The sequence below is a fragment of the Brevibacillus sp. HB1.1 genome (genome assembly GCF_013332445.1).
Lineage (GTDB): Bacteria > Bacillota > Bacilli > Brevibacillales > Brevibacillaceae > Brevibacillus > Brevibacillus porteri.
On the sequence record NZ_JABMIV010000020.1, the window covers coordinates 1 to 51,714 of the forward strand.

General features: G+C 47.8%; 48 protein-coding genes. 22 read left to right on the forward strand and 26 right to left on the reverse strand.

The window, feature by feature from the left end; all coding sequences use genetic code 11:
• The first annotated feature begins 442 nt into the window (after positions 1-442).
• Entirely contained in the window at positions 443-778 is a 336-nt protein-coding gene (locus HPY27_RS28770) for an ArsR/SmtB family transcription factor (RefSeq protein WP_174226516.1), read from the forward strand.
• The gene (locus tag HPY27_RS28775; RefSeq protein WP_254613025.1) at positions 775-1,104 is read left to right on the forward strand and encodes an alpha/beta fold hydrolase; all 330 of its coding nucleotides are present in this window, start codon (positions 775-777) and stop codon (positions 1,102-1,104) included. The genes HPY27_RS28770 and HPY27_RS28775 overlap by 4 nt, the downstream gene beginning before the upstream one ends.
• A 175-nt stretch (positions 1,105-1,279) precedes the next feature.
• On the opposite strand, the gene HPY27_RS28780 is transcribed toward HPY27_RS28775, so the two are convergent.
• The 3 genes from HPY27_RS28780 to HPY27_RS28790 are packed head-to-tail and all read right to left on the reverse strand — an operon-like array spanning position 1,280 to position 5,444.
• Positions 1,280-1,744: a hypothetical protein gene (locus tag HPY27_RS28780; protein WP_174226517.1), complete on the reverse strand. Its 465-nt coding sequence runs from the start codon at positions 1,742-1,744 to the stop codon at positions 1,280-1,282.
• 45 nt (positions 1,745-1,789) lie between these two features.
• Positions 1,790-3,172 (reverse strand): ribonuclease H-like domain-containing protein, encoded by a 1,383-nt coding sequence (locus tag HPY27_RS28785; protein WP_174226518.1) that lies wholly within the window; start codon positions 3,170-3,172, stop codon positions 1,790-1,792.
• Positions 3,162-5,444, reverse strand: coding sequence for a DEAD/DEAH box helicase (locus tag HPY27_RS28790; protein WP_106834960.1), 2,283 nt, complete (start codon positions 5,442-5,444; stop codon positions 3,162-3,164). Before HPY27_RS28790 ends, HPY27_RS28785 begins: the two co-directional genes overlap by 11 nt.
• 113 nt (positions 5,445-5,557) lie before the next feature.
• On the opposite strand from HPY27_RS28790, the gene HPY27_RS28795 reads away from it, so the two are divergent.
• Genes HPY27_RS28795 through HPY27_RS28805 form a run of 3 tightly spaced genes read left to right on the forward strand, consistent with a single transcriptional unit; the run spans position 5,558 to position 9,319 of the window.
• Positions 5,558-6,664: an endospore germination permease gene (locus HPY27_RS28795; RefSeq protein ID WP_174226519.1), complete on the forward strand. Its 1,107-nt coding sequence runs from the start codon at positions 5,558-5,560 to the stop codon at positions 6,662-6,664.
• Entirely contained in the window at positions 6,642-8,168 is a 1,527-nt protein-coding gene (locus HPY27_RS28800) for a spore germination protein (RefSeq protein WP_174226520.1), read from the forward strand. Before HPY27_RS28795 ends, HPY27_RS28800 begins: the two co-directional genes overlap by 23 nt.
• A 2-nt stretch (positions 8,169-8,170) precedes the next feature.
• Entirely contained in the window at positions 8,171-9,319 is a 1,149-nt protein-coding gene (locus HPY27_RS28805; RefSeq protein ID WP_017251848.1) for a Ger(x)C family spore germination protein, read from the forward strand.
• Positions 9,320-9,365: 46 nt separating this feature from the next.
• Here the strand turns inward: HPY27_RS28805 and HPY27_RS28810 are convergent, their stop codons facing one another.
• The 9 genes from HPY27_RS28810 to HPY27_RS28850 form a co-directional block, all read right to left on the reverse strand.
• Positions 9,366-10,316, reverse strand: a complete 951-nt coding sequence (locus HPY27_RS28810; protein ID WP_371814383.1) for an NAD(P)-dependent oxidoreductase — start codon at positions 10,314-10,316, stop codon at positions 9,366-9,368.
• 17 nt (positions 10,317-10,333) lie between these two features.
• A complete protein-coding gene (locus HPY27_RS28815; RefSeq protein ID WP_254613026.1) occupies positions 10,334-11,245 on the reverse strand; it encodes a sugar phosphate isomerase/epimerase family protein in 912 nt (303 codons plus the stop codon).
• A 17-nt stretch (positions 11,246-11,262) separates the two neighbouring features.
• Entirely contained in the window at positions 11,263-11,997 is a 735-nt protein-coding gene (locus HPY27_RS28820) for an HAD hydrolase-like protein (RefSeq protein WP_017251851.1), read from the reverse strand.
• 27 nt (positions 11,998-12,024) lie between these two features.
• Positions 12,025-13,350 (reverse strand): ABC transporter substrate-binding protein, encoded by a 1,326-nt coding sequence (locus HPY27_RS28825; RefSeq protein ID WP_174226523.1) that lies wholly within the window; start codon positions 13,348-13,350, stop codon positions 12,025-12,027.
• A gap of 32 nt (positions 13,351-13,382) precedes the next feature.
• Positions 13,383-14,210, reverse strand: coding sequence for a carbohydrate ABC transporter permease (locus HPY27_RS28830; protein WP_069852899.1), 828 nt, complete (start codon positions 14,208-14,210; stop codon positions 13,383-13,385).
• 10 nt (positions 14,211-14,220) lie between these two features.
• On the reverse strand, positions 14,221-15,108 hold the full coding sequence (locus tag HPY27_RS28835; protein ID WP_174226524.1) for a carbohydrate ABC transporter permease: 888 nt from the start codon (positions 15,106-15,108) through the stop codon (positions 14,221-14,223).
• Entirely contained in the window at positions 15,109-16,263 is a 1,155-nt protein-coding gene (locus tag HPY27_RS28840; RefSeq protein ID WP_174226525.1) for an alkaline phosphatase family protein, read from the reverse strand.
• Positions 16,260-17,348: an ABC transporter ATP-binding protein gene (locus HPY27_RS28845; RefSeq protein WP_173623810.1), complete on the reverse strand. Its 1,089-nt coding sequence runs from the start codon at positions 17,346-17,348 to the stop codon at positions 16,260-16,262. The genes HPY27_RS28840 and HPY27_RS28845 overlap by 4 nt, the downstream gene beginning before the upstream one ends.
• Positions 17,349-17,642: 294 nt before the next feature.
• Complete coding sequence (locus HPY27_RS28850; RefSeq protein ID WP_017251857.1) at positions 17,643-18,230, reverse strand: TetR/AcrR family transcriptional regulator; 588 nt, start codon at positions 18,228-18,230, stop codon at positions 17,643-17,645.
• Between the two features lie 134 nt (positions 18,231-18,364).
• On the opposite strand from HPY27_RS28850, the gene HPY27_RS28855 reads away from it, so the two are divergent.
• Positions 18,365-18,928, forward strand: a complete 564-nt coding sequence (locus HPY27_RS28855; RefSeq protein WP_017251858.1) for a YEATS domain-containing protein — start codon at positions 18,365-18,367, stop codon at positions 18,926-18,928.
• A 4-nt stretch (positions 18,929-18,932) separates the two neighbouring features.
• Here the strand turns inward: HPY27_RS28855 and HPY27_RS28860 are convergent, their stop codons facing one another.
• The gene (locus tag HPY27_RS28860) at positions 18,933-19,688 is read right to left on the reverse strand and encodes a DUF4241 domain-containing protein (protein ID WP_174226526.1); all 756 of its coding nucleotides are present in this window, start codon (positions 19,686-19,688) and stop codon (positions 18,933-18,935) included.
• Positions 19,689-19,868: 180 nt separating this feature from the next.
• On the opposite strand from HPY27_RS28860, the gene HPY27_RS28865 reads away from it, so the two are divergent.
• Complete coding sequence (locus HPY27_RS28865) at positions 19,869-21,047, forward strand: oxalate decarboxylase family bicupin (RefSeq protein ID WP_173623812.1); 1,179 nt, start codon at positions 19,869-19,871, stop codon at positions 21,045-21,047.
• A 39-nt stretch (positions 21,048-21,086) separates the two neighbouring features.
• Here the strand turns inward: HPY27_RS28865 and HPY27_RS28870 are convergent, their stop codons facing one another.
• The 6 genes from HPY27_RS28870 to HPY27_RS28895 form a co-directional block, all read right to left on the reverse strand.
• Positions 21,087-22,160: a glycerophosphodiester phosphodiesterase gene (locus tag HPY27_RS28870; protein ID WP_017251861.1), complete on the reverse strand. Its 1,074-nt coding sequence runs from the start codon at positions 22,158-22,160 to the stop codon at positions 21,087-21,089.
• Between the two features lie 198 nt (positions 22,161-22,358).
• Complete coding sequence (locus tag HPY27_RS28875; RefSeq protein ID WP_017251862.1) at positions 22,359-23,588, reverse strand: MFS transporter; 1,230 nt, start codon at positions 23,586-23,588, stop codon at positions 22,359-22,361.
• A 65-nt stretch (positions 23,589-23,653) separates the two neighbouring features.
• Positions 23,654-24,253 carry a TetR/AcrR family transcriptional regulator gene (locus HPY27_RS28880; RefSeq protein WP_174226527.1) on the reverse strand — a complete coding sequence of 200 codons (600 nt, stop codon included), beginning with the start codon at positions 24,251-24,253 and terminating at the stop codon, positions 23,654-23,656.
• A 260-nt stretch (positions 24,254-24,513) separates the two neighbouring features.
• On the reverse strand, positions 24,514-25,719 hold the full coding sequence (locus HPY27_RS28885) for a chromate transporter (protein WP_174226528.1): 1,206 nt from the start codon (positions 25,717-25,719) through the stop codon (positions 24,514-24,516).
• A gap of 123 nt (positions 25,720-25,842) precedes the next feature.
• Positions 25,843-27,642 (reverse strand): vWA domain-containing protein, encoded by a 1,800-nt coding sequence (locus HPY27_RS28890; RefSeq protein ID WP_017251864.1) that lies wholly within the window; start codon positions 27,640-27,642, stop codon positions 25,843-25,845.
• A gap of 3 nt (positions 27,643-27,645) precedes the next feature.
• Positions 27,646-28,710 (reverse strand): AAA family ATPase, encoded by a 1,065-nt coding sequence (locus HPY27_RS28895; RefSeq protein WP_017251865.1) that lies wholly within the window; start codon positions 28,708-28,710, stop codon positions 27,646-27,648.
• A 250-nt stretch (positions 28,711-28,960) separates the two neighbouring features.
• Between HPY27_RS28895 and HPY27_RS28900 the strand changes: the two genes are divergently transcribed.
• Positions 28,961-29,878, forward strand: a complete 918-nt coding sequence (locus tag HPY27_RS28900) for an alpha-helical endospore appendage domain-containing protein (RefSeq protein WP_017251866.1) — start codon at positions 28,961-28,963, stop codon at positions 29,876-29,878.
• Between the two features lie 158 nt (positions 29,879-30,036).
• The gene (locus tag HPY27_RS28905; RefSeq protein WP_174226529.1) at positions 30,037-31,584 is read left to right on the forward strand and encodes a vWA domain-containing protein; all 1,548 of its coding nucleotides are present in this window, start codon (positions 30,037-30,039) and stop codon (positions 31,582-31,584) included.
• A 10-nt stretch (positions 31,585-31,594) separates the two neighbouring features.
• On the opposite strand, the gene HPY27_RS28910 is transcribed toward HPY27_RS28905, so the two are convergent.
• Complete coding sequence (locus HPY27_RS28910) at positions 31,595-32,206, reverse strand: DedA family protein (protein ID WP_017251868.1); 612 nt, start codon at positions 32,204-32,206, stop codon at positions 31,595-31,597.
• Between the two features lie 123 nt (positions 32,207-32,329).
• On the opposite strand from HPY27_RS28910, the gene HPY27_RS28915 reads away from it, so the two are divergent.
• The 3 genes from HPY27_RS28915 to HPY27_RS28925 all read left to right on the forward strand — a co-directional run bounded on the left by HPY27_RS28915 (position 32,330) and on the right by HPY27_RS28925 (position 36,260).
• Complete coding sequence (locus HPY27_RS28915) at positions 32,330-33,181, forward strand: helix-turn-helix domain-containing protein (RefSeq protein WP_174226530.1); 852 nt, start codon at positions 32,330-32,332, stop codon at positions 33,179-33,181.
• Between the two features lie 79 nt (positions 33,182-33,260).
• Positions 33,261-34,745 carry an amidase gene (locus tag HPY27_RS28920; RefSeq protein WP_174226531.1) on the forward strand — a complete coding sequence of 495 codons (1,485 nt, stop codon included), beginning with the start codon at positions 33,261-33,263 and terminating at the stop codon, positions 34,743-34,745.
• A gap of 93 nt (positions 34,746-34,838) precedes the next feature.
• The gene (locus HPY27_RS28925; RefSeq protein ID WP_174226532.1) at positions 34,839-36,260 is read left to right on the forward strand and encodes a DUF1254 domain-containing protein; all 1,422 of its coding nucleotides are present in this window, start codon (positions 34,839-34,841) and stop codon (positions 36,258-36,260) included.
• A gap of 54 nt (positions 36,261-36,314) precedes the next feature.
• Here the strand turns inward: HPY27_RS28925 and HPY27_RS28930 are convergent, their stop codons facing one another.
• From HPY27_RS28930 to HPY27_RS28940, 3 genes are read right to left on the reverse strand one after another with little or no spacing between them, the layout of a single operon-like run.
• Positions 36,315-37,241 carry a glycine betaine ABC transporter substrate-binding protein gene (locus tag HPY27_RS28930; RefSeq protein ID WP_173623926.1) on the reverse strand — a complete coding sequence of 309 codons (927 nt, stop codon included), beginning with the start codon at positions 37,239-37,241 and terminating at the stop codon, positions 36,315-36,317.
• Positions 37,242-37,258: 17 nt separating this feature from the next.
• Positions 37,259-38,104: an ABC transporter permease gene (locus HPY27_RS28935; RefSeq protein WP_017251873.1), complete on the reverse strand. Its 846-nt coding sequence runs from the start codon at positions 38,102-38,104 to the stop codon at positions 37,259-37,261.
• Complete coding sequence (locus HPY27_RS28940; RefSeq protein WP_017251874.1) at positions 38,101-39,327, reverse strand: quaternary amine ABC transporter ATP-binding protein; 1,227 nt, start codon at positions 39,325-39,327, stop codon at positions 38,101-38,103. Before HPY27_RS28940 ends, HPY27_RS28935 begins: the two co-directional genes overlap by 4 nt.
• Before the next feature lie 260 nt (positions 39,328-39,587).
• Here HPY27_RS28940 and HPY27_RS28945 point away from each other — a divergent pair, with 260 nt between their 5' ends.
• The 3 genes from HPY27_RS28945 (at position 39,588) to HPY27_RS28955 (ending at position 41,471) form a co-directional block, all read left to right on the forward strand.
• A complete protein-coding gene (locus HPY27_RS28945) occupies positions 39,588-40,136 on the forward strand; it encodes a GbsR/MarR family transcriptional regulator (RefSeq protein ID WP_017251876.1) in 549 nt (182 codons plus the stop codon).
• A gap of 227 nt (positions 40,137-40,363) precedes the next feature.
• Positions 40,364-40,921 (forward strand): cysteine hydrolase family protein, encoded by a 558-nt coding sequence (locus HPY27_RS28950; RefSeq protein ID WP_174226533.1) that lies wholly within the window; start codon positions 40,364-40,366, stop codon positions 40,919-40,921.
• Positions 40,922-41,045: 124 nt separating this feature from the next.
• Positions 41,046-41,471: an NUDIX hydrolase gene (locus HPY27_RS28955; protein WP_069852946.1), complete on the forward strand. Its 426-nt coding sequence runs from the start codon at positions 41,046-41,048 to the stop codon at positions 41,469-41,471.
• A 53-nt stretch (positions 41,472-41,524) separates the two neighbouring features.
• On the opposite strand, the gene HPY27_RS28960 is transcribed toward HPY27_RS28955, so the two are convergent.
• Positions 41,525-41,728, reverse strand: a complete 204-nt coding sequence (locus HPY27_RS28960; protein WP_017251879.1) for a YwbE family protein — start codon at positions 41,726-41,728, stop codon at positions 41,525-41,527.
• Positions 41,729-41,806: 78 nt separating this feature from the next.
• Between HPY27_RS28960 and HPY27_RS28965 the strand changes: the two genes are divergently transcribed.
• The 7 genes from HPY27_RS28965 to HPY27_RS28995 all read left to right on the forward strand — a co-directional run bounded on the left by HPY27_RS28965 (position 41,807) and on the right by HPY27_RS28995 (position 49,264).
• Entirely contained in the window at positions 41,807-42,286 is a 480-nt protein-coding gene (locus HPY27_RS28965; RefSeq protein ID WP_017251880.1) for a hypothetical protein, read from the forward strand.
• Between the two features lie 110 nt (positions 42,287-42,396).
• Entirely contained in the window at positions 42,397-44,019 is a 1,623-nt protein-coding gene (locus HPY27_RS28970) for a GGDEF domain-containing response regulator (RefSeq protein ID WP_174226534.1), read from the forward strand.
• A 12-nt stretch (positions 44,020-44,031) separates the two neighbouring features.
• Entirely contained in the window at positions 44,032-44,394 is a 363-nt protein-coding gene (locus HPY27_RS28975) for a response regulator transcription factor (RefSeq protein ID WP_017251882.1), read from the forward strand.
• Positions 44,391-47,279 carry an ATP-binding protein gene (locus HPY27_RS28980; RefSeq protein ID WP_174226535.1) on the forward strand — a complete coding sequence of 963 codons (2,889 nt, stop codon included), beginning with the start codon at positions 44,391-44,393 and terminating at the stop codon, positions 47,277-47,279. The genes HPY27_RS28975 and HPY27_RS28980 overlap by 4 nt, the downstream gene beginning before the upstream one ends.
• 154 nt (positions 47,280-47,433) lie before the next feature.
• On the forward strand, positions 47,434-47,640 hold the full coding sequence (locus HPY27_RS28985) for a cold-shock protein (RefSeq protein ID WP_017251884.1): 207 nt from the start codon (positions 47,434-47,436) through the stop codon (positions 47,638-47,640).
• 84 nt (positions 47,641-47,724) lie between these two features.
• Positions 47,725-48,033 carry a hypothetical protein gene (locus HPY27_RS28990; RefSeq protein ID WP_017251885.1) on the forward strand — a complete coding sequence of 103 codons (309 nt, stop codon included), beginning with the start codon at positions 47,725-47,727 and terminating at the stop codon, positions 48,031-48,033.
• A gap of 190 nt (positions 48,034-48,223) precedes the next feature.
• On the forward strand, positions 48,224-49,264 hold the full coding sequence (locus HPY27_RS28995) for an acyltransferase family protein (RefSeq protein WP_069852956.1): 1,041 nt from the start codon (positions 48,224-48,226) through the stop codon (positions 49,262-49,264).
• Between the two features lie 87 nt (positions 49,265-49,351).
• Here the strand turns inward: HPY27_RS28995 and HPY27_RS29000 are convergent, their stop codons facing one another.
• Both HPY27_RS29000 and HPY27_RS29005 read right to left on the reverse strand, forming a co-directional pair.
• On the reverse strand, positions 49,352-50,494 hold the full coding sequence (locus HPY27_RS29000) for a sensor histidine kinase (protein ID WP_174226536.1): 1,143 nt from the start codon (positions 50,492-50,494) through the stop codon (positions 49,352-49,354).
• A gap of 146 nt (positions 50,495-50,640) precedes the next feature.
• Positions 50,641-51,714, reverse strand: a 1,074-nt coding sequence (locus HPY27_RS29005; RefSeq protein WP_174226537.1) for a BclA C-terminal domain-containing protein, incomplete at its 5' end; no start/stop codon positions are given.

Consider the following 51,714-nt stretch of genomic DNA (forward strand, 5'->3'; position numbering starts at 1 on the left):
TTTCACGAGCACTTCAAAAGTACCGGACTCACAATATACCATGTATGTTTATTTTAAGTCAACAGGTAATTTTGGAGTGTTTCGTTTTGTTTTGTGCCGCCCTTTTTGAAAGGCGGAATACCAATATAGCATGATCTGCTCGCATTATCAAATGAAATAATTGGAAATAAGATTTGAGTCCTCATCTTCTATCTCTTTCCTTACGCTTCAATACCTTTAAATCAGATTAAACTGCCCGCTATCTCAACCATTTACGTTCATTCAAAGCTACTCTTCTACATCTTTTGTCGAGTTTTCCATGCGATCTCTTGAATCTCTCCACCGGTTGTACCTAATTCTCCTCCTGTAACTGCCTTCGCAAACAAGCTGCCCCCCTTTTGGAGTGGATTTTAAAACTTTATATACATTCATACATATATACATAATGATGTATATTCAGTCCATGAACACGACACCGATGCAAGTCACATTACTCACGATCGCCGAGCCGAACCGTTTTAACATTATCGAACTTTTAAAACAGGGGCCGCACTCTGTCAGTGAAATCGTTCAAGCCCTCAACATCGGCCAACCTCAGGTATCTCGCCATCTGCGCATTTTGAGCGAGGCTGGGTTGGTACGCTCCCGCACCAAGGCGCAGCAGCGAATATATAGCCTCAAAGCCAAACCCTTTCAGGAACTCGACGAATGGTTCGATTCGTTCAGCATTCTTTGGGAAGAACGGCTCGACAATTTCGATGACTATATGCTCGACTACAAACGAAAGGAGAAGCCATGACAGGTAAGCAGCTTGCCGCTCATTTTACCGTCTACAACTACGATCGTCGCGGGCGCGGACATAGCTCTGATACCGCCCCATATGCCGTCGAACGCGAAGTGGAGGATATCGAGTCATTGATCCATGAAGCCGGCGGAAGCGCCTATTTGTTCGGCAGTTCATCCGGCGCCGTGCTGGCCCTTGAAGCAGCTAGCCAATTAGGCTCTCAAGTTCAAGAACTCTTTCTGCATGAACCACCGTTCATCATTAATGACAGCCGATCGCTGGAAAGTGAACGCCCCAACATTCATCATAACAGGGGAAAACAGCGGGCCGTTTTTCGATGACGCAGCCAAAGCGCTCGCCGAACTGTTGCCTCTGGCTAAACATCAAACGCTAGCCGGGCAAGATCATTCCGCAGTTGTGATGGCTCCAGATGTTTTGGCAAAAGCAATCGTAAATAGATGTGAATGAACACCATAGACCGTTTGCTCGGAACACGCAGTAAAAGCCCATTTTTCGTCAGGGGGCTTTTTGCAGCTTCAGGGGGATTTGTTCTTGATGCTCTCCCCGATCATCTGTCCATTTTATATCCATCTTCAACTCAGAGAAGTAGTATTCCAGCTGTTCTTTCGGCGTATCTTTTGCAGGAAAATCAGTCGAGAGAAGGTTCGGGTACTCCTTAAAAAGCAGAAACGATTGCTTATCATTGAACTTTTTTAAATAATCGTGGTCGAAATTGCCGCTCGGATTACCGTTAACTAGATGAGCTTCGAAATGCAGCTTCGTGACGTCATTCTCCATTTTCTTCGTCAAGTAAAATGGATAAACAACATGTGTGTGTTCACTCTCAGTCGGCCTGATCTCCATGACCACGCTCCAATTGTCGCTCTCCCCCGTAAATGTATGAACCCAGTCGTCATTCGCAGAGCAACCGCCAATGCTAATGAGTAGCATCGCAAATAGAATCAAGACAATCTGTCTCATCCTACTCCCCCTCTGATCGATAGGTCTTCGATCTACAGTCCCTCATCACTCTTGCTCATCCGCCCAATCCAAAAATCCGGACAACAGGCTCTCTTCTTCCGCTTCATTTCCGCGTAGCTTTGCTTCTAACCGATCCATCCGCTTGTAATACGCCTCTGCGTCGGCCTTGGACCTGTTTCGCAACAGACTCCCGCGCTTTTTCCACTGCTCATACGCTTGCTTCGTGTAATACAAAGCCTTCTCCCAATCCTTCAGCTGGTGCTCGTACAGCTTGGCAGCCTCAATATACACCTCTTCCGGGACATATCCGGTGGACTGGATGCACGACTCCCAAACGGTTAGGGCTTGCTGCCAATCCTTTTGCTTTTTGTACAGATGACCGATGGCGAGCTTGGCCCGGTTACTCCACGCATGCTCACTGTCTGCGACGAGACGATAGCCTGCCATAGCGGCTTCCTGATCTCCAAGCGCGTCGTACCATCTGGCAATTTCGTAGCTTTCCTCGATAGATACCGTTGCACTCCCTTGCCCTACCAATAGCCGCGTCATGTGAATGTACATCGTGATCAGAGACAGGACGTCCGTCTCGTTATGACGCAGTACGCCTTCGATGACATCAGGGTCCTGAGCATGCAAAAAGTCGAAATACCGCACCGGTGCCAAATAGCCGGGCAAATCATCCTCGCGAAAAACATCCAGCTTTTCCTGCTCAATGATACCCAATCGGCACGATTCTAGCTCCGCCTTCCACAGTCTCCTCGCTCCGTGCAAAAGGTCAAAATGACCAAAGGTAGGCAAAGCAGGCACTTGATCGCGCACCAGTGTATGCCGTGTCCGAACTTGCGGCCAGTCAAAGGACTTTCCGTTAAAGGTCACCAGATGTGAGGACTTCTGTGCTTGCTCCAAAAACGACTGGTACAAGGTCACCTCTGCATGCGGGCCCGGGAGAAAATGCTGACGCACCACGACGTGCTCCCCCTCGAAACGACTGTACCCCAAAAGAAAAATCGCATTGCCTGCCCCGCCTGACAGCCCTGTCGTCTCCGTATCGAAGAACAGCAAGTCTTCTGGCCTCCTGCCCGCAGCGGATAGCGGATGCTCTCGACCAGCCGCTTCCCACATACGGATCGCCTCACGCAGCTCGGAAAAGGCGTAAGCGCCATGCTGCTGATCAATCGGATAGCGAACTTCTCGAATCATGACGTAATCATCATCCCAGATGTAGGGCGATGCCTGCATTTCCTTCCACTTGTCAGCAAAAGGTATCTGTAACTCGGCGCTGCTATCCGTTGGTACAGCCACCCTCGGCTCTTCCCCCGGCTCTTTCTGGCGAATGGCCGTTTCCGATTCGACTGCTGGCGCTACCGATTTGTCCGTTTCCAGCGAGAGATGTCCCTTCATCCGTTGCAGCTTGGATTTAAGAGACATAAGTGCTTCCCCCTTGCGCGATACGCAGCAAGGTCATGGCTAGCCCCTTGCTGCCGTCATCTGTCGCTCCCACACAAGACGGACAGCCTGACTCACACGGGCAAGAGACAATCATCCGCTCTGCCTGGGTCAAAATCGTCTCCATTTCCTTATATACTTGCTCACTCAAGCCGATGCCTCCCGGATAACGGTCATACAGAAAAATCGTCGGCTCCTGCGAATGAACGGCCTTACGTTGCGGTATCACGTGCAGGTCCATCGGGTCGCACATGACAAACAGCGGGGCTACGTGCTGCAACACATGCGCCAAACCAACCAATCCGCGTTCCACATCCTCTGTCCCAATCTCGCCGAGTAGCGCTTCGGAAAAACCGATCCACGCCGCATTTGTATGCAGTTCCTCTTCTGGTAAATGAATCGGTCCCGAACCGATATTTTCATGCGTTTCGAACTTGATTTTCTTAAAGATCGTCGCCATCGCATTCACAGCTACTTCGCCATAAGCCAACGTGCTCTGCGCATGACGACGGGACTGATCCTGCTCCAATACCTTCAGCGAGACGGCCAAGTTTGCATCTGTGTAATAATCGACCTGCACTTCCCGGACATACGCCTTCTTTTCCTCATAGTCCAGCTTTTCCACCTGGAATTGCGTCCCTTGATGCAGGTAGATAGCCTCGTCATGCAAGAGCGTCATGGAGCTGAAACGGTCCATTTCCCCGATGACACGCTCATTTCCCCGTTCACTGATGTCGATGATCACGACATTTTCCTGCGAGGCTGACCGCAGACTGATGTTGTGGGCCGGGAATGAATCGTTCATCCAGAACCACTTGCCCCGCGAGTAATGAAGCACCTGCTCCTCGGTCAAGAACTCCAGAATTTCCACGATTTCCGCGCGACCGAATGTATCACCCTCACGAAACGGCAGCTCGTATGCCGCACATTTGAGATGATCCACCAAAATGATCAGGTTATCGGGATTGATCCGCGCTGTCTCAGGACTGCGGTCGAAAAAGTACTCTGGATTGGCGATCACATACTGATCCAATGGCGTGGAGCTACCGACCATCACGACGACGGATTCCCCCTGCCGTCTTCCTGCCCGTCCTGCTTGCTGCCATGTGCTTGCGACCGAGCCCGGATAGCCAGTAATGACACACGCCTGAAGCTGCCCGATATCTACCCCAAGCTCCAGCGCATTGGTGCTGACTACGCCCATAATGTCACCATTGCGCAAGCCGCGTTCGATCTCTCTGCGCTGGCTCGGCAAATAGCCGCCACGATACCCTTGGATCGTTTTTGGCCCCAGCTTGCGACGAATCAGCTCCTGCAAATACGTCAGCAAAATCTCTACACGTACACGGCTTCTCGCAAACAAAATCGTCTGTATGCCATTGATCAAAAATTGCTCGGTAATGTCTCGCGCCTCCAATGTGGCACTGCGTCTAATATTGAGCTGCTTATTGACCACAGGTGGATTGTAGAAAAGGAAATGCTTGATGCCAGACGGAGCACCATTGTTGTTGACCAGCACTACCTCTTCTTCTGTCAGTGCTTCTGCCAATTGCTTCGGGTTGGCGATGGTAGCCGACGTACAAATAAATTGCGGGTGACTCCCATAAAAGGCACAAATGCGCTTCAACCGCCGAATGACATTGGCGACATGGCTGCCAAAAACGCCGCGATATGTATGCAGCTCGTCAATCACGATGTATTTGAGATGCTCGAAAAAGGACACCCACTTGGTGTGATGGGGCAAAATAGCGGAATGCAGCATGTCTGGGTTGGTTATAACGATATTTCCTGCCTTCCGTACCATCTGCCGGATATTTGCAGGTGTATCACCATCATATGTTTCGGATTTGATCGAAAGGCCCATTTCCGTAATCAGTTCGTGCAACTCCGACTTTTGATCCTGCGCCAAAGCCTTGGTTGGGAACAAGTAAAGAGCCCGAGCCTGTGTGTCTTCCGATAACGTCTGGAGGATCGGCAAATGATAGCACATGCTTTTGCCAGAAGCCGTGGGCGTAACCGCGACGATGTGTTTACCTTCGCGCACATGGCGAAAAGACGTTTCTTGATGCGTATATAAGGAGGGAATGCCTCTATTCGTCAGGGCATCTCGAATTCGTCCGTCCAGTTCATCTGGAAATGGAACAGACTTTGCTTCCCGAGCAGGAATGACCCTCCAATGCGCAATGTTATCGCGAAATCGTTCCTCTGTTTTTATGTGATCCAATATGGCTGCGATATCTTTTTTCACATTCATTTTCGTCACCTTCTTGCTTCCATTTTACGAATGGACGTTCGGCATGTAAACATGGAATAAAGATCCACTTTGAACAGATACTACTATCAACTCAAGTATGTAGAGGTATGTGCATGAAACAAGGTTCTTTGACTTTTTTTCAAGTTGTCTGTATGTTGATGCTCACCATTGGCCTAATGAACCATGTGATTGTCATCCCCATTTTATTAGATGCCGCAAAACGGGATTCATGGATATCGGTTATTTTGGCAGGTGTCATCTTTCTTGTGTGGACCTGCCTTCTGTATTCGGCAATTGCCAAAACTCGTCAGCAGCATCTTTTTCTTTTGCTGAAAAAAGCATACCATCCTGTTGTTTCCTATATATTGGCAGGCATTGCATGTGTCTATTTATTCATGATGTGTGCAATTACGATGAGAGATACCGTTACCTGGATACACGTCGCTTTTTCCCCCAAGATGCCCACTTTTTTCATTGCCCTTTTGCTAGCTGGCATTTGCTTGTGCAATGCATACTTGGGCATACGCTCTATCGCAAACACAGCGGTCCTTTTCCTGCCGCTTGTCATCTTTCTCGGTTTCTTCGTCATGTCTTCCAACTACGCGCATAAAAGCTATATGTTGTTGAAACCATTCCTGGAGTTCGGGATGCTTCCTGTGTGGAAAGGCATGGTCTTTGTCGGAGCTGGTTATATTGAACTGATCATCCTTCTGTTTATGCAACAGCATATTCGCTCCAAGTATTCGCTGCTGCCCCTCTTGATTCTTGCCATCGTGTTAATAGGACTGACCTTTGGACCTGTTACGGGGGCAATTGCCGAATTCGGCACTGGCGAGTCGGAGAAGCTGAGATATCCTGCTTACGAAGAATGGCGCTTGGTTAATATTGGCCGCTACATTGAGCATATGGATTTCTTAAGTATTTACCAGTGGTTTTCAGGTGCTTTTATTCGCATGTCTTTGACGATCTTTCTCATCGTAGATATCTTTCGAATGGAAAATAAAGCGAAAAAACTGGTTGTCCTCGTCCTGCTTTATTCCCTATTGATTGCCATTGCCGTTCTACCCTTCAGCGATAACGCGTTTCTGGACATGCTAACCGTCTATATCGTTCCAATTATGTTTTATACGATGTTGTTCTACTCGTTCATTATCATCGTGCTCGTACATTGGTCCAGCCGAAGGAGGGGTATGATCTATGAGGAGAGTCCGAGGGAATGATGTCTTCGTCCCTAACGAACATCCACCGTCCATCCCAAACGATCAGCCTTTAACCGAACATTATTTTCGGCAATTGTTTGCCTCTTGTGCAGATGTCATCATAGATTCGGTTCGTTTCCCCTCCACAGAAGATCAGCAGAATTCGTCTGACGTTACCATCATTTATTCGGAGGGTCTATGCGATATCAAACAGATCAACCAATATGTGATTCCGAAGCTATCCCACATGTATCAAACGACTTCCCCGCTGAGTGCTTCAGGCCTTGAGCAATACAGTGAGTTATTTTTGAAAGCGATTCTCGACGATCGCAATCCGGACCTCCTTGTCAAAAAAGTATTCGGAGGGGAACTCCTCCTCTTCTTTCCTTCGTTTAACAAGCTCTATTGGATGGAGCTCTCCAACCCGCCGCAGCGCACTCCGGAAGAACCAACTACAGAGGTCTCTGTGAAAGGACCGCGAGATGGCTTTACCGAAGAGCCGCACATCAGTATCGGCTTGATCCGGAAAAGATTAAAAACCAATAGGTTAGCGGTAGAAGAGTACAGACTAGGTGAAGAGACACAAACAAGAGTCAATTTGCTGTTCCTCAAAAATAAGATAAACCCGGAAACATTGAATGAAATCAGAACCAAGCTTGAACAACTGCAAGTAACAGCGATTATCAGCAATACGCAGCTCGAAGATATGCTAACAGGCGCCCGCATACCGTTGTTTCCTCTGTTTGAGTATACAGGCAGGCCTGATTTTGCAGTTAACGCGCTGTTGCATGGGAAGTTTCTTATTTTTGTGGAAGGCTCCCCGATCGCCACGATCGCTCCTGTGACCTTGACTTTTTTATTTAATACACCGGAAGATATCTACTCGTATTTTTGGTATAGCGCTTTTACCCGTTTAATGAGATTGTTCGGATTCCTAGTGGCCTTGTTTCTTCCTGGCTTCTGGATTGCCTTGATTACTTATCATCAGGATCAGCTTCCTTACACACTGGTGGCAACGCTTGTCCTATCCAGACAGGGCGTCCCCATTCCTGTCCCGTTGGAAGCAATCGTCATGCTGCTGTTGTTTGAATTATTTCGTGAAGCCGGTATACGTCTTCCCATGGCTTTTGGTCAAACTTTATCCGTGGTTGGCGGTCTGATCATCGGTCAAGCCGCCATCAGTGCAGGGTTAACAGCTCCCGGGATTCTCGTAATTGTGGCGATGTCCGTTCTCTCCACCTTTTCACTGGTCAATCAAGACCTCGTCGGTACGGTTAGCTTGCTCAGACTCATCATCTTGGTCATTTCTGGTATGGCCGGGCTGTTTGGCTTTTTCATCTCAGTTGGGATGATCGTGCTGTACCTAACCAATCTGCGATCATTTGGGGTTTATTATTTGGAGCCGCTCTCTCCCCCTATTTTTCAGGATTTGTGGAAAGTAATCTTTCGGATCCCATGGGGAAAATGGTACAAGGTCCCTCACATGCTACAGAAAAACAGATCAAGCGAGGAGAATCAACAATAGCAATGCAAAAACTTCGCTGCTTTTTCACGACGATTTTGATCTGTGCCATGTTAAGCGGTTGTTGGGGTGCCAGGGAAATTGAGCATTTGATTTACGTCAATTCTATTGGAGTTGACTATGTGAAGGGGAAATTTGTGTTTTATACGCAAATCATTAGCTTCGGTAATATTGCCAAGCAAGAAGCAGGTGGACAACGCCTGCCTCAATCCATTTCCATCGGTAAGGGAGAAGGGAAAACGCTGGATGAAGCGATATTCAATCTGTACCCAACCTCACAGCAGCGACTTTCCTGGAGCCATATCAAAGCTATTGTTTTTTCCGAAGCTGCCCTGAAACAGGATGTCGTCAATCAATTATTGGATGTCGTCGACCGTTACTACGAATTCCGCTATACAATCTGGACATTTGCTACAAAAGAACCCATCGAAGATATTTTTAACGCCAAGCCTATTTTGAATATCTCTGTCCTGTATTCCCAATTGAACGACCCGGAGGATGTATACAGACAAAGCTCGGTCATTGCTCCTATGTATCTATACAAGTTTATCTGGAAGTGGAAAGAAAGTGGGCAGACCATGCAGTTGCCCGAAATAGGGATCAACAAAGTTCAGTGGACCGAAGATAAAAAAAAGCACCCCAAACTGATCATGAGTGGCGTCTGCTTTTTGCATAACAAGAAATTGAAACAATGCATGCCACGTACTGACATCATGGGTCTACGCTGGTTGGATAAAGATACGAAACGACCAGGAATTACGGTATATCATGATGGCCACCCCATCGCAACGCTTGTCATGGAAAAGATCAAACCGTCCATCACCCCCAAAGTGGAAAATGACAAAGTAACGTTTCAGCTCAAGGTGAAAACGAAGGCAAACATGCCCCAATTGGTAAAAGCCATTCCTGAAAAGAAACTACGCGAATATGCGGAGAAGAGCATTTCTGAGGAGATCATGCACACGTACCTTTTGGGACAAAAATCACAAATCGATGTTCTTCAATTGTCAGATGCTTTATATCGAGAGAATCCCAAGGCATGGCACAAGCTTACGAAAAATGGGGAGCTGCCTCTTCGTCCCGATACGATTTCCCGTCTGGACGTAGAGCTGGAGCTATTCGGAGGAAACCTCTCGAAGATACGGGAGCATTAAAACGAACCGGGACCAGTCTCTGATGACTGATCCCGGCTTTTTTTGTTTAGGAAAGTTGATTCAAATGATTGTGCGGTGTTTCATTGCGTTGGATTCGATCTATGTTTTCCACAAAAAATTGGTACCTTTTCTCGTGAAACTTGGTTCCGTCAGGCATGCCTGCTGTATGTGGGGTCAACACGACATTTTTCAAAGCACGCAGCCCACTGTCCACGCTGAGAGGCTCCCGTGTGAACACATCGAGGCACGCTCCGCCAATCACATTGTTTTTCAATGCTTCGATCAAGTCCTCTTCACAAATGATCGGCCCTCTCGCTGTATTGACGAGCAGTGCATCACTTTTCATTTTGGCTAAAAACTGCTTGTCCACTAAATGTCTCGTGGATTCATTCAGAAAAATGTTCAGGGTGATGACGTCAGATTGGGCAATCAACGTGTCCAGATCAACCATTTCAGCATCATCGCTCTGCCTGTTCGGGTTGGTGTCGTACGCCAGCACCTTCATTCGGAAGGCTTTTGCCAGCTCCGCTACACGAGAGCCGATGGCACCAAAGCCGATGGTTCCGATGGTTTTTCCTGCGAGCTCGCCACCGACGTAGACGAGCTTGGTCTCATCCTCCCGATTTTTCATCGCTTGATCGAGATAAGAGATGTTTTTGTAATACCCAAGAATGAGCGCCATAATATGCTCGGCTACTGCGTTTGCATTCACGCCAGCCGCGTTGCTCACCCAAATGTTTTTCTTCGTGCACGCCTCAATATCCACGTTGTCAAAGCCCGCACCCGTCTGGACAAACTTCAAGTTGTGCGCTTTGTTCAGCAACTCTTCATTTACTTGGATATGCTCGGGAATCAACACATTTGCTTCGCTGATAAATAACTCGATCTGCTCAGGCTCCACAATTTGGATGCGCCAATCCTGCGGAAACGCTTGTGTCACACGTTGCTTGGAATAGTCGGTAAAGTATCCCGTAATCAATACATTCACTTCTGCCACAGCCCCAGTCTTTTCGTTTATGCATTGGCCCATGCTTCGTAAAAAGCACGTTTTACATTGGCGATTACCAGCATAGGCGATTCATCCTCAAAGCGCCCCACCTCAAAGGTCATGACTGGCTTCCTAGTTGGTTTTGGGCTCTTGAAAAAATCAATGTCATATAGCGTCGTGATGAAAGCCGTCAGCTCATTCACACCAACCTCTGAATCCTTGACGTGAAACGGGAGGTGCTTATCCCCGAAATAGCTGGCTTGCCTGTTTTTCAAGTAACAGTTTCCGAGATGAATGTGCGTTAAATAATCTTTAGCCAACCACAAGGATTTGTGCGAGTCCTCGCCCATAATCGGCAAATGGCTTTGATCCAGCAAGAGACCAAAATTGTCGTACTCACTGCGGATCACGTTTGCTACATGCACCGCCTCATGAGTAGGTCCGAGTAAATAGTTGCGGTCGACATATCGATCCCCGATCTCCAAAGAAATGCACAGCTCGTACGTATCGGCTTTTTCTTTTGCGTACTTGCACAGCTCCATCGCCGAAGCAATAAACGCCTGGATGTTTTTCGACTTGTTTTCCTCGCCTTGAAATTTACCCGTTACGATATGCATGATTTTTGCGTTCATTTCATAGCAGTGATCGATCAGCATCTTGCCTGATTGAATAGACTTGTTGCGAACGACCGGGTCCAAGGAGCTGAGATCAATCTGCAATTCTCTGGCTGCATCTCCACCATTGAAAATAACCTCGACTCCGCTGTACGTCATATACTTTGCCGCTTGTTCCCTCGTCTCTTTGTCCGCGATATAGGACACTTCTACCGCTGTAAAGAATGGATCTTCCAGGATCGTAAGAAGACTCGGAAGCATCTGTTCAGGCCTGCTTTGTGAAAAAGGAAACAGCTTCGGCAAAACGATTCCGATACTCGCCATCTTCTCCACAGGGTAGATCATACAATTTTACCGGACAAAATCAGCTCTGGCAGTTCTTTTACCGTGTCGAGCACATGTGTATGATAGTACTTGCCCCATACCTCGATGGGGGTCGAGCCTTGCATCACGCCGATGACCGCTTTGCAACCTGCGTTGTAGCCTTCAAGCATATCCGCTGGCGTATCGCCGAGCTTGATGACTTGTCTGACGTTTTGTACGTTCAAATATTCCATGGCTTTGAAAATCATGAACGGAGCTGGGCGTCCCTTGCCTTCTGGTACCATATCCAGGTCTACTGCATAATCGATCAAGCCATCCTTTACCCAACCGAGCGACTCCATAATGACGCTGTTGATGTCTTTATGGAAACCTGTCCCAGTCGCTACTTTAATGCCATTTGCTTGGCACCACTTCAGCGTTTCGGTTGCACCTTCGATTTCGCGGCAATTTTCCTGATAAAACGCAATCATGTATTCGGTATAGCGTTCGTACAGTTTGACAGCGTCCTCGAACGACGAATTGTCGATATCAATTTCAAAGTTTTTGAAGTCGATCCTATTTCCTTTTGTTCTCGCAATCAAATACTGATAGAGATGAATCTTGTTCGTTCCCATATGCGTGCTGATTTCATCGGGTGTCACGTTTAATCCGTATTCCACAGCCGCTTTATGCAGACAATCTCTCACGGCGTTATCATCCTCTACCAACGTTCCTGCCAGATCAAATACAGCCAATGCGATGTCGTTTTTCATTTTTCCATCTCTCCTGTTCGCTATGTTTTATTGATTCAATGCCTTGTCGAGTTCTTTCTGTGCTTTTTCTTTCGCTACTTTGAGCGCTTCTGCGGCAGGAACGTTTTCGATCAGCACTTTGTCCTTCGCCAACTCAATTTCCGCATAAATTTTGCCGCCTGTCGGGTCTACAAAAGGAGCTATTCCATTCGTTTTCGCCTGTTCCAAAGGTACCGAGAAGTACGGATTTTCTTTCAATTTATTCTGGTAAATCTCTGTATTCACGGCGCTGTCGCGAATAGGAATATAGCCTGTGTTTACGGCCCAGTACGCTGTTTTTTCTGCTTCCGAGAAGTACTTCACGAATTCCCACGCGCCCTCTTGCTGTTCTTTTGAGGATGCTTTGAACAGGTTGAACATGACGGAAATGGCGACTGGTCTAGATGGTTGTCCATGGAAGCCTTTTTGCATGCCAGTTGCTACCTTGGTGAAATCCAGATCGCCCCCGTCACCGGAAGAGCCTGTGTAGCCTGCGGATTTTCCGTTCATCACGTTGTCGATGGTTTTGTACCACCATTCCCAGCCATTGCCGCCATAGACGGTATCCATGATTTTGTCCTCATGAATGTATTTGCGAATGCTGTCCCACGCATACACCCATTCTTCCGAGTCGATCGTGACAGTCTTGCCGTCTTCGCTCACAATATCGCCGCCAGCTGAACGAGCGTAGTCGATCATATGCTCCGTGTACCACATGATGGACCAGCCGTTAATTCCCTCTTTTTCTTTGATGAGCTTGGCTGCATCCGCCAATTGCTCGAAGCTCGTGAGCGCATTGTAGTCAATCTTGTATTTGTCAAAAATATCTTTGCGGTAGTACATCATTTGCGTACTGACATAAGCAGGAACACCCAGCATCGCATCGTTGTACTTCCCTTGCTCTAGCAGCAGAACATCGTCCTTTTTATACTCCGGCTGATTGATCCTTTCATCTAATGGCAGCAATGCATCGCTTTTCGCCAGCTTCATAAATTCCGGATACGCATTGATCGCCAAGGCTGGGGGCTTACCTGCTGCCAGCGAGGCCTGGAGTACCTGCAACGTCTCGCTGTAGTCACCTTGGACAATCGGAACGACTTCGTATTTTTCATTGCTGCTGTTGAAGTCCTGCACGATTTTTTGCATCGTTTCCCCGAGCTTGCCGCCGAGTCCGTAGTAGAACTCCAGCTTGATTTTCTCGTTCGGGCCAGCCGCTGCATTTGCGTTGCTGTCAGACGCGGCATTGTTCGAACAACCGACGGCTCCGGTAAAAATAAGCGCAGAACTCAGGATGGAAAGAATGACGCTCTTGGTGTTTCGCTTCTGATTTTTCACAATGACTCCTCCCAATAAATAGCGGTTTTGGTCTATTTGTTGACATACAGATTAGCCATGGAATGAATGATTCTTTTGCTTGCGATTGCGAGCAGGATCAGCATAGGTGCCAGTGAAATCGCACACGCTGCCATCGCCAGTGGGAAGTCCATCCCGTAGCCCGCCTGACTCATGAACAGCCTCCGCAAACCAATCGTGACAAACATGTTTTCCTCCGACTTGATCAAGAGCGAAGGCCACATATAGTTGTTGTAGCTGTAAATAAATGTGATCAACACAAGCGAAGCAATCGCATTTTTGCAATACGGGATATACACCGTGAAAATGAGTCGTAGATGCCCCGCCCCATCCAGCTTGGCTGCATGCACCACATCCTTTGGCACCTGGGCGAACGATTGCCTCAGAAAAAAAATAGCGAAGATACTAATGAGCTCGCTGAGAACATAACCAATGTGCGTATCCAGCAAATTCGCTTTTGACAGCAAAATAAAGGATGGAATGTACGTTACCGCAGATGGAAGCATGTACGTTGCTAAAATAAGCACGAAGCAGTAACGAACCCATCTTTTCTGCGCCGTCGCGAAAACATAAGCCGCAAAAATCGCGGTGAAAATTTGAAAAACGATGATGATCAGGCTGACAGAAATGCTGTTCCACAAATAAAGCAGCATCTTCGTTTCCGTGAATACACGGATGTAATTCTCAAAATGAAAGGTGGAAGGCAGCAGGCTCCCGCTGTACACCTCGCTTTTAGGCTTGATCGAAATCAAGAACATCCAGAGAAACGGAAACACCATCAGTACGCTTAACAAAATTAACATTGCATAATTTATGCCTGTTTTTAATTTTGCCAAGGACACAGCTCCCACCTCATTTGGTAAACAGTAGTTTGGACAAGAAGAAATTCAATGCGCTAATCAAGAGACACATACCTAAGAAAATCAACGCCAACGCTGAAGCTGGTCCGGTTTCAAAAAATTCAAAAGCGAGTACGTAGAAGTAGTACAAGATGGTCGAAGTCGCTCCTGAAGGTCCACCCTGCGTCAAAATATAAATCTGATCATAGGCTTTGAGAGAATTCAGCGTAAAAAAGACGAACAGAAAAACAAGAATTGGTGAGATCGCAGGCAAGGTGATTCTGAATAATTTTCGTAATCCTCTCCCTCCATCCAAATCATTCGCTTTCTCCACTTCCGGGTCCAATTTCGCGAGAGCAGAGGAAAGTAGCAAGATCCCCAGCCCCATGTACTGCCAGATGGTGACGATAATGACGACAATCATCGCTGTCGTTTGTCCACCCAGCCACTTTACTGGCTCCATACCGAAACCTTTCAGGACATAATTGACAATCCCCGAATCGGTATCGAATATGCTGACCCATACCATGGACACGACCACAGTCGGCGTGATCCACGATGAAAAGGCACTCGCCACAAAGAAATGGCGAAGCTTCTGTATTTTGTTTAACCGGATTGCCACGAACAGCCCGAAAAGAATCGGCGGAACGACTGTAAAAAAGGTAAACACCAAGGTATTCAGCAGCACCTTCCCGAAGAAAGCATCGCTCATCAAGTTTTGGTAGTTTTCCAGCCCTACGTAGTTGTAGTCAGGTGAAATATAATTCCAGTCGGTAAAACTGATTTGGAACGTTTTGATCATGGGGTAGATCCAAAAAATAACTAACGGAATCAGTGTCGGCAAAAGTAACCCAAGCGACCATGCGTTATCCTTGATCGTTTTGCTGATTGGTCTGCCCATTTACTCGTACTCCTTGAAGATGTCTTTGATCGGTTGCCCGTCACATGGATGAGCAATTCGGAACAACTGCGCCAGTGTGGGTGCAATGTTTTCGATGTTTGTTTCTTCAATTACTTTGCTTTTCGTAAATGCATCCCCTAAGCACAAGAGAAAACCATTCATTTCATCGACATTGGCGGGATGATACCCGTGCAGGCTTTTCATCTCCTTGTATTTCGGTTGTTCGGGAAACGCGATATCTTCGCCGCATACCGTATGCTTCAAATCGAGGATGCCGAATGGACTGCATGCTGAGGGAGTGTCCCCTGTCAGCTCATAAAAGCGATGCACTTCTGGCATCTGTTCAAAAAACGCCATGATTTCTTTGTTTTGCTGATAATCTAACGAGCTATAAAACAACAACGCCCCGCTGCCGTCCCCGACGAATTTGATTTGTTTGTTTCGAAAATGCTGCTTCCACTGGCTTTTGGCCAAAATCTCATTCGGATAAAAAAACGAGTGAATATCACTTTGACCATGATCCGAGAAAATGATCAGGTTGAATGGTTTTTGTGTCTTTTTCAACGTTTGCTCGATTTGATCGAGATACGTAAGCAGCTCCTTAAGACACCGCATTGCCTCAGCCGAGTCTTTCCCATATTGGTGCGACAGCGCATCATAACCGACAAACCTTGCCGCGATAAAATCATAGGCTTCCGTTTTGATCGCCCGCATCGTTTCACGCAGTGCGACATGATCGATTTCCTCTACGGAAACCTTTGACTTCAGCTTTTTTTTGCTGCCCGATTCCGTAATCAAATGGTGAATATACGGATTTCCGGACGTCATGGGCCAATGAATGCAGCAGCTCGTCCCTGCCTGTCTCGCCAACGAATGAAAAATCGTCTGCTTATGAAGTGCTTCATTGCAAAGAATCTCGTGGTCGCCATACAACGCCACTCTTTCCATCGTTTCCGGGCGAGCTACGATATTATCAAAGACACCATGCTTACCCGGGTGGCTCCCAGTCATCGCTGCCGCATGCGCGGTAAATGTGACCGAAGGAAAGGTCGTGATCAGTTTTTGGCAGAAGGAGTAACCATTTTCTATCCACTGCTGCGCGTAAGGTTCAAAGCTTTGATAGCTGATGCCGTCTAACGAGATGAGTACATTCATCGGCGGCACCTCAGATTCTTTTGCGTACGCTTGTCAAATACATGGACATGGTCAGCACTAATCCCTACGTTCACCTTTTGCCCTTTTGCATACGTCTGGGTAAAGCTTTTTTTCACGATGAAATTGCTCCCTTTATACGTCAGATGGACCAACACATCCGTTCCGATAATTTCCGTGAGCAGTACCTCCATGGCGAGTGCATCGTCACTGTTTTCGGTGAGAAAGCAATGCTCTGGTCTGACTCCCGCGACAATCTCAGGAGCTTCTTCCATCACGTTGAGCGGAAGATTGGTTTCCAGCAGCACCCCGTCTACCTCCACATAGACCCGGCCATCTCGCTGAATCAAACTCGCTTCCATATAATTGATGGGGGGTGAGCTGATGAAATTGGCAACGAACATATCCACTGGGCAATCGATGATTTCCATCGGCGTTCCGATTTGTCGGAACTTGCCTTCCGCCATAATCGCGATTCGATCCCCTAAGGTAACCGCCTCCACCTGATCATGTGTCACGTAAATGAACGTCGAATCCAAGCGCTCATGCAGTTTTTTGATCTCCATTCTCATTTCATTTCGCAGCTTGGCATCCAGATTGGACAACGGCTCGTCCATCAAAAAGACTTTTGGCTCCTTCACGATGGCCCGCCCGATGGCGACCCTCTGTTTTTGCCCACCAGACAATTGGCTGGGGAACCGTTTTAACAAATGATCAATTTGCAAAATATCCGCTGCTTCCTTGATGCGCTTCTCTCGCTCTGCTTTTTTGATCTTTTTTATTTTCAGTCCGTATGCCATGTTTTCGTATACGGTCATATGAGGATAAAGGGCATAGTTTTGAAACACCATCGCAACTCCCCGATCCTTTGGCTCCACTTCATTGACACAAACATCGCCAATGTACACATCGCCTTGGGTGATCTCTTCAATCCCGGCAATCATTCTGAGTAGCGTAGATTTTCCACATCCGGACGGTCCCAATAACACCAGGAACTCTTTGTCTTTGATTTCCAGACTGATATCGTCCAGGGTGTTTTTATCGTTGGTATATTGCTTGGACAATGACTTCAGCATAATACTCGACATATTGAAAACCCCTTCATCATTCAATCTTTATTGGACAATTGTTATTTTTTTCATATTCACACCAACAATCAAATTTTTGTTCAAAAATATTTGTACATTCATCGTAATCCAGCATTGTTAACTGCGTATCAAAGCCCATTGTGTTCTTTGTAAACCAACGCACATGACGAAAAAAAGCAATCAGATCAACCTTTCCTTGATCCGATTGCTTTTCTTTATGAGCGTATTTGTATGTGTTTCTTATCTTGTTTGAAGAATGGACCATCTTTTTCGTAAAAGAAGTGTAAAAGTCAGTTAATGAAACAAGGATGCAAGATGATGCTCTAGCACTTTCGTAATCCATTCCCCATTGACACGCTGCGGTTCAAGATAGGCATGCAGCGCCAGACCATCGATGACGGCATAGAGCTTTTCTGCTTCCATCTCTTTGTCCAGCTCTTTGCGTAATAGATTTAGTTGATCAGCAGAGTCCAACAGCTTGCGGACGGCGGCATAGATCCCGTCGTGCTGTGCATCAAAGCCTTCTTTCTTGTGTCGGAAGTACACGGTAAAAGCAAACCACACTTCCATTTCGACCATCTTTTCTTGATTCGTAGGGAGTAGCTCCAGAAAGATTTTGGTGATTCTCTCTTTTGGCGCCCATTTTTCATTGGCGGAGATTTCAGCAATTCGAGCTGTCGCCCTCTCTTTTACGAGCTGCATGGCATACATCAACAGTTCATCTTGTGTTGCAAAGTAATGTCGCAGAGCACCTAATGAAAGTCCTGCTTCTTTTGCTATGCCCCTTACCGTCGCTCCCTCCATTCCTTGCTCAACAATGACACGCCACGTTGCTTCTGCTATTTGTTCTCTTCTTTTCTCATGATCGATGATTTTCGGCATAGTTGTATTTTAACAAGATTTGCAAGGGACAAGCAACTTTGATAATACAATTGTATTATTTAAAGTTTGGTGATAAACTTCATTTTATTAGCACAGTTGTATTATAAAAATTTCCGAAAAGGGGACCTATTCTAGTGAATTTTGTTGCATGGATGATTGTCGCATGCGAAATCGCATTTTGGGTGGTCATTGTACTTGGCCTTTTCACAAGGTACGTGCTCAAACAAAAAAAGGCCGGGCTCTTTCTTCTCGCCCTGACGCCTGTTGTTGATGTAGTTTTGCTCGTCGTTACGAGCGTGGATTTGTATCGTGGGGCTACCGCTACGATTCCTCATGCGCTGGCTGCCGTTTATATCGGGGTATCGCTTGCGTTTGGGAAAAGCATGATTCAATGGGCGGATGAAAAATTTCAGCAGTACGTCACCAAGCAAGGTACGGCGAAGCCCAAGTTATACGGCATGGAGTATGCCAAGCATTACGCCAACAGCTGGTTTAGACATCTCTTCTCCTATGTAATTGGGGCGGCTCTCTTAGCGGGGACCATTTACTTTATCGATGATGCGGAACGAACTGCTTCTTTATGGCATATTCTCCGGCTATGGACCGTTGTTCTGGGGATTGATCTGTTGATTACAGCCAGCTATTTTCTATTTCCCAAAAAAGATAAGCGAGATACTGCTTCTAAAAATGATTGGTGAGAGGCTAGCTTTCGTCTTCGCTGTCATCCTCACCAAATGCGAGTTCGATGTAAATAAATTGAATAACCAGCTGGCATATCTGATCATGTTCATCCAACCCAAAATAGACTGGATAGGCTCCGTCTCCAAATCCCGTCTGAATCATCGGAACGGATAAATCTGTGCCTGGTATCGTCCAGTTTATATAATCTCCAGCGCTTCTTTGGTATTTTGGATGGTCTTTGTAACTTTGTGCAAAAACACCAGCGAAATAATCGTCATAAATATTGCCGTCTGGATTGTCTTTTTTCCAGCTATCATAAAAATCCAGATAAGCATCTCTTGTTTTGACATCTACCACAGTAGCAAGGCCTGCGTCCACATTAAACCCAAAATATTCGCCTTCTGCTAGATTTTCGAAATCCTCGTCTCCAATGAGGGCTTCCGTAAATTTTTGGGGAGCTTTATCTGTGAACTCCACCTTAGCAGCTGCATACCTGTAGTGGTCTTCTTCAACGGTTACCACACAAACAGTTAATGGAAAGGTTCCTGTAGGGACTTTTCGAAAATACGGAACACTATTTCTCTCCAGATACACAAGCGGATCACGAACGATGATGTCTCCAGTGGGAATCGTGATTTCCCCCAAAGAAAGCAAGTTAATTGGTTTCCCACTGATCTCCGTTGATGTGAAATAGGTGTGTAAATCAACTTGGGGCTCTAACATCTGTTTTTTATGTTCATATTTTGCTAGCCATTGATCGTTTGGAATCTTATTCATCTTTATACACATCCTAAAATTGTCAAGTTGTCAATCACTCCTAAAATTATACAAAATCACCCATAGAAAAGGTAGAACGGCTTCGTTGTTTGCATAACGGGCAATCCGATGCATAGGCATGGTTAGTGGATGAAGTACGACAAAACCTATGCCTGTCCAAGGATGAAGGAGGTTGCCCGAATGAATCCGCCAGCCAAGGGGGATCAAATTCCCCAGCCGATGAGAAGTAACGGGACTGGATGGGTCGATCTCGGTCCACGGAATGTCATGCGTGATCGGCAAAATCCGAATATGCTAGTTCCTCCCGTCACAGATGCGGGCTTGCTGCCCAATCTGAAATTTTCCTTCTCAGATGCCTCGATGACATTAAATCATGGCGGCTGGTCCCGTGAAGTTACCATACGCGAGTTGCCAATCGCCACTACACTTGCGGGTGTAAACATGAGCCTGACGCCAGGCGGTGTGCGCGAGCTGCACTGGCATCAGCAGGCGGAGTGGGCCTACATGCTGCTCGGCCGTGCACGAATTACATCTGTTGACCAACGTGGACGGAATTTTATCGCAGATATCGGCAAAGGCGATCTCTGGTATTTCCCTCCCGGCATCCCCCACTCGATTCAGGGGCTTGAGGAAGGCTGCGAGTTTTTGCTCGTTTTCGACGATGGGCATTTTTCCGATCTGAATACGCTATCGATCTCCGATTGGTTTGCGCATACGCCAACCGATGTGCTATCCGCAAATTTCGGTGTACCAGAATCAGCCTTTGCCGACATTCCTGACAAGCAAGTGTACATTTATCAGAGCGAGGTTCCGGGTTCCATCGAAGCAGATCAAGTGGAATCTCCATACGGAACCGTCCCCCTCCCTTTTTCCCACCGTTTACTCGCCCAACGCCCCCTCATTACACCTGGTGGTAGTGTGCGCATCGTCGATTCCCGCAACTTCCCAATCTCCAAGACAATCGCGGCAGCACTCGTAGAAGTACGTCCCGGGGCCATGAGAGAGTTGCATTGGCATCCCAATAACGACGAGTGGCAATATTACATTTCAGGCCAAGCGCGGATGACGGTTTTTATCGGAAACGGAAACGCTCGAACGTTTGACTACCAAGCAGGTGATGTCGGTTACGTTCCTTTTGCGACTGGGCATTATATCCAAAATACCGGGACGGAAACAGTGTGGTTTTTGGAAATGTTCAAGAGCGACCGCTTTGTCGATGTGTCGCTGAATCAATGGATGGCGCTCACCCCACATGAACTCGTCGCTTCCAACTTGTGTGTAGGTCCTGAACTATTAGATGCTTTGCGCAAGGATAAATGGCCCGTTGTCAAATATCCTGGATATGGCTATGTTCCGTGAATACGAGAAAAGACCAGCCCGAATGGACTGGTCTTCTTTTTACTTCTCTTTTTTGGGAGTCTTGTAGCTCTTCGGTTGCTTCAGACCACGCTGCTCCATGACCTCACGCAGACGGTCCGGGTAATCTGTAATGATCCCGTCTACGCCATCGTTGATCAGCTTGTTCATCGTAGGTGCGTCATTGACCGTCCACGGAATCACCTTCATCCCGACCTTGTGCGCGTCCTCTACCATTTTCTTCGTGACATAGGGCACATAATTCTCGTCGGTGACTTTGCCGTTCTGTGGAGAGCCATGCACAGGGGAGATCGCGTCTGCACCGAACGAGTGGGCCGCAGCCACGAGGTCTCCTCCAAAGTCGTCAATGTCGATTCCGCCCAGCCACGGTGAAGCTCCTGGTTGACCTGGTTGCAGGAATTGCGCACCGTTCGTCAGTGCCACAATCGGCAAGCGCGGCTCAACCTCTTTCATGCGCATGAGCGCCCCCCAGTCAAAGCTTTGGATCGATACCCGATCAAGCATCCCGGCATCCCGGACTTCGCGAGCAACGATCTGTACGAAATCTTCACGCGGAGCGGTTTGTTCTGGCGCTCCCGCCTCTACCTTTGTCTCGATATTCATCCACACATGATTGGCCTTGTAGTCTTTAACGAGGTCAAATACATCGCTCAACAGCGGCATCTCGGCACCTGGGCTTGGGCGTTGCCCTGGGTATTGCGGCAATGTCTGTGTGCCACAGTCCAGCGTGCGTATTTGGTCGAGGGTCAGGTCCTTTATGTATTTGCCAACGTACGGATACTCAGGATCGCCAGCGAAAAGTGGGCCTGTATCCCGGCACTTGGCACCCGAAATCTTGCGGTCATGCGTAATCACTGCCTGCTTGTCCTCCGTGATTTGCACGTCGAGCTCGAGCGTGGTCACTCCTAATTCAAGGGCGTGGGAGAACGACGCCAACGTGGACTCTACCGTGAGTCCGAGTCCTCCGCGATGAGCTTGAAGATCGAACTCTTTGGGAGAAGTTTTTGACCAGTGCGGATTTCCGGCGGCAGAGGCGACTGGTGCTACACACATCATAAGGGCGGCAGTTGCTACCATCACTTTTTTCTTCATCATTTGCTTCACTCCTTACAGTATGTACTACCGTTCCCACTATAAATGAATGATGTAAATTTCCGTTTCTATCTCTATTAAGTAATCATGAAAGATTTATTTACGCGAACCCGAATAATGGAACAGCGGCGAACTAAGACCTGAACATAAAGTCTTAGACTCGCCGCTGTTTCATTTAATTATTGTACCCCATTTACCTCATCATCCATGAATGGATACTTGACTGGAAGCCGCATTGGCATCCTTCAGGTTGCGGTTTTTAACTCGTAGCGATAAGACGAAACAGATAAGCAAAACCATACATGCTAGCGCATACGGATAGTTGATATCCACATCGAATAAAAATCCAGCTACGATAGGACCTGCAATATTGCCAAGACTGGTAAAGGCCGAGTTAAGACCAGCAACATAGCCTTGTTGATCCTTTGCAAGCATCGACATTTGGGTACTGATGGCCGGTCGCAAAATATCGATTGCCAGAAATACGATAAAGGTAACGGCAAAAATCATCCAAAATCCGTGAACAAAAAGCGTCAGAACAATAAACAGACCAGCAAAGAGCAGACAGACTGAAATGACCCTTTTCTCGCCAAAGCGATTCATGATCCAGCTAAAAGCAGTAAGCTGGACCACTGCACCTGCGATTGACCCGAATGTAATGATAAAGGCGATATCTTTCGGCTCAAATCCAAACTTGTGGTCGACAAACAAGGAAAATACCGTTTCAAAATTAGCCAGTCCGAAAGACATGACAAACACAATGATCAAACTGAAAAAATAAGGCTCTCGATAGGAGTACATTAACTGGGAAAGAAGACTGCTTCGTTGTTTTTCACTAGAATGAGAGTCAGATAATGAATCTTCCGTGGGTTTCGACTCCTTGAGGATTAACAACGTGATACATGCAGCAATCAGTCCCGCAATTCCTGCGGTATAAAAAGGTGCACGAATACCAAATTCAGCAATGTATCCTCCAATGCCTGGACCGATAATAAAACCAGTCGTAATGGCTGCCGTAATATACCCCATCCCGGCCGCTCGTTCTTCATTCGTTGTAATATCTGCTGAGTAAGCCATTACGGCCGGCATAATCAGAGCGGCACTGATGCCGCCTAACAACCTAGAAACAAACAGCAGGACTGGAGAATTCGCTATTCCGAACAGCCCTTCTGAGATAGCAAATACGACCAGGCCGATTACAATGATCTTTTTTCTTCCGAATGAATCGGCCCATCGCCCGGCAATTGGGGAAAAAAGTAGCTGCGTCAGCGAAAAAGCTGCCACTAACAAGCCGATAGTTCCCCCGGTAATTCCCAAACTCTCCATGTACTTTGGCATAATCGGTATAACAAGCCCGATCCCCGTAAAGACAAGGAAAATATTGAACATCAGAATCAGGAGGGCTCCCTGATTTTTTAATAATAAAGCCATTTACTATTCCTCCAATCCATCACCAAAACACTGAATATCTATTCTAGATAATCGCGTAAAAAAAGCTAGCGGGACGGTTTGACAATGCCAAATAAAAACACATCCATCGCTAACCGAAAAGTCGCCAGCGCTTCCTCTCGTTCCATTCGTCGCGAGTGTTGATTTAAACCAAACATCAGGCTGTCCAGGATAATGGCGACTCCGGTTACATTCGTCATTTCAAATTCGCCGTTATCGATCCCCTTTTGGAGCAACTGTTGATTAAAGTCAATATAGCCTTGGATCATTTCGTTGATACGATCCTCCACATCCGAAGGCTTCTCCGATATGTCAAAAAATTCATCAGCAGCCTTGGTCAACGGATGGTTCATAAAATCGGTCGCAAAATGTTCAGCTATTCCATACAATTTATCGATCGAGGTCGTGTAGAGCTGTTCCTTTACCAGCCATTTCTCTTCCCATTCGCTGTTCCAAACTTCAATCAGATGTAAAAACAGCCCTTCCTTGCTCTTGAAATGATAATAAATGTTACCACCGCTGTATCCAGTAGCTTTCACAATATCTTCTATTGATGTGGCCTTGTAGCCTTTTTGCATAAATAAAATTCTGGATGCATCCGCTATCTTCTTCTTTGTCAGCTCCGTTTGCTGCTTCTTTTTATTCAATGCTCCTTCACCAACTTCCCATCCAGCAATACTGAACTTTCATTCAGTATTATAAGCGCTACAAACATACTTGGCAAACCTTCTTATGCGATAAGACAGAGCTATGAAGGGCATTTTGGTTTGGGTCAACATAGTGGAGGAGAAGAAAAAGCACAGGTCTCTTCGACTCTGTGCTTTTTCTTCTCACCAGCTTTATTCGTTCATTTGAGACCTTTTAAAACTTAGGATGATAATGACTACCTATCGAAAAAGACAGCAGTCTAAGACAGCAACAGACCGTACAAAGCCCCGGTAACCACAACCAGCCATGGCGGCAGCTTCCAGTGCTCCAGCATGATAAACAAAATAGCCGCTACCGCAAAATCCAGCGGAGCAAGAATGGTACTCGTCCAAATCGGATCGTACAGGGCTGCCAGTAAAATCCCGACGACTGCAGCATTCACACCTACCAGCATTCCCTGGATTTTCGAATTTCTCCTCAAGGCATTCCAAAACGGCAATGCGCCGATAACGAATAAAAAGGCCGGTAGAAAAATCGCAATCGTAGCCACTACTGCACCGACTCCTCCTGCAATCATGGCTCCCAAATAAGCGGCAAACGTAAACAATGGCCCCGGTACTGCTTGTGTAGCCCCGTAGCCGGTAAGAAAAGCTTCTTGCGTTATCCAGCCTGTCGGAATTACCTCCCTTTCCAGCAAAGGCAATACAACGTGACCTCCACCAAAAACAAGTGAGCCCGCACGGAAAAAGCTCTCAAACAACGCGAGCAAGGAAAAGCCTGTGCTCTCTCGTAGGATAGGTAGCACCAACAAAAGTCCAAAGAAAACGATCCAGCACGCAATGCCTAGTGCACGACTGATTGGCACACGAAATTCATGAAGATCCGAAACTTTTTGCTGCCGGAAGATAAGCACCCCTGCTATTCCTGCTAGAATCATGACTGTGACCTGACTCCATGAAGAATGCCACAGCAGTGTGATGGTAGCAGCGATGATCACAATCGTCACCCGTGTTCGATCCGGGGCAAGCTTTTGTCCCATCCCCCATACGGCATGAGCAACAATCGCGACAGCTACTAATTTTAGACCGTGAATCCAAGAAGCACCGCCACTGTCCACACCTTGTAAAGTGAACGCAAAGATCAGGAGCGCCAATACCGAAGGCAGAGTGAAGCCGATCCATGCAGCAACCCCTCCCCACAATCCGGCTCGCATGATTCCGATTCCGATCCCTACCTGGCTGCTTGCGGGACCAGGGAGAAACTGACAAAGCGCGACCAAATCCGCGTAGCTTTGCTCATCCATCCATTTTCTTCGGCAAATGTATTCGTTGTGAAAATAACCGAGATGCGCGATGGGACCGCCGAATGAAGTCAATCCCAGCTTGGTCGAAACGAGCAAAACTTCAAGCACAGCTTCCCATCTACTTTTTTTGTGCCCGGTTTCTTCTAGGAGATTATTTTTCACTTAGCTGTACACCTCTCCGATTTCCGCTTCATCATACAAGCTATTTTATCGCTTTTCCCACCCTTTCATTGTAAAAAGATCATAAAGAAGGCCCCGCATCATCGATACGGAGCCTAAACCCTGCTATTCCATTCGAAATACCGGTCCTCTCGCCACGAACGGCAGGTTACTCCCCTTCGGCAGCATGATGGCATGACTACGAGTTACTTTGATCCGATCACATTCCCCATCGGTAATGATCAAAATCGGTCCGTCCTTTGGAAAATCGGTTGCTTTTTCCAGCATGTCAATGCCCGGCTGTAGGATCGTTCCCCCGCGTCCTTTGACTTTGACACGACCTGCAATGTCCTCGGGAGAAAGGTAGCCCGCATCATGCGCCTGCGCATCGCAAAAGACCACGCGTGCATACGGAACATCTCGTGCTTCACTGTAGCTCGCGATTGCCCCCAATGCTTTGCCGAGCAGCTTGGTATCCATCGAGCCGGATGTATCAATCACGACACCAAACGTGCGTGCCAGCTGATCCGTTTCCCGAAAGCTCCAGGCAGGACGGGCAATGTCAGGTGTAGAGGACTGTCTGCGGCTTGCCCTTGCATACGTGCGACTCTTTTCCAACGGAGGAAAATGCTCGTCAAACCAACGGGCAAGCTGAACATCCCACGGAATAGGCGGTTGCCCCAAGGCGCGAATCTCTTCTACCAAACCCGCAGGCAAAAGCCCTCGTCCTTTCTCCTGATGGTAGATCAAGCCTTGCGACATCGCATTGCGATAAAAGTCATCCAGCGTCGTTCCCGGACCCTTTTCCCAAAAACGCGGATCGTCGCCATCCAGAATATCGCCCATGCCAATTCCTCGTAAGGTGTAAAGCTTGCGATACGTACGCATGTCCGTCACGATTCGATCGTAAATCGCCTCTGCCGAGAGTCCCTTCAAGTCTGGGTCGTACAGTCCGCCAATTTGCGGAAAACGTCCCACACCGAGTTCCATCAGCCATTGATTAATCACGTAATCGCAGCTGACATTCCAGTAATACGGGTCGCGTCCTTGGCATCGCTCATGGTGGCGAAGCCCTGCGTGTAATAGCTCGTGTGCCATCACGAATTTGCATTCCTCTTCATCCAAGCCCGCCGCAGGATTGATGAAGATCTCGTTGGATGTGACATCAATAGCTGCCACCGAGATTTGCAGCCGTTGGCAGATCTGTGAATCCTCGATAATCGTGAAATGACTCGCTAAGGAAGCCAGCAATGGATAATGATTGATGAACCAACGTTTGGCCTTTTGTGCCTCAGACAGCTGGTTCTCTTCATTCCCAAGAGCATCGGAATAACCGCCCGCTACGCTGACAGCACTTTGCACCGCTTGCGCCAGCCCGATCCCCAAGAGCCGCTCCCACTTCACATCTCGATTGTAGGTATACCGGACGTATTTATCTGAGAAAAGCATATCTGCCTGTTTTTCCCCGCCCGTTCCAAACAGCTTCAAATGCTCCGGCACCCCATGCTCCACGAACCAGTCATACAGCTCTTCTTCGCTCTTTCCCGATTTATCCAGCTCAAAGGCCATTTCAGCAGGAGGCTTCCCCAGCTTCATGTCTCTCAAAAAACGCGTAATAAAACAATCGCATGCGATGTTCCACAAAATCGGCTGCCCTTTTTCCACAAAATGTCCGAAGCCCAAATGCAGCAGTGCATGTGCGAGAACATAAATCCATTCCCCGACTTCCCCTCTGCGCTTCGGATGCGCGTACAAGCTGCCTTCCCGGGTCACGACTACCCAACCGTTATCTGGACAAATACTTCGCTCGGAACGAATAAAGTGCGCTCGCGAGGACAGTGGACCAAACATCGGGTGATGACTTAAAAAATGTACGGCCTGCTCGTAGTTTTGCGTCGACGGGTCGTTTTTAACTCCTCGGGCCATTGGCTATTTGCCCTTCCTGTCCATGGCCAATCGCGGTAAATCACGAATGACCTCCACAACGAACCAGTCTGGCAATCCGTCGCCATCCTCGTGCCGCGCCACTATCATCTGTGCCATTTCCAGTGAAATGGAAGCGAGCTCCTTCAAGAGAGCTTTCGCTCGGTGCGCAAACCGTTTATGCTGCTCCCCAACAGAGGCTTTATCCGCTGGCAGTTCTTTTTTGATCTGCGAACGGAAAGAATCCGCCAGAAAATACAGGACGTCCCGATCCTCTGGAGCCGTCGGGAAAGAAGCTTCTCCCTCCAAAATACGGTTGAGCTGATATTTGCCTTGAATGTTCTTGTGAAAAGCCCGAAATTGAGCAGCATGCTGGGGCGTCAAGCAACCGTAGGCCAGTACCCCCACCATCTCTGTCGTCAAGTTCTCACCGAATTCATTCAGGGCATCAGATAGCATGTGCCAGGAACGCGGAGTAGAAAACGGTTCCTCGCTCTTCGGTGGCTGCGACCACAAATAGTCCGGGCGCACCTCTAAAAATTGCAGCACGTAGGAATGGATGCCGTTGCTGTAAGCCCACTTCATCCATTGTTCATACGAGACTAGCAATTGGACATGGAACATCCGGTTGATCAGAGCAGACGACATCGGTTTGACAATCGCGCTATCCTGCGCTCTGTTTCCTGCTCCAATCACAATGGACCCTTCTGGCAGATGATAATCCCCGATTCTCCGCTCATGAATCAGACTGTAAAACGCCTTTTGCACTTCTTGCGAGCATGCATTCAATTCGTCAAGAAACAAGCAGTACGGTTCTTCTCGCGCAATTTGCGCAGGTGGGCAAAATCTGCTTTTCCCATCTACAATCTGTGGGACACCAATAATATCCTCAGGTGCCAGCTGACTACCCAATAACGATACGCAAGGCAGGCCCACCTGCTCGGCAAACGCCTCGACGAGAGACGACTTGCCGATTCCCGGTGCGCCCCAAATAAATACGGGACGAGCTACCGCAACGTTTAGCAGCACATCCATCAGTTGATTTTGCGTGACTTGAATTCCTAGATTCATTTTATAACCTCTCTTGTTTGATTGATTTTTGCAGCAATCTACCTCTTTTCGTAATTGATTTCCATTGACTAGAGCGACCGTCACACCACAAATATTTCCTAATATTACAAGAAGATTGAATAGGGAGCAAGAAAGAAAGGCATCACATGGTAAACCGTACCTGAATAAAAACAATGAAACCGACCAATCCCCTTATGCAGCTTATCGGAATAGGATGAAAGGACGTGAAGAAAGAAGGAGGACGTTTCATTTGTCACAAGCAAATATCCCCAACATTACCCCGCTCATTACCATCACACAAAGCCAAGTCGCAAACTTGCTACTGGCATCTATCGCAATGGAAGAGCTAGGGTTAAGCCATATCATTAATGCAGAGGCGGAAAAGTTTCAATATGTCCTTGGTACGCTTCCAGGATTAACAGGTCCCCCTGCAACCATTAGTGATTTGCTGAACGTTAATGCTAGTGTAGTAAATACGCTCAGAGAGATAACAAAGAAAGAGATTCTGCTGTACAACAAGCTGAATTCCGTATTAACAGCATCGTTTATCGCTAGTCTCACAGGACCAACGGGAGCCACTGGAGTCACTGGTCTACCAGGAGCCACCGGAGCAGATGGAGGTGGAACAGGAACAACAGGGGCTACGGGGGCTACTGGCGCGACTGGGGTAGGAATAACGGGGGCAACAGGAGTCGGCTTGACCGGGGCCACGGGGGTAACAGGCGCGACAGGAACTGTTTCCAGTGTTTTCGGCAACTTCTGGCTATCCTCCGCTATCGATATCTCGCCAAACACGATCGTCCCGCTGAATGTGTCGAATGCAGACAATTCACTCGGCTTTTTACTCGCTGGCGGGCAAGTGACCGTACCTACAAGCGGCATCTATCTCATCAGCTATCGTGTTACTACTGCACAAGCGAGTGAAGTGTCTTTCATTATCAGAAGGAATGGCGCTAATATTACAGCTTCTGCCGGAACTTCAAGCAGTGCGGATAGTGCAGGGGATGGAAATGCATTCGGCATGGTTACCTCTTTCACCCGATTAGTAGCAGGTGACATCGTAGACATATTCCGTACGGGAGGTATCGCAGACCAGTTTTTGCAAAGCTTCGCAGACGGAACGACGACGGTGACTGGCTTCCTCACTTTAGTGAAGATTGCCGACTAATCCAAACATAAATCATTTCGCCACTCGGAGCCGCAGCTACGACTCGATCCTGGCTGTCGTTGCGAGTGAAGCTCTTGCTGCGGACAAGCCTACTTCTCCTCCTTATGTAACATTCCTTTTTTTACCACGTCACATAGGCAAAGGGGGAATATCTAAAGATGAGAAAAATCGTGAAAGTAAGTGGCATCACCCTATTGGTCGCATCATTGATTGGGTGTAGTTCGAATAGTCAATTGGCGACAAGCGGTACGGGTGAGAGCCAGCAACCAGCACCTGCCCAGAAAAGCGAGAATAAAGAAACCCTAAGCTCAAGTCCACGCAGTAGTTCAAGCGCCTTGGCTGATTACGTCCTGGAAAAGACATCTGCCCCACCTGCAAACGATATGTACTTCAAAGACTATGGCGCCAATACTTTTGTCTCTACTGCAAAAGATCGCCTGTCTACCTTTGCCGCAGATGTGGATACCGGCTCCTACACGATCATGCGCAGTTTTGTTCAAGACGGTACTCTTCCTCCAGCAGAGGCTGTTCGGGTGGAAGAATTCATCAACTATTTTCCAGCAGCTTATCCGGCTCCCACCAATCAAACATTTGCCGTTCAAGTGGATGGCGGCCCCTCTCCTTTTCAGAAAGGCAACCAATTGGTTCGCGTAGGCATCAAAGGAAAGGAAATTGCAGCCGAAGACAGAAAGCCTGCAAACCTCGTCTTTGTCATTGACGTATCTGGCTCGATGAATAGGGAAAGCCGATTGGAGCTGGTAAAAAGAAGTCTGAATGTCCTCGTGGATGAGTTACAACCCACAGATTCTGTAGGAATCGTCGTCTATGGATCTGAAGGACGGGTTCTTTTGCCTCCTACCTCTACTGAAAACAAAAACGCGATATTATCTGCAATCGCTGAACTCCAACCCGAAGGCTCCACCAACGCGGAAGAAGGGCTCATGCTCGGCTATGAAATGGCGGCTAAATCCCTCAAGCGCGGCGCTATAAACAGGGTAATTCTTTGCTCCGACGGTGTGGCCAACGTAGGAGAAACAGGAGCCGAGGGCATTTTGCGTTCGATCGAGGACTATGCGCGAAAAGACATTTACTTGAGCACATTTGGCTTTGGCATGGGAAACTATAATGACGTCCTGATGGAGCAGCTTGCGAATAAAGGAGAAGGCAACTACGCCTACATTGATACGTTTTCCGAGGCGCGCCGCATTTTTACGGAATCATTGACGGGCACCCTCCAAACGATCGCTCGTGACGTAAAAATCCAGGTAGAATTCGACCCTAAGAAGGTAGACTCGTATCGCTTGATCGGCTATGAGAACCGCGATGTCCGCGACAAGGATTTTCGTAACGACAAGACAGACGCAGGTGAAATCGGTGCTGGGCACAGCGTGACCGCCCTTTACGAAGTCAAGCTTGCTTCCCCAGCAAAAACAGATCTAGGGACGGTACGGATTCGCTATCACAATATCGTTTCCCAAAAAGTAGAGGAAATTGCCGAGCCCGTACAAGTGCAAAGCGCGCTGTCACCTGAGCTGACTTTCCTGGCTTCCGTTGCCGAGTACGCGGAAATATTGCGGGATAGCCCCTTTTCCGAAAGAAGCTCGCTTCCCGACGTACTCAAGCTAGCCGAATCGACAGCCACCGGTGAGGAACAGCTGGAATTTGTCAGCTTGGTCCGCGATAGCATGTCTATTATCCGGAACTAACTCTTCTTCCTTATGTCCTGGTACTGTTCCTGAACCTCATCCAAATATAAACCATCATTCCAATCGCCGAACCGATTAGCAAAAATGTGATGCCGTAATGACGTATATAGACGACGACTTTGAGCCACTCTTTCTCAAGCGCCTGTCCCAACAGTAAAAAAGTGACACTCCAAAGAAATGCGCCAGCGTAAGCAAAAATAGCGAATCGTCGAAAACCCATTGCGGAGACTCCTGCCAAATAGGCGGTAACATGACGAACGCCAGGCAAAAAATAGCCGATGAGCAACAGGTATGGACCGTACTTGGCAAACAGCTTTTGGGTTGACTCTATTTTTTTCGGCGTAATATGCATGTACGGTCCAACCTTCATAAGCAACGGCAGCCCCCACTTCCACGCGATCGCATAGCTGATCGAAATCCCTACTGCCGCTCCCAAAAAGGCGCTCAGCACCGTTAACGGCATGTGCAAAACACCGCGGGAAACCGCATAGCCAGCGTACGTCATCAGTACCTCATCGGGTATGGGGAGCCCCACAACACCAAGTGTGAGCGAAAAAAAGATGCCGACATATCCATATTTCATCAAAAAAAGATCCAGATGCTGCTCCACGGCTACCTCCAATAATGTTGTCCTACTTCATTGTATTCTCTCCCTATTCTTTGACATTCTGGCTTTTTTACAAAAAATCAGATCAGGGCATATGGTATCCTAAAAAAGATCTTATTTCCTTTTTCAGGTGACGTCATGAACTATATAGAACAAATAACATGTGCCCTCTCTTTTATCGAAAAGCAGATAACAGAAAAAGTCACACTCGATGAAGTGGCATCAGCCGCCGGATATTCCAAGTACCATTTTCAACGCTTGTTTTTTCACGTGACAGGAGAAACTGTCGGCCAGTACATTTCGAAGAGACGCTTAACCGAGGCTGCCAAAGCGCTGTCGCTCGAACAAAAGAGCGTGACGGAGGTCGCCTTTACATACGGCTTTGATTCTCACGAAGCCTTTACTCGTGCCTTTACCAAACGCTTTGGTCTGCCTCCTTCTGCTCTTCGTCGATCTGGAAAAATGCCGAGATACATGATGTTGGAGCGCATGGAGTTACCGTATTTGGAAAATATTCAGCGGCAGTCCATTGAGCCCATCTATGTCCCTGCCCACGAAGCACTGCATCTCGTAGGCTACTCTCCAGCTACTTGTTCGTTACATGATATCGTCCATTGCTGGAACCAATTTGGGCAGACCATCGGCGTGCAGCCAAATCAAAAGCGTTATGGTGTCTTACGCTACCCCGATGCTTTTGGACTGGAGCTGAGCTTTTCTTATTTTGCTGCCATGCAAACTCCGGAGCATGATGGCACAGACGGACTGGAATCACTCACACTGCCTGCATCTAGTTATCTAGTGTTCCCTCACAAAGGACCGGTGCAAAATATCAAGCTGACGTATCAATACATTTACGGGAGCTGGATGACACACGCATCCGACCAGTTTTATGCCCGCTACGATTTTGAATACTACGATCACCACTTTCTCGGATATGACCATCCTGATTCGCTTTGCTTCATTTATATACCCGTTCTGACCAGGGAATAGTCGGTAGCGGTTCGCATTTTCGATCAAGTTTTCCTCGTTTTCCTGTCGTACGCTGTACGTGTGAAAAGGAGTGAATCGAATGAAAGAACTGATCGATTTGACAGCAACGGAGATGGGCACTTGGATTCGCGAGCGTAAAATAAGCGCCGAGGAAGCTACCCGACATATCTTTAAACGAATCGACTTCCTCAATGGCAAAGTGAACGCTATCGTCGCTTCTGACGAAAAGTCTGCGATCGAAGCCGCCAAACAAACAGACAAAGAAATAGGGGAAGGTATCTATCGCGGACCTCTTCACGGGGTACCCATCACAATCAAAGATTCTTTTGCCACAGCAGGACTCGCCACTACTTCTGGCTTCACACCTCTCAAAGGCTATATTCCGCAACACGACGCGGCAGTCGTCCGCAGACTGAAGCAGGCAGGAGCCATCATCCTGGGCAAAACGAATGTCCCTCCTCTTCTGATGGACATGCAAACAGACAATGATATTTACGGTCGGACGAATAATCCATGGAATCTGGAGAGAACAACAGGCGGTAGCAGCGGAGGATCGGTAGCCGCAGTTGCTGCCGGGCTTTCCTATTTGGATATTGGCAGTGACATTGGCGGTTCGTTGCGTGTTCCGGCTCATTTCTGTGGCGTCTTTAGCTTGAAGCCGACAGAAGGAGCCGTTCCGGCAGCAGGACACATGCCAGGCTTTGAAGGAATGTCTGATTATGCCTCGTCTCGTCATCTGGCCTGTTATGGCCCTGTAGCCCGTTCGATCGAAGACCTGGAAGTGGCGTTTTCCATCATTAGTGGTGGAAACGGCAACGCTGGCTTGCCTCATGGACCACAAGTCTTGCCCCCTCCCCTCAAGGAGCAGCCCCTGCACATTCGCTGGATGGAAGAGCTGCCCGGCTACCCAACGAGTCGAGCCATTCGCGATCAGTTGCGTCGCTTCGTCAAAATGTTAGAGCAACAAGGCATGCGCGTAGAACAAGTGACGGCACCACCTTTGGATGTACGCAAGACTTGGGAAACATGGGGGAAAATGATCGACGCGGAGTTAAACTCTACGACGCCTTCGATTCTTCGCGGTTTGGCTCATCTCATGACGATGCCGATTTATCGCCAAATTCCCTCCGCTACTATGCTCATCCCACTGACGTTCAAAAACTACATGCGTGTCTTAACCATTCGGGAGCAGCTCATTCGCAGCTTTGAGCAATTCATAGCTGACTGTGACTTGTTCTTGTGTCCGGTTAGCTGCACGACAGCTTTTCCCCATATGGCAAAATCGAGAGTGTGGGGTTACAAGCCTCTTTACACCAAACCACTGTACGTAGACGAGAACCCGCAAAACTACTGGGCCGCTACGACTTTTTATACGAGTCTGTTTAATGTCACCGGAAGCCCTGTCGTGACGATGCCGATCGGTTTTGATGAGCAAGGTCTTCCTATTGGTATACAGTGTGTGGGCAAGCGATGGCGTGATAGGGAATTGCTACAGGGAGCGTCGAAATTGTATGCGACCTGCCCAGAGTGGCGGGCGCCTGAAATTTCTGTGGAGCCGCATTGAGAATAAATATTCCAGCCCAACTTGCATAAAGCCCCTTTCCTATGAAGAAAACTACCAGTGCGAACCCCATTTCTGGTAATGAGGAGGGGCTTTATGCTTCCATTATTGAAAAAGCGCCTGATACTGATCGTTTCCCTGCTTTGCCTGACGCTTTACCTGTCTGGCCTGTCATTTGCAAAAGAGACCACAACCGCTCCATCCGTCCAACAATCACCTCTCTTTCAAACGAAGTCATTTCTTCAATCGCAGGAGAGACTCGCCTACTCGCTCGGCATACAAGCATACATCTACGGCTATCCATTAGTGATGTCCGCCAAAACGATGGAAGCCATGGTCAAAAATCGGTCGCCGATTAACCAGTTTTACTATGCGGACACACTCGCTTCCCCAGCTTATCGGGATATCGTGACGCCAAACTCCGATACATTGTATATGAGCGCATGGCTGGATTTGTCAGAGACGCCCGTCCGATTGACTGTCCCCGCCAATCCGCAAAACCGCTACTATACCGTGCAAATGCTGGATGCCTACACGAATACGTTTCGCAATGTCTCCAATCGTTCTACCAAACAGCAGGCCGGACAATATATCATTGCAAGCCCACAATGGAAAGGGCCTACCCCTGCCCATATACCTGTGATCTACGCCCCTACGAATACCGTCTGGCTCATTGGCCGTGTCGAGGTAAAGGGTGAAGCTGATTTACCGCAGGCTGTCTCGTTTGAAAAACAAATCGCGATTGCCCCTGTCCACCCAAAATTGCAAACGGCACATATTCCCGAAGCGCTTCCCCCTGATGTGTTGTCATCCCTTTCCTTTTTTCACGTCATGACGAAATGGATCCAGAGCAATCCTCCGCCCGAATGTGATCGCGTCTTGCTCGATCAATTCACACAAGCCGGGATCGATGTCCAAAAAGGCTTTGATCCTTCCACGCTCGGTCCAGCCAAACTTGCGGGTCTACAGCGTGCCCTACAGGATGCTCCGTCCATCGTGCAAAATGGCTTTCCCGGCTACGCCACCTTCCGTAATGGATGGGGCTCCTTTTCCCCCATCGGCACATATGGAAACCAGTTTCTCGCCCGTTCCTTTATCGCCTATTCCGGTATTGGAGCCAATGTGCCGAGCGAGGAAGCCTATTATCGTGCATTGACAGATGGAACAGGAAAACCTCTTACAGGAGTCAAAAGCTATAGGCTGCATTTTACAAAGGAACAGCTTCCCAAGACGTCTGCATTCTGGTCGATCAATGTCTATGACAACCAACTGTTTTTAGCCAAAACAGCGGCCGATCGCGCATCCGTTCGCAGCAATACAGGAACGCTTGCGTACAATCCGGATGGCTCCCTCGATCTGTATTTGCAACAGCAACCGCCCAAAGGCAAGGAAGGCAACTGGCTCCCGCTCCCTGAAGGCGAGTTCAATCTCGTTTTGCGGGTATTTGCACCGGAGCCTGCAACGCTGGACAAACAGCACGCTTGGCCCGCTGTCATGGAAAGCAATCCACTCCCATAACACAACGAAAAAGGCACCGCCCCATCGTGAGCGGTGCCTTCTGTATTAAGTCTGTTACTTCTTCAAATCTTCAATGGAGTTGATCTCCATGTAAGCTGGAACGGCCAATCCGAGCTTGGTTCCTTGCAGGTTCGGACCGAGGTCCTCCACGTCTTTCCCCAGCTTTTCCATGTAGTCTGCGTGCGTGGTTGGCAGCCACGCTGCTACCATCCCATCCACATCGCCGTTCGATACACCGACCCACATTGGGCCAGCTTCTACTTGGCTCAGCTCTACTTTATATTTCAGCTTTTGCTCTAATACAGTCTTCACCACATTCGTGCTGGCGATCTCAGAATCCCACGCGACGTAGGCGAGCGTCAATTTTTTGCCTTCAGCAGGCTGAATGCCTTCTACCCACTTGTTGACGGTAGCTTCATTGTTTTTCACCCATTCGGCTGCTGCCTCTTCCGGCTTTTTGCCGCTCTCGATATCGAGCATCACTTTTTCCATGTCCGCAGGTGTCCACGAAAACTTGTCAAGGAATGCATATGCGCTTGGGTGCTCCTCCTTCAGTCCTTTGCGCACGATGGTATGAATCTGTTCATCCTTACCGAAAGTGCCTTTCGGGTCTTCGAGGTATTTCATCTCAAACTTGGAGAACATCCAGTGAGGTGTCCAGCCAGTCACGATAATCGGCTTTTTGTCTTTGTAGGCTTGTGTCAGAGCTGCCGTCATCGCTGCACTGGAGCCCTCCACCAGTTCCCAATCTTTCAGATCGTAGTCTTTCATGGCTTTTTCCGTTGCTTTCATCAGACCAGCGCCAGGATCGATTCCGATAATTTTATGATCCACTTGTGCTCCAACGCTATTTGGTGCAGACGTACCCGTGTTACCCTCGGCAGGCTGATTTCCCTGCGGTGTTCCCGCGTTTGAACATCCTGCCATCACCATACTGAGTCCGAGTGCGACTGCCAGCCCTTTCAAGGCGCCTTTTTTCATTTTCATGAAAACCCCTCCTACGCGTTTTTTCTCTTTCCAACACTTTGCGTGAGACGATCCAGTAGAATCGCTAAAATAACGATGGCCAGCCCCGCCTCAAAACCTTCACCGATCTTGATCTGTGTTACAGCACGATACACGTCCGCCCCCAAACCTTTCGCCCCAATCATGGAGGCAATCACGACCATGGACAGTGCAAGCATAATGCTCTGGTTAATCCCTGCCATCATTGTCGTCTTGGCAATCGGCAGCTGTACCTTCGTCAGTTTTTGCCAGTAGGTAGAACCGAACGCTTCAGAAGCCTCGATCAGATCGGCAGGAACTTGACGAATTCCCAGGTTGGTCAGACGGATCGTCGGTGGCATCGCAAAAATGACAGAAGCGATAACCCCCGGTACTTTACCGAGTCCGAAGAAAAAGATAGCGGGAATCAAGTACACAAACGCCGGCATCGTCTGCATGAAATCAAGCAGCGGTGTAACGACCTTTTGCACCGAATCATTCTTTGCGCACCAGACACCGACCGGAATCCCGATAATCACCGAGATCAACCCTGCCGTCAATACCAGTGCAAGTGTTTCCATTGAATGCTCCCAATAACCCAGATTCTGAATCAGAAGAAGTCCAATGAAGGTAAAAAGAGCAATTGCTACTTTGCCAGCACGATACGCCAGCAGCGTAAACAAAATGATTAGGGCCCAAAACGGGATTCCTGTTAGAATCCACGAAAACAAGTCAACGGTTCCACCGATTCCAGCTGATATGAAGTCGAACAAGAAACCCAAATTCTCTTCCAGTCCATCCACAATCGTTTCTACCCAACTGTCGAGCGGCAGCTTCGGAAAAAGTTGGTTTTGACTCATGATGGATTCACCTGCCCCTCTTCATTCGTTGGCTCTGGAACTTGTTGATTAACTTTTCCTGCCAACCCACCCAAGACGGCTCCTTTAACAATCACGCCGAGGAGACGGTTTTGTTCTCCTATAACCGCCACGGGAATATCCGAAAACGCAACAAGGTCAAACATCTCATTGAGAAGCGTCTGCGGTCCGACAGTCGGTACCTCGGTTCGCAGCACGGATTCCAGCGACTGTCCTGCTTCTTTAGCTCCGTTTACTGCGTCTGCCGTCAGCACACCCAGCAATGTTTTTCGTTTATCCACCACGTACAGACTGGATACGCCGCGGTCTCGCATCAGTTGCAATGCGACGCGAGGTCCTTTGTCCAGTGTGATCGTTTCCGCACGCTTCATGACATTTTCAGCGGACAACACCTTGGAACGATCTACATCCTCTACAAAGCGTTCTACGTATTCATTTGCTGGATTGGTCATGATTTCTTCCGGCGAGCCGATCTGCACGATCGCACCGTCTTTCATCAGCGCGATTCGATCCCCGATCTTCAATGCTTCGTCCAGATCATGCGTAATGAAAATAATGGTCTTCTGCATGGTGCTTTGCAGTTCCAACAGTTCATCCTGCATGTCCTTGCGAATCAACGGGTCCAAGGCACTGAAGGCCTCATCCATCAACAGCACATCGGGTTCATTCGCGAGTGCCCGAGCCAGCCCCACACGTTGCTGCATCCCGCCACTCAACTGATCCGGGTAGCTTGCTTCCCAACCACCGAGTCCGACGAGTTCGAGTGACTTTTTCGCTTTGGCCTCTCTCTCAGCTTTTGGCATCCCTTGAATCTCCAGACCGTACTCCGCATTTTCAAGCACCGTCCTGTGAGGGAACAAGGCAAACTTTTGAAATACCATACCCAGCTTCTTTCTTCTTACTTCCTGTAACTGCTCCGTGTTCATACTGACGATATCCGTACCGTCAATCAGGATTCTGCCTTCTGTTGGCTCAATCAACCGGTTCAACAATCGAACCAAGGTCGACTTCCCGCTTCCCGAAAGCCCCATGATGACGAATATCTCGCCTGCATGCACCTCAAAACTCGCTTGATTCACCCCAAGGGTAAGACCCGTTTCCTTCAAGATTTCTTGCTTGGTCTTCCCCTGCTTCACCTGGGACAATGCGCGTTGGGGTTGGCGTCCAAAGATTTTGGTCAAATTCTCTACTTTGATCTTGGGCATATGGTCACCTCCAACTTTTACGCCCGGCATCCGGACTGTTCTTTACCCTTACAATTGTAACCAGCCATTTTTTTTACCTCAAACTGGATGAGGCAGGATAATCGGGCATTTTCAGCGTTCAGAAAAAACTTTACGTACTTTACTTCCTGTATTCTCAGTTTATCACGTATATACTGTACAATATCTCCATTTACTTTTTGCTTTTGGAGACGTACAATTCTAGTCAGGTTACTATGACTAGAGGAGCTGCTTTTTTCAAAATGGATACCAATCAAGAAAAAATCCTCGAAAAAGCTCAGGAACGCGTGATTGAAACGCTAGCTCGCAACATGGATCTGTATGGAATTACCATGTCAACGGGACTGCTGTATGGCACGTTGCTCTTTCAGGACAAGTCAATGACACTCGATGAGATGGGCGAAGCACTGGGCATGAGCAAAACCAGCATGAGTACTGGCGTCCGCACATTGATGGACTTAAATATGGTAGAAAAGATATGGAAAAAAGGGACACGGAAGGATCATTACGAGGTCAATCTGGATTGGTACCAGAACTTCATCGACCTCTTTTCCGTGAAGTGGCGACACGCCTGTGAACATAATGTACACGCCTTGAAAAAGTCGCTCCTTGAGCTTCGCGCTCTCCAGCAATCAGAAGAGCTTACGGAAGAAGTTAAGGAACAAGTTGACCTTAGTATCAAGCGCATTGAAAATGGGTTGGAGTATTATCTGTGGCTGTCCCGTTTGATCGACTCCTTCGAATCACATGATATCTTTCAGTTTGTACCGAAAAAGGAAAATGAATCATAAGAAGTTCGCAATCGAAAAAGACTTGTTCCTTACCTGCCGATATGTAAGGAATGAGTCTTTTTTTGTGGTACAATTATCCAGAGCAGTTTTCATGCTCTTCTATGATGAAAGGAGTGGTCAGTTATGAAAAAGGACATGAATCGACGTTCTTATAAAGCTGTGCGTGTACCAAACAACCAAAAAGGGGAACACCAACACTAACCCCCTTTCACCTAGGAGGAATTGGATTGATTCGAAAAACAGCTCTACTGATTATTGATGCGCAAGTGGGAATTATAGAGGGACAATTTGGTCCTGTTTATCAGCCGGCTACACTTGTCCAAACATTGAAAAAAGTACGGGAAGACGCCTACAGCAAGGATATTCCTGTTCTGTACGTTCAGGATGATGATGTCGGAGAAGTCGGTTCAGACGACAATGCCATCCACCCTGAGATCGCACCTCTGCCATCAGAAACGGTGATTCGAAAACTAGCGACAGACTCGTTTCACGGAACAGATCTGCACGAAAAACTACAAGCACTCGGGATTAACCATCTTGTCATCACGGGGTGCAAAACTGAATATTGTATCGACAGTGCCTGCCGCAAAGCGACGACACTCGGCTATGATGTGACGCTCGTCAAAGACGGACACTCTACGTCGGACAATAAAGTGCTGTCTGCGGAACAGATCATCGCCCATCACAATACATGCCTGCATGGATTGGGAAATATTGAGCCATTTATTTTGGTACGGGAATCAACGGAGGATGTCTTCGTCCCTACCCATGATTCTTACCGATAAAACGTTTTGCTGAACTTCTCGAAACCGTCTTTTCAGGCGGTTTCTTGTTTTGTCCTTGTCTTACCCACGATTCGTCCATGCTATTATGGAAGAAACGAATTTGCCGTTCGTGAAGGAGAAAATCATGTCGACTACTATCGCTATACCAAGATTGGGCGTAGGAGCTGTCATCTTAAATGACAAGAATGAGATTTTACTGGTTTTACGAAACAGAGATCCAGAGAAGAATACGTGGAGCATTCCCGGGGGAAAAGTTGATCCCTATGAACAACTGGAGACGAGTGTCATCCGTGAAATCAAAGAAGAAGTTAATCTCGATGTCGAGGTAAAAGCCCTCTTGTGCACCGCAGAAACCATCCGTCCGGAAAATGGCGAGCATTGGGTTTCGGTCATTTACGAAGTCACGATCCTGAGTGGAGAAGCACGTAATTTAGAGGAAGACGGGGCTATTGGAGACATGCGCTGGTTTTCGCTCGATGCACTTCCGTCGAATCTGGCTTGCTTCGCCGTACCAGCTATCGAACATTTGCAGAACAGGAACCGTTCATGAAAAGCAAAACGGACAGTTGCCCATGTGGCCTGTCCGTTTTTTCGTAAAGAAGATTACTTTCCTTTTTGGATAATTTCTTGCACTCTCCCTACTTGTCCATCCGTCAAACGAACCTTGATTCCATGCGGATGTGTGCTGGAGTTCGTCAGGATATCCTTGACGATCCCACGGGTGCGCTTGCCAGTGCGTTGGTCCTGTTTCAATACAATCTCGACTTCAAGACCTGCTGCGATATCTTTTCGGTTTTTTCCGTTCATTTTTCCCTTCTCCTTTTTTCGTTCTATGTCCCACCTATGATATAATCGACAAACAAATCCATCTCACCGGAGGAATCCATGCTTACTTTTGAAGAAAAACTAGCGATTATTGAATCTTTTCCACAACTGACTCGGAATGACGTCTCCCTGAAACGGGTTAATTTTCATTATGAGGAAAGCCTTCATGACAAAAAGACCGTGGTCTATCATCTGCATCCGAACGGCAACGGGTTTGTGTTTGCCGCGTTTTTGAAGGGCTACCAAAAAGACGACAAGGGCTATGTCAACATCCGTGATTTCTCGGCGGACGAGCTGCGCAAGGTAGTCGAGGCTTCGATCCAATCCCTCTCTATCAAGCGTGAACCAGCGCCAAAAGCTACTGGTGAAGCTGAACAATTGGAGCAAACATGGGTCGACAAGCAAAACCGCACGCTCTTGCTGCAACAGGAAGACGCGCTGTGGAACGTATACCACGGAATGAACCTGGAAGCTTCCTTTGAGTCGTACGTGGAAGCAGAGCAATATCTGATTGAAGAAGGATTTTCCCTGCAACAATAAGCCCTTCCTTCTCCCTGCTACATGTACCATACCAAATTGTAGATGTTTTGATCAAACTGGCGCAAGCGACCGACTGCTTGCGCCATCCCAACACAGGGGGACGGTACGACATGATCAAGTACAGAGATACGCTTCTTACGAATATCCATAAACAGATTGAGACGTGGTACGACCAGGAGGTTCCCGTCTCTCATGATGATCTGTATCGCTTTCTCCATTCGTTAAAGGGGACCGCCGGGACGATTGGATTGATCGACTTGTCTGATCTGTCTCAGCTTCTCTTGGAACAAATGGACGACATGCCTGCCAAGAATTGGCCAACGAGTGAATGGCGAGCGTTTTTGCAAGAGCTGATCACCTTATGCTGCGAGAAGCGACCCGAACAGGAAGTTTTTATCGAGAACCCCGCTCTTCACCGGGAATCCCCTTGTGAGCAACAACCTTTGCTCCTCATCCTGGATGATGACGTCACCCTGCTTATGTATCTAAAAGAATATTTAGAAAAACGCAATTGGTCTGTCATCGCAACGGTCTATCCTCATAAGGCTCTCGACTATTTTCACGACATGAACCCTGACTGCTTCATTCTGGATTTGAACATCCCGGAAACGGACGGCTTCCAAGTGATGCAGACAATTAGCGAAAAAATAAAGAAGCAATACGTGCCTACGACCATTATCAGCATCGATTGCGAACGGGAGACCCGTCTGAACGCCTATCGTTTGGGCGCAGATGACGTCATGTGCAAACCGCTTGATATGGAAGAGCTGGTCGTACGCCTCGAACGCCAGCTTCGCCGGAAGCGCTGGATGAACAGCATCTTGTTTTTGGACGAGCTCACGGGTGTCAACAATCGCAATTCTTTTGTTGATACGTACCAACGGCTTCTTTCTGATGCCCATCGGACCAACACCCCCTTCTCACTGGCATTTTTAGATATCGATTTTTTCAAAGGGGTCAATGATACATACGGTCATCTGATTGGCGACGAGGTCCTGACTCGTTTTGCTGCTTTCATCGGGCAGAGCGCCGAAAAACATGATGTATTATTCCGGTACGGCGGAGAGGAATTTATCCTGCTGATGCCGCGTACGACTGTACAGACAGGAAAGATGCGCCTAGAGCAGATACTCTTTGCTTTTTGTTCGCTCACGTTCGAAGCTCCTGAAGGAACGTTTTCATTGAGCTTTTCCGGTGGAATCGTACAAGTAGAAGATCCTCATAAACCGCATACGTATTGGGTAGAAGCTGCGGACACTGCTTTGTACGCTGCCAAAAATGCAGGGCGGCGCCGGATTGAAACCGCTCAAATCACAGAAACGCATGACTCCCCTAAAGTAAAACTGAAGGTCGCCATTATTGATGACGATCCGATGATTCGCGTGATGCTTGCCGATTCCATCAAAACCAGTTTTGACGGTTGGATACACGTCGATATCCAGACTTACGAAGAAGGAGCAGCTTTTTTTGACTCCACCTGGCATCAGGGACACGAACCCTATCTCGTTATTTTAGACGGGATGATGCCACAGATGGATGGCCTCGAGGTTCTCCAGAAAATCCGGAATTTGCCCAATGCCAAGAAATATACGGTGATTATGCTAACAGGTCGTACAGAAGAGCAAGACATTGTCCGTGCCCTTCAGCTCGGTGCTGACGACTATATGACCAAGCCATTCCGTACACGCGAACTGGAGGCTCGCATCAAGCGACTGGTTAAGCGAATGTTGTAAGGAGGTAGTGAGATGGCAACGATTATGCTGGCCGAAGACGAGGCCGTGTTGCGTATGTTGATTGGCGACACGCTCGAGGATGAGGGACATGAGCTCGATATCGCTTGCGATGGAGAGGAAGCCCTGCAAAAAATCGGTCAAAATGAGTACGACTTGATCATTTTAGATTATATGATGCCTAAGCTGACAGGCTATGAAGTATTGCAGCAGCTCAAACAGATGGACGACAAAAAGGCAGTTAAGGTCCTGATCCTCTCGGCAAAAAGTCAACATGCCGAACAGGAGAAAATGCGTGCAGCTGGTGCCGATGACTTTATGCCGAAGCCCTTTAGCCCGATGGATCTTGTCCGGAAAGTGGAGGAAATGCTCGCATGACGGGGTTCTGGGCGTTTATCAGAAAAAGCATCACACGTCGCTTCATGGCGATGATGCTTCTTTTTCTGTCACTGCTGATTGCCGGCGCTGGCATCGTTCAAGATTTGAATAGCAACGCATTAACCCATTATCAGACGGAGATATACAATACCAAGGAAAAACAAAATTTGGTCGCAGACATCGCTGAGCACACGAACCAGATCTTTTTTCGCGCAAGGGGTTATTACGCTTTCTTGAGCCCATCTGAGTACAATGAGCTATTTCTTGAGAAAAAGAAGCTGGAACAAGCGCTGGATAAATTTAAGAAGCTTCCGCTCAATGATGAGGAGCAAGCGCTTGTCGCTTCGATCGAATCTTTCTTCACGAACTTTTTCGCCAATGTGTTTCCTACTTTTTCGAGTTATGCAAAGAACGGAGACTTTGAATCCCTGCGAAAAGCTTCGGCCAGTGGCGTGAATCAGGAAGTGAACAACCTGCTTAAATACGCCGGGCGGTATCAGGAAGAGCACGATCAGCTTTTATATACGAAAAACCAACTACTGTTCGAAGAGTTGTCACAGCTAAGCACCTGGTTTCTCGTGTACTCGCTGATGGTGCTGGTGATCATGGTAATAGTCACCATTCAAACTACGCGGGATATCGGCAGGCCGTTGGTTCGTCTATCCCAAAATGCTGAACAGTTCGCTAATGGCGGTACACCTCTTTTGCAGGATTTGAACAGAATTGACGAAATCGGTAGACTCTCCCGCTCCCTCGACTATTTGATCAGGCAAATTCAAGCCAAAGAAGAAGTGCTCATGGCGCAAAACGAAGAGCTGCAAGCCCAGCAGGATGAACTGATGATGCAGCAAGAAGAGTTGCAAGAAGCATTGGGCAAGATGGAGGAAAACGAACGGTACTTGGAAAAGAAAAACCGTTTCATCCTCTCTTTGTCGAATACGCTGGATAAAAGCGAGCTACTGTCCAGTATCATTCGCAATATAACTGAAGTCATGGATGCCGATAAAGGTGTTATCGTCATGTTGAACACTGACAGGGACGCAGCTAGCTTTGGCGTTTCGCAGAATGGTCTGGAGCAATTGCGCAATGGATTGGATGATGGTCCGTTCGTACGAATCAGGGAAACGGGCCTGCCATATGTCCTGATGCGTGAAAGCACTGACGCTGAGCGCGGCTACACGGAAGAAATGTCACAAACATTTGAGCTTTACCTCCCAGTGCTAGATGCCCAACAGACAATCGTTGCATGTATCATCTGCTCCCGTATCGGTCGAAAATTCACGAATCAGGAGCTACAAGTCATCATCGGCATCGCCAAGCAGATTTCCTTGGCACTCGACAAGCTCGCGATGTATGAGGAGACAGAGCGGCAGCGTAAAATGACGCAGGATATGCTCGATTCTGTTCAAGAAGGCATTCAGCTTATTGATCTGAGTGGAGAAACACTTCAGGTGAACTGGAATTTTTGTGAGCTCTTGTGTTACGACCATCAGCTCGCTTCGCAAGGATTTGACTTGGAACAGTTCCTTTCCCATCTACAGAGTCGAACCGATGAGCCTGATCGGCTGATTCAGTATGTCAGATCTGTCGTTTTAGACGAAGGTGCTATTCCTTCTGGCAGTATTGTGTTTCAGATAACCGGACCGCAAGTACGCTATATTCAGCTCTATGCAGAGCCACTGTACCGGAACCAAGAGAAATGGAGTACCTTGCTCGTTTACCGTGACTTCACCAAGGAATACGAGATCGACCAAATGAAATCGGAATTCGTCAGTACGGTCAGCCATGAGCTGCGTACTCCTCTCGCCAGTGTGCTCGGCTTTGCGGAGCTACTGTTAACGAAAGAACTCAAGCCCGAACGTCAACAGCGATACATAGCGACCATTTATCAAGAAGCGACTCGCCTGACTGCGCTCATCAACGATTTCTTGGATTTGCAACGCATGGAATCCGGCAAACAGACGTATGAGCCAGAGAATGTTGCGATTGATCAAGTGATTCGAGATATTTTCGGACTTTATCGAGTCCAGTCCCCTCTCCATCGATTTGAACTCGATTTGCAAACGGAGCAAACCGTTGTTTATGGAGACCAAGCCAAGCTGCGTCAAGTATTTATGAATCTGATCAGTAATGCCGTCAAATACTCCCCGCATGGTGGCCATGTCCGGGTGAGCTGTCGACAAGATGGGAATCGCTTGCTCGTGGTGGTCCAGGATGAAGGACTAGGCATTCCTTCCGAAGCCATCCCTCACCTGTTTACCAAATTTTACCGTGTAGATAATTCCGATCGCCGCGAGATCGGCGGTACAGGACTGGGTCTCGCTATTGTTCGGGAGATCGTCCATATGCACCATGGTGAAGTTGCCGTTACGTCCGAATCGGGCAAAGGTAGTACATTTACAGTTACCCTTCCGCTGGCTGAGCACAATTTGTCCCCCAGCTATCTAGCGGGGACGGAGGAGGTAGTCTCTCCAACTAGTCAATGCAATGGAAACGTTGTGATCATCGAAGACGATTTGAACTTAACCGAGCTGTTGCGTGATGAGTTGACGAGCTCTGGATTCCGTGTCAATTCCTTCTCTACGGCGACTGAAGCAGTAACTGCAATCGAGGAGCTGCGACCGGATGCTGTCGTACTTGACCTTATCTTGAAGGACGGCGAGAGTGGTTGGAAGGTCATTGAGGAAATACGGAAAAACCCGGATTTACGGACCATTCCGATCGTGATCTCCAGTGCTTTTGAGGAAAAGAAAAAGGCATTTGATCTGGGAGCAACCGGTTATCTCATCAAGCCTTATCATCCAGATACCTTGTCTAAAGCGATTTTGCTGGCCATCACGAATCAAGAAGCAACGGGACAAATCTTCATTCCCGATGAACAATAAAGATGGCAATGGACAAAAGAGGCTGCGGCTATGCAAGCGCGGCCTGTTTATTTTTACCTTCTAGCAAAGAAAATCTTGGTATATTCATGCGCTTTCCATCACACATTAATAGAGGTTACTTTGTGCACTTTTGCCCTGCAAAGGAGGAGTTCATGTGTATTTCTCAAAAAAAGCAGTCGTTCCAATCGAAGAAGAGGAAACAGATGTATGGACGTGCAGTAATGAGGGCTGTACGTGCTGGATGAGAGATAACTTTTCCTTTGATAAGAGCCCGAGCTGCCCCTTTTGCCATTCTAGTATGGTAAAAGATACGCGCATGCTGCCGGTCCTAACCAATCACAGCAGCAGGCGGAACTCTTGAGTCGTTCTTTTCTTTTTTCTTGCGGGTATTCTTCCTCTTCTCTACAATAAATTCATGACGTACGAATGTTAGAGGAGTATGCCCATGAACCGAAAAGAGATGGAAGATCAAGTGATTCAAGCCTATCAGCGCGACGAGGGCATGATGATTCTCGTTTTTGCCCAATGGTGTGTGAATCACGGTCTAGATGCACGCGAATTATACCGCCGCGCTTACCCCGCTCAAGGGGAAAATATGTTACTCGCTCAAATGCTGGACAATACCGTACCCAAAGAAGAAGCAGAGGACATTCCTGATGCGACTCTCCTAGGTGTATTGTCGCTGTTTGGCAATGACGATTTGGCGATTGTGGTCAGTGAGACCATCGATGAAATGAAAAAGAATCCGAAATAATGTATGAAAGCCATACTCGTGCGAAAGCTACGCGCGCGGGTGTGGCTTTCTTTCTTTTTTCCCTTTCCAAAAACTCCCCTCCCCTGTCCAAATACGAATCAAAGAAAACTTTATTATCATAAAAACCATTCACAGTTTATTGTTTGAGCGACAACGTCAGCCGACAAACGATGAAATGGAGAATATCGAAATGTATACAGATTCAAAAATCTTGAAATCTCTGTTTTACATCCAGCTCTTCTCAAGTTTTCTCGTTGTAGTCGGTCATTTCACGGCTTCTGCCCTTTCTTTTACAGATCCGTTTTGGATCGTGGCCCTCAATCAGATCAGTCGCTACGGCACTGTCCTGTTGACGATCGCCACCGGTTATTTGACTGCTTATTCTTTAGAAGCCAAGAGCCCTACTGCTCGCGAGTTTTTTTCAGGGAAACTTCTGTATATTTTTGTTCCCTATTTAGTATCTGGTGTCCTGTACCATTACTTGTTGAAAAAAGGGATGCCTCATACTGCCCAGGACTTTACGAACATTGTTTTAGGCAAAACGGGTGACCATCTGTACTTTGTGTTTATGATTTGCCAGTATTATATTTTTGCTTATCTGTTTCGCCGTGTGATTACCAAGCGCAACATTTTGTATGTCATTTGGATTTTGCTCGGTATTCAGTACGTGTACATCAACTTTATCCATCAGGGCTGGTTCGGGCTTACCACGCGTCATATGCTCCCGAGCTGGATTTTTACCCTGTACATGGGGCACGTGTTGTATTGGTACCGTGAATCGATCCTTTCCTTTTTGCGAAACAACCGCTCCATCTTGACGCTGATGACGGGTGTTTCCACTGCGGCTGCGATGTTTTTTGTTGTCTCAAACAAGCTGTATGTGGCTGTCCATTTGACTTTTGTCTTCGCCACGCTTCTGTCGTTTCTCGTGCTCATGGTCTTCTTTCTGGAACGCGTCGATCGTTTGCACATCAAGTTTCGAAAAGGGCTGACGTATTTTATTTTCTTGTTCCACTCTGCTTTTTTGATCATGTTCAAAGATTATCTGTTTGAAAAATACGGCGAGGTCGCTTGGCTGTTTGAAAACACGTGGTACTCGCTGCTGTACTTGCTCGTCATTATCGGGTGCAGTTGTTTGTTGGCGCTCATGCTGGTCTGGCTGGTAAACAAACTGGAGCGTATCTCCAAAACCATACGACAAACACACAGGCAGCTTCACGCTAGCAAATAAACAGCTTTTTCACAAAAAAATGACCTATTCATGCTGCACGTCTGTTAACGATCGTGCCTTCAAGGATAGGTCGCTTTTTTTGTGGCATTAGATGTGCTGGCTCATCGACATCAAGCCACTTGTACATGTGTCGCAGGGCTTGAACTCCATAGAAAAATTCGTCTGCTGATCAGTAGACTCGCACGCAATCGTTCCTCCGTGCCGCTCAATGATTTCTTTGCAGACGTATAAGCCAATTCCAGTACCGAGCTCCTTCGTCGTGAAAAACGGTTCAAAAATAACCGAGAGCAGGTCAGGTGGAATTGGCGATCCATTGTTGGAAACGGTAATCAAGGAGTTGTCAGGCGTTTGGGACACCTCAATGACAATCTCCTTATCGCCTGTTTTTTTATGTAACGCATCCAGCGCATTGGAAATGATGTTGATAAACACCTGCTTCATCTCATCCTTGTAGCCTTTTAGTTGAAAGGTAGGATCGATACTGCATTTGATATCCACATTCACGTCAACGATATTCGGATAGAGGAAGGAAAGAATCTCATCGAACAACTCCCAAACGTTAAAAACCTCCATTTGCTTATAGACCGCTCCCTTTTTCGAGACCAGCAAAAACTGCGAAACCCGGTAGTTCAATTGTCGCAGCTCATTTTCAATAATCTCTACGTAAGGGAGATTCGGATAATCTTCTTTCAACAAACGAGAGAATCCCATAATGGAAGTAAGCGGATTTCGGAATTCATGGACGAAGCTGGACGCCATTTGCCCCAGGATCGTGAGCCTGTCTTTGTGAGAACGCTCGATAAATAGCTTCTTCTCTTCTAAATCGTTGTCTTTGAGGTCGGTGTATTTGAAAACAGCGTGAACCAAAAAGACATCAAAGCATTCGTTTATTTTCAATAAGGCAGGCATTAAAGCGGCAGGCGTAAACGGACCTTTTTGGAGAAGATCGATAACCATTTCTCGGCCCATGCACACGTTGGAAACGAAATCGCCAATGTTGGTCTCTGCCCGGTTTCGTTCATATGCGACCTTGTAAGCCAATTCTTTAATATCCTCAAGAGTGATTTCCGAACGAAAATATTCAATAACCATACGATACAGTGCTCGCCCATTCAGATGGATCAATCCTTTGTATTGATCACTGTCCGAAACGGCAATTCGTCGCTTGAATTCTTTTACGATCGTTGCCTCGTGCTCGTCCAAATATACTGCCAAGTCATCCATCGGCATCTATCCCCACTCCGAATAATAGGCAAATCCCCTTCCAACCTATTATACTATTATTGTTGTTAATTAACTAAATATTTTTACTATTTTAACGAAAAAGAAATAGCAAAGGGAAAGGAGCTACTTGTCATCGTAGCTCCTTTTGCATACTACGTATTACTTATTTTTATAATCGTCAAGGTTGCTCCAGCCCCTGTCAGAAGGGTAGCTGATCCCAATAATCCAAACAGTTGCAGCGTGATTGTGGCTCCAGCGGTGAGAGGGGCGATGACGGTATTATTGAACGATGAAAGTGATACAGCTGGTGCGATGATAGTTGGCGTGTATGGCGTCCCATTTATCAAGATCCTCGAGCTAACCAGTAAGGCAGCTGTTGTATTAATGGAATACGAAATTAAATAGTTGCCTGCAGACGGAACTGTAAATACCGTATTGGCCATATTCACCGTAATGCCACCTGCTAACACCTGGTTGTTCGGTAGAGGGATATTCGTTCCTCCTAGGACTACTGCTATGAGAGCTCCTGAGGTGTTGGCCCCGAAGGCGTTGATGTTGGTGAAGACTGTACCTGTCGCTCCTGTGGGGCCGGTCTCTCCGGTGGCACCAGTTGCTCCGGTCGCTCCAGTCGTTCCTGTAGCTCCGGTGGATCCAGTCGTTCCGGTGGATCCAGTCGTTCCGGTCGCTCCGGTCGCTCCAGTCGTTCCAGTCGTTCCAGTCGTTCCCGTGGCTCCGGTCGCTCCGGTGGCTCCGGTCGCTCCAGTCGTTCCGGTCGTTCCAGTCGCTCCTGTTGTCCCAGTCGTTCCCGTCGTTCCGGTTGATCCAGTCGCTCCAGTGGCTCCCGTTGTTCCAGTTGCTCCGGTGGTTCCAGTTGCTCCGGTCTCTCCCCTTGCTCCAGTCTCTCCCGTGGCTCCAGTGGCTCCAGTGGCTCCGGTGGCTCCGGTGGCTCCGGTTAATCCGGTGGTTCCAGTGGCTCCGGTCGTTCCGGTTGATCCGGTGGCTCCAGTTGTTCCCGTGGCTCCGGTTGGTCCGGTCTCTCCGGTTGATCCAGTCTCTCCGGTGGCTCCGGTCTCTCCCGTGGTTCCAGTGGATCCAGTTCCCCCAGTTGCTCCGGTGGCTCCTGTCGCTCCGGTTGTTCCAGTCACTCCAGTCGTTCCAGTCGTCCCAGTCGCTCCAGTGGCTCCTGTCGTCCCAGTCGCTCCAGTGGCTCCAGTCGCTCCAGTTGC

Excerpts from the sequence above, each read along its gene's own strand:
- HPY27_RS28865 (WP_173623812.1), top strand. The coding sequence starts at position 19,869 with ATGAATCCGCCAGCCAAGGGGGATCAAATTCCCCAGCCGATGAGAAGT.
- HPY27_RS28870 (WP_017251861.1), bottom strand. The coding sequence starts at position 22,160 with ATGATGAAGAAAAAAGTGATGGTAGCAACTGCCGCCCTTATGATGTGT.
- HPY27_RS28875 (WP_017251862.1), bottom strand. The coding sequence starts at position 23,588 with ATGGCTTTATTATTAAAAAATCAGGGAGCCCTCCTGATTCTGATGTTC.
- HPY27_RS28970 (WP_174226534.1), top strand. The coding sequence starts at position 42,397 with ATGATCAAGTACAGAGATACGCTTCTTACGAATATCCATAAACAGATT.
- HPY27_RS28925 (WP_174226532.1), top strand. The coding sequence starts at position 34,839 with ATGCTTCCATTATTGAAAAAGCGCCTGATACTGATCGTTTCCCTGCTT.
- HPY27_RS28990 (WP_017251885.1), top strand. The coding sequence starts at position 47,725 with ATGAACCGAAAAGAGATGGAAGATCAAGTGATTCAAGCCTATCAGCGC.
- HPY27_RS28945 (WP_017251876.1), top strand. The coding sequence starts at position 39,588 with ATGGATACCAATCAAGAAAAAATCCTCGAAAAAGCTCAGGAACGCGTG.
- HPY27_RS28775 (WP_254613025.1), top strand. The coding sequence starts at position 775 with ATGACAGGTAAGCAGCTTGCCGCTCATTTTACCGTCTACAACTACGAT.
- HPY27_RS28890 (WP_017251864.1), bottom strand. The coding sequence starts at position 27,642 with ATGGCCCGAGGAGTTAAAAACGACCCGTCGACGCAAAACTACGAGCAG.
- HPY27_RS28960 (WP_017251879.1), bottom strand. The coding sequence starts at position 41,728 with ATGAACGGAAAAAACCGAAAAGATATCGCAGCAGGTCTTGAAGTCGAG.
- HPY27_RS28845 (WP_173623810.1), bottom strand. The coding sequence starts at position 17,348 with ATGTCGAGTATTATGCTGAAGTCATTGTCCAAGCAATATACCAACGAT.
- HPY27_RS28800 (WP_174226520.1), top strand. The coding sequence starts at position 6,642 with ATGAGGAGAGTCCGAGGGAATGATGTCTTCGTCCCTAACGAACATCCA.
- HPY27_RS28965 (WP_017251880.1), top strand. The coding sequence starts at position 41,807 with ATGCTTACTTTTGAAGAAAAACTAGCGATTATTGAATCTTTTCCACAA.
- HPY27_RS28905 (WP_174226529.1), top strand. The coding sequence starts at position 30,037 with ATGAGAAAAATCGTGAAAGTAAGTGGCATCACCCTATTGGTCGCATCA.
- HPY27_RS28935 (WP_017251873.1), bottom strand. The coding sequence starts at position 38,104 with ATGAGTCAAAACCAACTTTTTCCGAAGCTGCCGCTCGACAGTTGGGTA.
- HPY27_RS28840 (WP_174226525.1), bottom strand. The coding sequence starts at position 16,263 with ATGAATGTACTCATCTCGTTAGACGGCATCAGCTATCAAAGCTTTGAA.
- HPY27_RS28930 (WP_173623926.1), bottom strand. The coding sequence starts at position 37,241 with ATGAAAAAAGGCGCCTTGAAAGGGCTGGCAGTCGCACTCGGACTCAGT.
- HPY27_RS28780 (WP_174226517.1), bottom strand. The coding sequence starts at position 1,744 with ATGAGACAGATTGTCTTGATTCTATTTGCGATGCTACTCATTAGCATT.
- HPY27_RS28770 (WP_174226516.1), top strand. The coding sequence starts at position 443 with ATGAACACGACACCGATGCAAGTCACATTACTCACGATCGCCGAGCCG.
- HPY27_RS28835 (WP_174226524.1), bottom strand. The coding sequence starts at position 15,108 with ATGGGCAGACCAATCAGCAAAACGATCAAGGATAACGCATGGTCGCTT.
- HPY27_RS28820 (WP_017251851.1), bottom strand. The coding sequence starts at position 11,997 with ATGAAAAACGACATCGCATTGGCTGTATTTGATCTGGCAGGAACGTTG.
- HPY27_RS28995 (WP_069852956.1), top strand. The coding sequence starts at position 48,224 with ATGTATACAGATTCAAAAATCTTGAAATCTCTGTTTTACATCCAGCTC.
- HPY27_RS28915 (WP_174226530.1), top strand. The coding sequence starts at position 32,330 with ATGAACTATATAGAACAAATAACATGTGCCCTCTCTTTTATCGAAAAG.
- HPY27_RS28940 (WP_017251874.1), bottom strand. The coding sequence starts at position 39,327 with ATGCCCAAGATCAAAGTAGAGAATTTGACCAAAATCTTTGGACGCCAA.
- HPY27_RS28785 (WP_174226518.1), bottom strand. The coding sequence starts at position 3,172 with ATGTCTCTTAAATCCAAGCTGCAACGGATGAAGGGACATCTCTCGCTG.
- HPY27_RS28955 (WP_069852946.1), top strand. The coding sequence starts at position 41,046 with ATGTCGACTACTATCGCTATACCAAGATTGGGCGTAGGAGCTGTCATC.
- HPY27_RS28895 (WP_017251865.1), bottom strand. The coding sequence starts at position 28,710 with ATGAATCTAGGAATTCAAGTCACGCAAAATCAACTGATGGATGTGCTG.
- HPY27_RS28790 (WP_106834960.1), bottom strand. The coding sequence starts at position 5,444 with ATGAATGTGAAAAAAGATATCGCAGCCATATTGGATCACATAAAAACA.
- HPY27_RS28805 (WP_017251848.1), top strand. The coding sequence starts at position 8,171 with ATGCAAAAACTTCGCTGCTTTTTCACGACGATTTTGATCTGTGCCATG.
- HPY27_RS28975 (WP_017251882.1), top strand. The coding sequence starts at position 44,032 with ATGGCAACGATTATGCTGGCCGAAGACGAGGCCGTGTTGCGTATGTTG.
- HPY27_RS28795 (WP_174226519.1), top strand. The coding sequence starts at position 5,558 with ATGAAACAAGGTTCTTTGACTTTTTTTCAAGTTGTCTGTATGTTGATG.
- HPY27_RS28860 (WP_174226526.1), bottom strand. The coding sequence starts at position 19,688 with ATGAATAAGATTCCAAACGATCAATGGCTAGCAAAATATGAACATAAA.
- HPY27_RS28815 (WP_254613026.1), bottom strand. The coding sequence starts at position 11,245 with ATGGCGAGTATCGGAATCGTTTTGCCGAAGCTGTTTCCTTTTTCACAA.
- HPY27_RS28850 (WP_017251857.1), bottom strand. The coding sequence starts at position 18,230 with ATGCCGAAAATCATCGATCATGAGAAAAGAAGAGAACAAATAGCAGAA.
- HPY27_RS28980 (WP_174226535.1), top strand. The coding sequence starts at position 44,391 with ATGACGGGGTTCTGGGCGTTTATCAGAAAAAGCATCACACGTCGCTTC.
- HPY27_RS28920 (WP_174226531.1), top strand. The coding sequence starts at position 33,261 with ATGAAAGAACTGATCGATTTGACAGCAACGGAGATGGGCACTTGGATT.
- HPY27_RS29000 (WP_174226536.1), bottom strand. The coding sequence starts at position 50,494 with ATGCCGATGGATGACTTGGCAGTATATTTGGACGAGCACGAGGCAACG.